Here is a 56,654-nt window from a genome sequence, read left to right as displayed (position 1 = left end):
GGCGGCCTCGGTCGTGGGCGGCGCGATCCTCGGGTGTACGCGCGATCAGATCACCCAAGCCCGCGATGAATTGCGCGTGATGCTCAAGGAAGACGGTCCGACACCATCGGCGCCCTTCGACGGGCTTGAAGTGTTGCGACCTGCGGTGGCGTTCAAAAACCGCCACGCATCGATCCTGCTGACGCTCGAAGCGGCGTCCGAAGCGGCGGCGCAACTGGCCGAGACGCAATCGGCCTGATCCCGCCAAAATTTTACCATCCGATAAAAAAAACCGCCGCACTTCGGAGTCCGAAGGCGGCAGAAAGTGACGTGTTCGTTAAGGGCCGTCAATGCTCTGAAGGCAGGCAACCTTCTGGGACAGGTGCATCAGTTGGGACAGGATGCGGATGAGCAATCAGGCGAAACACGCAGGCAGAAAAAGGCAACGAGGTCAGACAAGCACCGGCAGGTGCAGCGCCGCGAAAAGCATCACGATCAATGACATGGCCCCAAGCGCATCCTGAAGAAGCGCCGTGTTGGTCTGGGCCTTGGCCGCGTGAAGCGTTGTTTTGATCCGCTGCATCATGGTGATGTCCTCCTTGTTGCTACTTTGTTCTCATATCGGAAACGTTCTGTAAAGAACTTTTTGAGAACATTTGAGAACAAAAGCGGTTAACCCACCGAAATCAGTTGGATCGCCTGCTCCTGTTTCATCAGGTAAAGAAGCGCGCGCGCGGCCTTTCCCCGGTCTGACGTCAGCGTCGGATCATCAAGCAACAGCTTGCGCGCATCGTCCTGCGCCATCGCCATCAATCCAGCCTGACGCTCTAGATCGGCGATCCGGAACCGGGGCAGACCCGACTGCGCAGTGCCCAGAACATCGCCCGCGCCGCGCATGTCCAGATCGACTTCGGAAATACGGAACCCGTCCTCGGTCTCGCGGAGCGTGGTGAGACGCTTCAACCCTGTTTCGCTCAGCGGCGGCTGGTACAGCAGCAGACAGGTAGAGGCCGCCGCCCCCCGCCCGACGCGGCCGCGCAACTGGTGCAATTGCGCCAATCCGAAGGTCTCGGCCCGCTCGATCACCATGATCGACGCGTTGGGCACATTGACGCCCACCTCAATCACTGTTGTCGCAACCAGAACGCCGGTCTGCCCGAACACAAAGCGCGCCATTGCGGCGTCTTTTTCGGCAGGGGGCATCTGGCCGTGGACCAAGCCCACAACGCCCTCGCCCAGTGTTGCGCGTAGGCTCTTGAACCGCTCTTCCGCCGCCGTCAGGTCGGACACCTCGCTTTCATCCACCAAGGGACAGACCCAATAGGCCTGCCGCCCTTCGGACACCGCCTTGCGCAGATGATCCACCACCTCGTCCATCCGCTCGTTCGAGACAAGCGCGGTCTTGACCGGCGTGCGGCCCGGGGGTTTTTCGTCGAGGATCGACACGTCCATATCGCCGTATTGCGCCAGCGCCAATGATCGCGGGATCGGGGTGGCGGTCATGACCAGCACATCCACAGCCAGCCCCTTGCGGCCAAGCTCCAGCCTTTGACGCACGCCAAAGCGGTGCTGTTCGTCGATGATCGCCAGCCGCAGATCCGAAAATTCCACGTCCTTCTGGAACACCGCATGGGTGCCGACCAGGATCTGAATCGCACCGCGTTTGAGCGCTGCGAGCTTGGCGCTACGCTCGCTGCTCTTGTCGCGCCCGGTCAGCAGGTCGAGCACAACGCCCGCCTCTTCAGCCAGCGGTTGCAACCCCTCAAGATGCTGACGGGCAAGGATTTCCGTGGGGGCCATCATCACGCCCTGCCCGCCCGCCTCGACCGCCGTGAGCAACGCCATAAACGCCACAAGAGTCTTGCCCGATCCCACATCGCCCTGAAGCAAACGGTTCATGCGATGCGGGCTGGCCATGTCGTCGGTGATCTCGTCGATCGCGCGCATCTGTGCGCCGGTCGGTCGATAGGGCAGCGCCGTCAGCACCTTGTGGCGCAGCGTGCCATTGCCCGAGGTCTCGATCCCCGGTTTCGCACGACGCTGCGCCCGCGCCAGAGCCAGGGTCAACTGATGTGCCATCAACTCGTCATAGGCAAGCCGCCGCCGCGCCGGGCTGTCGAGCGACAGGGCGCCGGTGCCCTGCGGTGCATGCGCCATCTGCATCGCGGCGTGCCAAGCCGGCCATTTCTCGCGGTCCATCAGGCGCGGGTCGATCCATTCCGCCAGATCGGGCGCGCGCGACAGCGCGTCGGTCGCGGCCTTGACCATTGTCTTTTGCGTGATGCCCGCGGTCAGCGGATAGACGGGTTCGAACTCGGGCAGCGTGCCCGCCTCGTCCGGCATCAGCACATGATCAGGATGCACCATCTGGGCCATGCCGTCGAAAAATTCGACCTTGCCCGACACGATGCGCCGCGCCCCGAAGGGCAAGATCTTGGCCACGTAATCGCCGCGCGCGTGAAAGAACACGATCTGGAAGGCGGTGCGCGCATCCTCGACCTGAACGCGGTACGCGCCGCCCTTGGTGCGCGGCGGACGGTGTTGGCCGATCTGCACTTCGACGGTCAGCGTTGCCGGTAGGTCCGCCCCCTGCACCGTGTCGCGCAGGCGGCGGTCCACCACCGAATGCGGCAAGGTATAAAGCAGGTCGCGCGGCACCTCGATGCCCATATGTCCCAGAGTTTCCGCCGTTTTGGGACCGACGCCCTTGAGACCGGACAGGTCGCCGAAAAGCGGAAACAGGATTTCCGGCCTGCCGCTCATGCGCCCTCGATCAGGTCGAACCAGCCGTCCTCGTCAATGATCTCGACCCCGAGATCGCGCGCCTTCGTTTCTTTCGACCCCGCGCCGGGCCCCGCGACGAGAAGGTCGGTTTTCGACGACACAGAGCCAGACACCTTGGCGCCCAACGCCTCGGCTCGCGCCTTGGCCTCGGCCCGGGTCATGCGTTCAAGCGTGCCTGTGAAAACGACGGTCTTTCCCGCAACGGGGCTGCCTTCGGTGCGGGGGCGTTCGGCCTCCTGTACGGACAGATGCGCCACCAGCCGGTCGATGGAGGCGCGTTCGGCCTCTTGCGCAAAGCTGTTGACCAGCGAGTTGGCGACCACCTTGCCGATCCCGTCAATGCCGATAAGGCCCTGCCACGCGTCGCTATCGGGGTCATGCGCGGCGTCGATGGCCGCCTGAAACGCGTCCCACGTGCCATAAGACCGCGCCAGCAGGTTCGCGACCACCTCGCCCACATGGCGGATGCCAAGCGAAAAGATGAGCCGGCCCAGGGGAATGGTGCGCTTTTCGTCGATGGCGTCGAACAGATTCTGCGCGGATTTCTCGCCCCAGCCTTCGCGGTTCTTGAGTTGCTGCATCCCGCTGCCGTAGCGGTCGCGCAGCGTGAAGATATCGGCCGGTTCCTTGACCCAGCCGTCCGTGTAAAACTGTTCCACCTGTTTTGCGCCCAGCCCTTCGATGTCGAACGCCGCGCGGGACACGAAATGCTTGAGCTTTTCCACCGCCTGTGCCGGGCAGATCAGACCGCCGGTGCAGCGACGCACGGCGTCGCCTTCCTCGCGGACAGCCTCGGATCCACATTCGGGGCAATGTGTCGGGAAATCATAGGGTTGCGCGTCGGCGGGACGTTTATCGAGGTCCACATCGGCGACCTTGGGGATCACGTCGCCCGCGCGGTAGACCTGCACCCAGTCGCCAACGCGGATGTCCTTGCCGCCGCGGATGGGGGCGCCGTTGGCATCGCGCCCGGCGATGTAATCCTCGTTGTGCAGCGTCGCGTTCGACACCACGACGCCCCCCACCGTCACGGGCGTCAGGCGCGCGACCGGGCTGAGCGCGCCGGTGCGCCCGACCTGGATGTCGATGGCTTCGAGCCGGGTCCAGGCCAGTTCGGCGGGAAACTTGTGCGCGATGGCCCAGCGTGGGGTGGTGGAGCGGAACCCGAGGCGCGACTGGTAGCTCAGGTCGTCGACTTTGTAGACCACGCCGTCGATGTCGTAGCCCAATGTAGCGCGCTGGTCTTCGATGGTCTTGTAATGGGCGAGCATCTCGTCGGGGCCGTCGCATCGCTTTGTGAGAGGGTTGGTCTGAAACCCAAGCGCTTGCAGACGCGCGATCGCATCGAGCTGCGTGTCGGCCAAAGGCGCGCTGAGCGCACCCCAGGAATAGGCGAAAAACCGCAGCGGGCGGTCGCGGGTGATCGCGGCATCCAGTTGGCGAAGCGATCCGGCGGCGGCATTGCGCGGATTGGCAAAGGTTTTCGCCCCTTTGGCGGCCTGCCGTTCGTTGAGATCGGCGAAATCGGCGTGGCTCATGTAGACCTCGCCGCGCACTTCGAGAACGTCCGGCGCGTCCTCGATCATTTCGGGAATATCGTCGATGGTCCGCGCATTTGCGGTGACGTTTTCGCCCACCGCCCCGTCGCCGCGGGTCGCGGCCTGGGTGAGTTTGCCCTTTTCGTACCGCAGCGACAGCGACAAGCCGTCGATCTTGGGTTCTGCGGTGTAGGCCAGCGGATTGGCGTCGGTCAGGCCGAGATAGCGGCGGATGCTTTGGTCGAAACTTGTGATGTCCGCGTCGTCAAACGCGTTCGAGAGCGACATCATCCGGACTTCGTGGCGCACCTTGGCAAAGCCGTCGGCGACGGGTGCACCGACCTGTTCGCTGGGGCTGTCAGCGCGTTTGAGGGCGGGAAAGCGCGCTTCGATCTCGGCATTGCGGCGCTTCAGCCGGTCGTATTCCGCATCCGAGATCTCGGGCGCGTCCTCAGTGTGGTAGGCCACGTTGGCTTCGGCCAGAAGGGTCGCCAAGCGTTCAAGTTCGACGCGGGCGTCTGCCTCTGACAGGTCTTTGACCGCGATCTCCTGCTCTGCCATGTGCCCCCCTTGGCCAGTGTCACGGACAAAGTGATAGGCCCGGGGCCGGACAGCGTCCAGTTTCTAAACGCCGATTTCGATAAGTTGTCGGAGCGTTCAAACAGGGTCGAAAGACATCCGAGACTTCGCGCGCATGTTCATCACGGATGGATGACCGGCGGCGATAACGGATCGCCGCCGTTTCAAAACGTCACGCACCAACCGCGATGCGGCCGTTTTCTTCGATTTCAGGGTCGCGCAGGACATATCCACGCCCCCAAACCGTTTCGATGTGGCTGCCGTCACCGGTTGCTTCCGACAGTTTCTTGCGCAGCTTGCAGATGAACACGTCGATGATCTTGAGTTCGGGTTCGTCCATCCCACCGTAGAGATGGTTCAGGAACATCTCTTTCGTCAGGGTGGTGCCCTTTCGCAGGCTGAGCAGTTCGAGCATCTGGTATTCCTTGCCCGTCAGATGCACGGTGTTCCCGTCGACCTGTACCGTCTTGGCATCGAGGTTCACCTCGACCTTGCCGGTGCGGATGATGGATTGCGAATGTCCCTTGGACCGCCGGATGATGGCATGGATCCGGGCGATCAATTCGTCGCGGTGGAACGGTTTGGTCAGGTAATCATCGGCCCCGAAGCCAAATCCCTTGATCTTGTCTTCGCTGGCGTCGTTGCCGGACAGGATCAGGATCGGCGTTTCGATCCGTGCCAGCCGCAGCTGCCGCAAAACTTCAAACCCGTTCATGTCGGGCAGGTTGAGATCGAGCAGGATCAAATCGTAGTCATACAGCTTGGCCAGATCGACACCTTCTTCCCCCAGATCGGTGGAATAGACGTTCAGATTGGCATTGCCCAACATCAATTCGATGCTTTTCGAAGTCGTCGGGTCGTCTTCGACCAAGAGTACGCGCATCTGGTTTCTCCGCAATGTCAACGTCCGGCATCGGCACACTGACCAGAAAAGGTTAACTTAGGGTTAGCACGACAGAACCATTTCAATCAACCTTGGATTGTATTGCTGCCTTGCGATTGCCGAAAGCGTTGCACGGCGGTCGCCTTGAGCGCTTCACGCCCGTGCCGTGCAGCCGCGGCGATCCAGGCGTCCAGTTCCTCTTCGCTGAGATCGTACCGTTCAAGCGCCTCCTGTTTCGAAATGAGATGATGCATCACGGCTTCGACCACCACGGCCTTGCGCGAGGCGACCCAACGATAAGTGTTGGGCGGAGGCAGATCCGCCTGCGAGAGGATGGTTCCGTTTGACAGGGTCACGGTGCGCGGCCCGTTCGCTTTTTTGAGATACATGTCCCGGCCCTTTCCAAGCCCTGAAATCCTGCTTTCGGGCAGCTTTGACCGGCCAGCCTTAATGTGACGTGAAGCCAAGGGTTGAGAGTATGTAGGATTTACCTATATTTCGCGCGATCAGCCCACCCGACCGGAGACTCGCCCGATGGCCCTCGATGCGCCAAAGCTCAATTCGCTTGGATTTGCCAAGCCGCCTGCGGAAACCCGCGTCGTCGTGGCGATGTCGGGGGGCGTGGACAGTTCGGTCGTCGCAGCCCAACTGGCCGAGGAAGGCTATGACGTTGTGGGCGTCACGCTTCAGCTTTACGATCACGGTGCGGCCCTGGCCAAGAAAGGCGCGTGCTGTGCAGGCATCGACATCCACGATGCGCGCCGCGTGGCCGAGGATATGGGGTTCCCGCATTACGTTCTGGATTACGAAAACATCTTCAAGGATGCGGTGATCGACGAATTCGCCGACAGCTATCTGGCGGGCGCCACGCCCGTGCCCTGCATCCGTTGCAACGAACGGGTAAAGTTCAAGGATCTGCTGGAAACCGCCCGCGATCTGGATGCCGATTGCATGGCGACAGGCCACTACATCCAGCGCAAGATGGGCGCCCATGGCCCGGAGCTTCACAGCGCTGAGGATGCCAATCGCGACCAGAGCTATTTCCTGTTCTCGACAACCCCGGAACAACTCGACTACCTGCGTTTCCCGCTGGGCCACCTGCCCTCCAAGGATGCCACCCGCGCGCTGGCTGCACGGTATGGCCTGCAAGTGGCGGACAAGCCCGACAGTCAGGACATCTGCTTCGTGCCCAACGGGAATTACGCGCAGGTGATCGAGAAACTGCGCCCCGGTGCGGCGGAACCCGGTGAGATTGTGCACGCCGATGGCCGCGTTCTGGGCCAGCACAATGGTGTCATCCATTACACCATCGGTCAGCGCCGTGGTCTGGGCATCGGCGGGCTGGAAGAACCGCTTTACGTGGTCAAGCTGGATGTCGACGCCAAACAGGTGATCGTCGGCCCGAAAGAGATGCTGTCCACCCGCACCATCCCTGTGCGCGAGATCAACTGGCTGGGCGATGCGCCGTTCACCAGTCAATCCGAATGGCACGTCTCGGTGAAGGTCCGCTCCACCCGCCCGCCCCGCGCGGCGATCATCCGTCCGCTTTCGGCCACCGAAGCCGAGGTCGAATTGCTCAGCCCCGAGGAAGGCGTGTCCCCGGGACAGGCCTGCGTGTTCTACGAGACCGAAGGCACGCGCATTCTGGGCGGCGGCTGGATCTGGCGCGGGAATTGATCCGGCATTGCGTTCGCGGGCACCATTGAGCACCCTGTGCCACACGCAACGAGGACGCCCGTTCATGGCCGACGCGGAGACGACCCGCATCATCTCGATCCAGCCACGGCTTGGCGCTCAGGTGGGCGGTGGCAAGATCAACGCGATGTTCCAGCGGATGAACCTGCTGGCAGATCGGCCGGACACTGAGATCGTTCTTCTCACGCTGGACCACAGTTGCAAGCAGAAGCTGGCCTTCGCGTCTCTGCAAGCGCAGGGCCTATTGGATCGCCGTATCACGCATCTGTCGCTTGGCGAGTTGTGCCGCCCCTCTGACCTCGGAAACGTGGAACCGGGTTTTGTCCTGCCGGAGTGGGATTCGAAAAAGACCCGGATTGGGGCCAAGGAAAGGACGTCGTACTTCCTCGGAAAAACGCTGGTCATGCGCGACGCGACCGAACATACGCCGGTTGGTCCTCTGGTCACGCGGCGCATCCTGACTGATCCCAACCGTGACGTGCGACTGAAATACCTGAACGGTGATCTTGTCGAGGGTCGGGTCAAACGACAGGACATGACCACAGAGCAGCTGGCCTTCGTCGAGGGACATTTGCTGAGCCAGTCGCGGCTTGAGGGCCAGCATGTGCGCCATGTGGAGGATTTCGGGCTGGGTCAGACGTTCGACGACGAAGCCGATCATCACCGCGCCTTGTTCGAGCGGTTTCTGCCGGACGACTGCATTGTCTTCATCGACGGGATCACTGTGTCGTATCTGTCGCCAGCCATTCGCAGACCGAAGGTCTTGTTCCTGCACGCCGATCACCGACGGCCGGATGGCAGCGTCTTGCAAAGGTCGCGCGCGCGGATCGACGCGTTCGACGGCGATGCGATCGTGACCGCCACCCATGTGCACAAACTGCGGCTACACGCAGACACGCGTCACGCCGCGCCGATCCGGGTGATCCCGCATTATACGACGATGACGCGGCAAGATCGCGGGCCGCGCCGCAACATCTGCACGGTGTCGCGTCTGGATCTGGGGGCAAAACCGATCCACCACTGTATCGAGGCGTTCATCCGCGTCATGCATCTCATCCCTGACTGCACCTATGAAATCTACGGCGGCGGGTTGGGGCAAGTGCGGCTGGAGCAACTGATCCGCCACCATGGCTGCGCCGATCGCGTGATCCTCAAGGGCCCCACCTCCGATCCCGCGTCAGTCTTTAGCGGCGCGCTTTTTTCATTGGCGCCCACAACGGGCGAAGGGTTCGGCCTGTCCTTGCTGGAGTCGCTGACCTGCGGCTGTCCCGTGATCAGCTATGACGTGGATTACGGACCGCGCGAATTGATCAAGACCGCGCAAAACGGAGAGCTTGTTCCACCGGGCGATATTGACGCGCTGGCGCAGGCCATCGTGAAGCTGTACACACATCACGCACATTATGCGGCACGGTGCGAGGCTTCGGTACAAAGCTACGGGTTCGACGCCTACAAGAAACGGTATCGCGCGCTGATCGATGACCTCGAAGGTCGCGGGTTTGTTTTCGACATCACGGCACCGGATATGGTCGAGGAGGTCAAATCGGCCTTAACCACAGCGCCCCTGCGACAGCAGTCGCGCCTGCTCGACCTGTACGCGCAGCTGTGCGAAGACCGGCGCGATCTGGGCGGGATGTACGACGCGTTTCAGCAAAAGCTGGCGCTTCTCCCAAACGATCCGCGGCCGATCATGCGCTGTATCTGGATCAGCCGCCGTCTGGGGCGTCTTGCCGAGTGCGGAAGCCATCTTGCACATCTGGACCGGCGGTTCCCGCAGGATCACGCGCGGCTCATTGCCCGCCATCCCGGATTCCTCGAACTGGCCGATGCGCCTCTCGGACGGGACTGACCGCCGGACACTGGTAGACTAAAGGTCAGAGGTTGCACTTGTCCCGCATGAAGGCCAGCGCGACCTGCAACCCATCCGGCGCAATCCCGTGCGCGGTGCCCTTCATGATATGGGCGTAGACATCTTCCCACCCGGCCTTTTGCAACGCGTCCGCCGCCTCCGGCAAGGATTGCGGCGGGACCACATCATCCTGATCGCCATGCACCAGCAGGATGGGGAACCGGCTGACCACCTCGTCCGCCAGCAGTTCCGGCGCCAGCAGGCGCCCGGACAAGGCGACCATTCCGGCAATCGGATCCTCGCGGCGCGGGGCAACGTGCAGCCCCATCATCGTGCCTTGGCTGAAGCCGAACAGGACCACCTGTTCCGGCAGCAAATCCTCATCGACCATCAGCGCGTCGAGAAACGCATTCAGGTCGTCCACCGCACGGGCCATGCCGGCCATCGATTCCTCTTCCGAGGACCCGTCGATCCACGGGATCGGGAACCACTGAAACCCGAAAGGTGCCCCGGCACAGGCCTCGGGCGCATCCGGGGCGACGAAAAGCGTATCGGGAAGGTGCTCGCCCAGCGGATCGGCGAGCCCCAAGAGGTCCGCGCCATTCGCCCCGTAGCCATGCAGAAACACCACGGCGGATCGGATCTCGCCCGAGACCGGTTCCTTGCGACCTGCGTTCAACACCCGTGTCATGCGATCCCCTCTCGATCTTTTGCCACGTGGTAGTAGGCCCAGAGCGCGCGCGCCGCAACCGATCTCCATGGGCTCCAGGCTTCGGCCATCTGGCGCAGCGGCTTTTCTTTCGGACGTTCGGGCAGGTCAAAGAGCATCCGGGCGCTTTCCTGCAAAGCCAGATCGCCGGGCGCGAAGACATCGGCGCGACCAAGCGAGAACATCGCGTAGATCTCTGCGGTCCACACGCCGATGCCGGTCACACCCGTCAGCGTCTTGATGACCTCGTCGTTCGGCGCTTGGCGAAGCGCCTCGTAATCGATTCCCGCCTGGGCCAGGGCACAGGCGTAGCGGGCTTTCTGACGGCTGAGGCCCAGATCGCGCAACCCGTCCTGATCAAAGCGCAACACCGCGTCCGGTGTCACCGCCCCCGCCGCTTCCAGCTTGGCCCAGATCGCGCGGGCCGATGCGACACTGACCTGCTGGCTGACGATAGCGCTAAGGAGCTGCGCGAACCCGTCGGGCCGCCGGCGCAGCGGAAGATCGCCCGTCTGTTCCAGCGCACGGGCAAAGCGCGGCTCCGCCTTGGCCAACCACGCCGCGCCTTCGGCCACGCAGGCATCCGTTTCGATCAGGCGTCCAACCACGTTCTTGCCTCCAACCAGTCCAGCGCAGCCTCGACAGAGGTCGCCACGGGCCCCGTGTCAACGCGCGGACGCGCCACCATGTAAACCGGCAGCCCCAATGCCCGCGCGGCGGCGATCTTGGGCCAGCCGCCCGGCCCTCCTGCATTGCGGGTCAGCACCGCGTCGATCCGAAACGTGCGCATCAGCGCGATTTCCTGCGCAATGGTAAAGGGCGCGACGCCATGCAGGTAGCGACCGTGTTTGAGCGAAAAGGCCTCCGAATGGATGTTCAGTTGCCGCACGAAAAGATGCGCGTTACGCATCGCTCGGAGATCTCGCAACGCCGGACGGCCAAGCGTCACCAGCACGCGCGCGCCCGCAGGGATGACCGCCGCCGCCTCCTTGGCAGACCGCACAGTGACCCAACGATCCAGCCGCGTCGGACGCCATGCGGGGCGCGAGAGCGTCAGCTTGGGCAGATCGGAAAGCTTCGCCAACTGTGCACCGAGGCGCAGCGTGTCCACGTCACAGGGATGCGGCGCGATGATGATTGCCGAGGCGCCCGTCAATAGGTCCCTGACATCGCGCAACCGCGACGCCCGCTGCCCCGAAACCCGGTCCGTTCGAGGCAACCACAGGCGCGCGCGGTTCCCGAGCCGCTCGGCGAGCACCCGAGCCTCTGCCGAGCCGCCGAGGATGGCGATCGGCGCATGTTCCGCCGCCCCTGCTCCGGTTGAATCCTTCATCGTCGCACGCTTACGAAGTCGCGAGGCAAAGCGCCACGGATGCGCTGTCATACTTGCAGGATTTTGAATTTGGACCTACGGCTGCTCTCATGAGCACAGTTGACCACGCCACACCCGACGACGCCACAGAAAACCGGCGCGCGAAGCGCAACGTTTTCGTCCTTGTATTGGCGCAAGCCATCCTCGGCGCGCAGATGCCGATGTTGTTCACCGTGGGTGGTTTGGCGGGGCAATCGCTGGCGTCGAACATCTGTTTTGCGACCCTGCCGATTTCCCTCATCGTCCTCGGTTCCATGACGACGGCAACACCGATTTCCGCCTTCATGCAGAAATTCGGACGCCGCGCCGGGTTCGCCGTCGGCGCGATGGGCGGCGCTCTGGGCGGTGCGATCGGGGCCTATGGGCTTTATATCGCGTCTTTCCCGGTCTTTCTGATCGGCAGCTTCCTGACCGGCATCTACATGTCTGCGCAAGGTTTTTACCGGTTTGCCGCAGCGGACACCGCGACGGATGCGTTTCGTCCCAAGGCGATTTCCTACGTCATGGCGGGCGGTCTGGCCGCGGCGGTGATTGGTCCGCAGCTGGTCAAGGCCACAGCGGACTGGTATGTCGTACCGTTCCTCGGCACCTATTTCGCGGTCATCGTATTGAACGTGGTCGGATCGGCGCTTTTCCTCTTCCTCGACATTCCCAAACCCAAAGCCCCCCATGCGGATGATCCCAAGGGCCGCACGCGCATGGAGCTTTTGAAGACCCCGCGCATCGCGGTCGCGATCATCTGCGCGATGGTCACCTATGCGCTGATGAACCTCGTCATGACATCGACGCCTCTGGCCGTGGTCGGCTGCGGCTACACCGCCGGAAACGCCGCCGACATCGTGTCGGCGCATGTGCTGGCGATGTTCGCGCCGTCTTTCTTCACAGGGCATCTGATCGTGCGCTTCGGGGTGGAGAAGATCGTCGCCACCGGTCTCGTCATTCTTGCCGCGGCAGGCGCGGTGGCCCTGCAAGGTGTGGATATCGCTAACTTCTACATTGCTCTGATCCTGCTTGGCCTCGGCTGGAATTTCGGCTTCATCGGCGCCACGGCGATGCTGACCGCCGCGCATGAACCACACGAGCGGGGCCGTGTGCAGGGCATGAACGACGTGCTGGTCTTTGGCGGCGTCACGGTGGCTTCACTGGCCTCGGGCGGGTTGCTGAATTGCTCGGGCGGCACCCCTGTCGAAGGGTGGAGCGCGGTGAACATGGCGATGGCGCCGTTCCTGATGCTGGCCGGTGGCGCACTGATCTGGTTGATGCTTCGGCCCAAGGAAGAGACCGTCTGATCCGTAAAACTCTACACAGTTTGCACCACGGCTCGTAAAGCACCGTTCACGTTTCTGCCCCATCAAGACGGGCAACGTGAACCAGAACGGTGTCTGCCATGCTCCGAAATCTCTCCCTTGCTCTCGCTCTTTCCCTGCTCACCGCCTGCCAGCACTACGACAAGGCTGCACACTTTGCGGCCGGGGCCGCCGTGTCGCATGTCGTGACGCAGGAAACCGGCAATCCGACTGCGGGTTGTCTCGCCGCTATCGGGGTCGGAGTTCTCAAGGAATTGGTGGATGATGTGGGCGATCCGGCGGATGTCATCGCCACCGGGCTGGGATGCAGCGTGGCGCTGGCGTTCTAGACTACCACCGTCCTGTCGCAGCTTGCCACATCAGTCGCGCTTTCTTGGCAGCCTCCGATGTGCCCAGCGTCCCGTCCGCCACACAACGGGGATCAGCCTTGGCTTGTTTCAGGATAGGTTCCGCCTGCCAGGCGGCCAGAGCGATAGGTCGCGCTTCTGACGGCAGGGTGCCTTTTTCACGTCGCGCTGCCTCCAAACGCGCCAACCCACTCTGCGCCAAATCGCGAACGGCGTCGGGCCGGCCATCCACCAAGGGGCGACGGCCCTGACGTTCCAATTCCGGCACGGCGCGCAGGAACTGCGCGAGGCCCATCGCATAGCCCAGATCGGTCAATGCCGAGGGCCTCTGGCCCGTCAAGGATTGCGCCGCCGCCAGCAGGAGCGAGGCTGCCGTATCTTCGATATATTTTGAAAATGCCGCCTCATTTTCAAATGGATCACGATAAATATCCCAAAGGCGCGCCTGAACCGCGCGCTGCAAAACCCGCGCGGCCTCAGCGTCCAGCACATGGGCCAGTGACGTCACAACCTCGTGCCGCCGAACGAGGCCGCCCGACGCGATCTCCTCCAGCGCATCGGTCCACCATTGCAGCCGCATCTCGGCAATGATCGCCTCTTTCGTGACCCAGGGCGCGCGGGAGACTTCGACGTTGAAGGCATAGATCGGAAACAGCACCTTACGCACCGCCACGGGTGCCGCCATCGTGGCAGCAAACCTGTCGGGATCACCGCGTTCGACCAGTTGCGCGCAGGCGGTCAGATCGGCGTCAAAGCTCATGCCGCGCCGACATCCCGCACCAGCTTCCACCGCACCGCATCCAAGAGCGCCTCGAATGAAGCGTCGATGATATTGGCGCTGACCCCCACGGTGGACCAACGACGGCCCTGGCCGTCTTCGCTGTCGATGATGACGCGGGTCACGGCCTCGGTCCCGCCCTGGGTGATGCGCACTTTAAAGTCCACCAAACGCATGTCGTCGATCATGTCCTGATAAGGGCCCAGATCCTTGGCCAACGCCTTGGAGAGCGCGTTCACCGGGCCCCGGTCATTGCCCTGCTCGTCCATAGATTCACTGACGGACAGTTTTTTCTCACCATCCACCTTGACCACGACCACCGCCTCGGAATGCGAGATCATCTTGTTATACTTGTTCTTGCGCCGCTCCACCGTCACCCGGTAGCGTTTCACTTCGAAAAACTCGGGCAACTGCCCCAGCTCGTCGCGGGCCAGCAGCTCGAAACTGGCCTGCGCTGTGTCGTAGGAGTAGCCCTCGGCCTCGCGTGCCTTGATCCGATCAAGGATACGGGCCAACGCCGGGTCCTTGTCCGGCACCTCGATCCCGGCCTCGGCCAGACGACGGCGCAGGTTCGACTGCCCGGCTTGGTTCGACATCGGGATCACCCGGCGGTTGCCCACCTGCGCGGGGTCGATATGTTCGTAGGTCGTGGGGTTCTTGAGGATCGCGCTGGCGTGGAGCCCGGCCTTATGGGCAAAGGCCGACGACCCCACATAGGCCGACTGTTTCAGCGGCACGCGGTTGAGGATTTCGTCGAGCATCCGGCTGATCCGGGTCATGCCTTCGAGCGCCTCGGGCGTCACGCCGGTGTCATAGGTGCTGGCGTACGGCTCCTTGAGCAGCAGCGTCGGGATCAGCGCGGTCAGGTTCGCGTTGCCGCAGCGTTCTCCCAGCCCGTTGAGCGTGCCTTGTATTTGGCGCGCGCCCGCATCCACGGCAGCCAAAGTCGCGGCGACGGCCATTTCGGTGTCGTTGTGGGTGTGGATGCCCACATGGTCGCCGGGGATACCCGCGGCGATGACGGCTTCGGTGATGCGGGCCACGTCCGAGGGCAGCGTGCCGCCATTGGTATCGCAGAGCACGACCCAACGTGCGCCCGCGTCATACGCGGCCTTGGCGCAGGTGAGCGCGTAGTCGGGATTGGCGGCGTAGCCATCGAAGAAATGTTCGGCGTCGAACAGCGCCTCGCGCCCTTGTGCCACGATATGCGCGATGGAGGCGCGGATGTTCTCGACATTCTCGTCGAGCGAGATGCCGAGCGCTTCGGTCACGTGGAAATCATGGGTCTTGCCGACGAGGCAGACCGATTTGGTGCCCGCATTCATCACCGCGGCAAGCACGTCGTCGTTTTCCGCCGACCGGCCCACGCGTTTGGTCATGCCGAAGGCGGTTACGGTGGCGCGGGTGTGTCCGACCTCATCGAAAAACGCGCTGTCGGTTGGGTTCGCGCCCGGCCAGCCGCCTTCGATATAGTCGATCCCAAGCGCGTCCAGCGCAGCGACGATCCGGTGTTTTTCGGGGGTCGAGAACTGCACACCCTGGGTTTGCTGTCCATCGCGCAGGGTGGTGTCGTAGAGGGTGAGGTGTTGTTTGGTCATCGGGTCATCATGGAATCAGAGGGTAGCCCCCGGCCGCGGGCGGGGGAGTAGCCCCCGCCCTGGGGGGCGGTCGGGGTCTGCCCGGCGTGCCGCCGGGCGATGCGGCTCGAGCGGAGGACCATTATACGCCCTCCAGCTTCGACGCATTGAAACCTGCGCTCGGCACGAGTTCCACACCGGCCTTGGACATGCGCACCTCCACACCTGCCTCGGTCAGAGCGAACTTCATCGCATCGACAGCGGCGAAATCCTTGGTTTGCATTGCGGTTTCGCGGAGCGCGACCAATCGGTTTGCATAGGGTTCCAGGAGTGACTTGGCTGCCAATTCTTCGGCTACCCCGTCGAACACCCATGCGCCCATATTGGCATCGTCTTCCAAGAGCCCGAGAAGACGGGCCGAAGCTGCGAAATCATTTATCTCGCCTTGCGTTACATCGTGCGACTGCCTTGAGAGTATGTCTTTTCCAGCCTGGCGGAGTTCATTCAATGCACCAGCGGTATTCAGATCATCCGATACCAACTCAGTTATGGAGTCGTAGATCCTGCCGCCCGGCTCCGCAGAATTCGAGATAGACCGCCACTTTCGCAACGTCGAAGTAGCTTCATTCGCCTTCTCAGCCGTCCAATCCATCGGCTTCCGGTAGTGCGTGCTCAAAAACACAAACCGGATCACCTCGCCCGGCACGCCCTGGTCCAACAAATCCCGCACGGTGAAGAAATTGCCTAGCGATTTGGACATCTTCTTGCCCTCGACCTGCAACATCTCGTTGTGCAGCCAGTAGCGCGCAAAGCCATGACCTGCGCATTTGCTCTGCGCGATCTCGTTCTCGTGGTGCGGGAACATCAGGTCGTTGCCGCCGCCGTGGATGTCGAACTCGTCCCCCAACAGGTCATAGGCCATGGCCGAGCATTCGATATGCCAGCCCGGGCGCCCCCGGCCCCAGGGGCTGTCCCATCCGGGCAGATCGTCCGTGGACGGCTTCCACATAACGAAATCCATCGGATTGCGCTTGTAGGGCGCGACCTCGACACGGGCACCGGCGATCATGTCATCCACCGACCGGCCCGACAGCTTGCCGTACCCCTCTTTCCATGAGTCGACGGCGAAGAGCACATGGCCCTCGGCCTCGTAAGCGTGACCCTTCGCGATCAGGTCCTCGATCATCGCGATCATCTCGGCGATGTAGGCGGTCGCACGCGGCATATGGGTGGGTTCCAGCGCGCCGATGGCGGCCATGTCCTCGAGATACCAGCGGGTCGTTTCCTCGGCGATGTCGCCGATGGAACGCCCGGACTCGGCGGCGCGGGCGTTGATCTTGTCGTCCACGTCGGTGAAATTTCGTACATAGGTGACGTGATCCGCGCCATACACATGGTGCAAGAGCCGGAACAGCACATCGAACACGATCACCGGGCGCGCATTGCCGATATGCGCGCGGTCGTAAACGGTCGGGCCGCAGACATACATCCGCACGTTCTTCGGATCGAGAGGAATGAACTCCTCTTTCTTGCGGGTGGCGGTGTTGGTCAGCCAGATCGTCATGGATGCTCCTCGCGGGCCGGGTTCGCGGCGGGAGTAGCAACTTCACTTCGAGATGGGAATAGAAGACCGGCCCGCCAAATGGATTAGCGGATAATGCAGCACATGTCTGTTGCGGTGCGGGTCATGAAACTGGCATAGCCTCCAGACCCCCGTTGCGTCAAGCATGACCGATGCTCTGGGTGTCCAGACAGGCGTGACGCGCGCATTCCAGCTCCAGCGTGGAATGGCCGATCCCGGCATCGACCAGCGTTTTCTTGAGACGCGCCTTGATCTCGTCCGCGTCGGTCCAGCGTCCCTCCGACACGACGACATGCGCCTCGAGCGCGGCTTCGTGTTCCTGCATCTGCCACAGGTGCAGATGGTGAATGTCGTCCACCCCGTCCACCGCGCGCAGCTTTTCGAGGATATCGTCCGTGTCGACCCCAACAGGACTGCCCAGCATCAGAATACGGATCACCCCACCGATTTCGGAAAACGACATCCAGAGGATGTACCCGGCGATGCCGAACGTCACCAATGGGTCGATGATCTGCCAATCGAACAGCAGGATCAGCGTGCCTGCCACGATCACGGCCACCGAGCCCAAAGCGTCGGCGAGATTGTGAAGAAACGCCGCGCGGATGTTCAGGCTGTCCTTCGACATCGCCCAGGTCAGCGCGGCCGTGACCAGATCGATCACCAAGGCAATGCCCGCGATGATCACCACGAGCCAGCCGTCCACCCCTTCAGGATCGAAAAGGCGCAGGACCGCTTCGTAGATCAAGTAGATCCCGAGCAGGATCAGCGTCGTGTAATTGATGAGCGCCGCCACGACCTCGGCCCGACCGTAGCCGAAGGTCATGTTCGCCGTTGCCGACTTCCGGGCGATCTTGCGCGCGGCAAAGGCGATGACCAAGGCCGCGGCATCGGACAGATTGTGCAGCGCGTCGGCGATCAACGCGAGCGATCCAGACAGGATCCCGCCGATGATCTGCGCCACGCTCAGGCCCAGATTGACGATCACCGCCCAGAGAAGCCGAGTATCTCCGGTCTCGGCACCGACATGCTGATGGTGATCGTGCGGCATGGTGAGGGATCCTTTCCAATGATCCGGGCGACCGCCTTGGTGTGGACCTTCACCGGACAAGGATCAAGGGCTGCTGGCACTGGACCTTTGCCCGGTCGGTGAGGCAGAAGGGAAAAAATCTAGTCCGGGAGGCCCTCATGCCAGAATTGTCGCAACGGATCACCACGCTCAACGGGGATGGATCGGACGGTTGGGAGGTGTTCTACCGCGCCCGCGCGATGAAGGAGGCCGGTGCGGACGTTATAGAGCTGACCATCGGCGAGCACGACATCCGCACCGATCCCGCGATCCTGCGCGCGATGCACGAAAGCGCGATGGGCGGACATACGGGCTATGCGATCGTTCCCGGTATCAGCGCCTTGCGTGACGAGGTCGCCAAGCGGATAGAGGCCCAATCGGGCGTGCCGACGCGGCGCGAGAACGTGCTGATCACCCCCGGCGGTCAGGCCGCGCTGTTCGCGGCACATATGGCGGTGTGCAATCCGGGCGACGTGGCGCTGATCGTGGATCCGTATTACGCGACCTATCCGGGCGTCGTTCGGTCAGCGGGCGCGGTTCCCCGGATGGTGGCGACACGGTCGTCGCACGGGTTTCTGCCGGAGCGGAATGTGTTGGAGACAGCGAGTGAGGGCGCGGCATCGCTTCTCATCAACACGCCCAACAATCCGACCGGCGCCGTTTACCCACGCGACACGCTGTCCGACATCGCCGATGTCGTCACGGTACGGGACATGTGGCTGATCTCTGACGAGGTCTACGACACCCAAATCTGGGACGGCGCTCATCTGAGTCCACGCGCCATGCCCGGCATGGCCGACCGGACCCTGGTGATCGGGTCGATGTCGAAAAGCCACGCGATGACCGGCAGCCGCATCGGCTGGATCGTCGGTCCAGAGGACGCGATCACCACATTGGTCGATCTGGCGACAAACACCACCTACGGCGTGCCGGGATACATTCAGGACGCCGCACTGTTCGGTCTGCGGGCAGGTCCCGAGCTGGAGGCCAAGGTTGCGGCTCCCTTCCTGCGGCGGCGCGCGATCGCGGAGCGGGTCCTGGCCGGACAGAACGTCGTTCGGGCAATCCCGGCACAGGGGGCGATGTACGTGATGCTCGACATACGCGGTACAGGCATGAGCGGCGACGCGTTCGCCAATGCGCTTCTTGATGCGCATGGGATCGCCGTGATGCCGGGCGAAAGCTTCGGCGCATCGGCGGCGGGCCATGTGCGTGTTGCCATGACCGTGGACGATGACCGGTTCGAAGCGGCGCTCGCCACGTTATGTCGGTTCGCCGCCGGGCGTGCCGAAGCCGCGTGATGGCCGAACCGGTCTCATCCATCCGCAACCTGGGGCCCGCGATGGACGCGGCCTGTGCAAAGGCGGGCATCGCATCCGCAGAGCAACTGCGCGAGATCGGTGCGGATGAGGCTTATCGGCGGCTGCTGCTGTCGGGCATGCAGCCGCATTTCATCGGCTATTACGTGCTGCATATGGGGTTGCAGGGGCGCCCGTGGAACGATTGCAAGGGCGCGGAGAAAAAAGCCCTGCGGGCGTCCTTTGACGCGATCAAGGCCGAGGTGGCGGCCCGGTCCGACGCGGCCCCCGCCGGGATCGAGCGCTTTCTGGACGAAATCGGCGTCGGCACAAAAAGATAGGCCGGGCAAAAGCCCGGCCTGAGCGTCTGTCAGGTCGCTTCTGATCAGCCGACCAGTTCGAGACCAGAGAAGAAAAACGCGATTTCTTCCGCAGCCGTTTCCGGTGCGTCGGAGCCGTGGACCGAGTTTTCGCCAACGGATTCGGCGAATTCGGCGCGGATGGTTCCGGGGGCCGCATCAGCGGGGTTCGTCGCGCCCATGACTTCGCGGTTCTTGGCGATGGCGCCTTCCCCTTCGAGCACCTGAACGACGACAGGCTCGGAGGCCATGAATTCGCACAGTTCGTCGTAGAACGGGCGTTCCTTGTGAACCGCGTAGAACTGGCCTGCCTGCGCCTTGGTCAGGTGGATGCGCTTTTGCGCGATGATGCGCAGGCCCGCTTCTTCGAATTTGGCGTTGATCTTGCCGGTCAGATTGCGGCGGGTGGCGTCGGGTTTGATGATCGAGAATGTGCGTTCGAGGGCCATTGGTCGCTCCGTGGTTTGAGTTATCGATTGGGCCGCCCGTTAGCATGGGGATCCGGCGTTGGAAAGCCCTTGGAAGGGCTTTGGATCCTTGCTGCGCAAGGATTTGAGGGCTCTGCCCTCAAACTCCCGAGGTATTTTGGCCCAAAGAAGCCAAGGGCGCTGGCGTGTTGTCTGGAGCGTTGGTAAGGGCGTGCCATGTTGAAGATCGAAGACATCACCTATGCAGTTGACGGACGCCCCCTGTTCGAGGGCGCCTCCGCGGTCATTCCCGATGGTCACAAGGTGGGCCTTGTCGGCCCCAACGGTGCGGGCAAGACGACGCTGTTCCGTTTGATCCGGGGCGAACTGGCGCTGGAGGGCGGCACGATTTCGGTGCCGCGCGGCGCGCGTGTGGGTGGCGTGAGCCAGGAGGTACCCGGCTCGGAGGTGTCGCTGCTCGACACGGTACTGGCCGCCGATACCGAGCGCGCAGCCCTGATAGCCGAAGCCGAGACCGCCACTGATGGCGCGCGGATTGCCGAGGTGCAGACGCGTCTGGCCGATATCGACGCCTGGTCCGCCGAGGCGCGGGCGGCGGCGATTCTCAAGGGGCTTGGTTTTGACGATGCCGAGCAGTTGATGCCGTGCTCCGCCTTTTCCGGCGGCTGGCGGATGCGCGTCGCGCTGGCGGGGGTGCTCTTTGCGCAGCCCGATCTTCTGTTGCTCGACGAGCCGACCAACTATCTCGATCTCGAAGGCGCGCTGTGGCTGGAAAGCTATCTGGCGAAATACCCCTATACGGTGATCGTGATCAGCCATGATCGCGGCCTTCTCAACCGCGCGGTTGGGTCGATCCTGCATCTCGAAGATCGGCAACTGACTTATTACCAGGGTCCGTACGACCAGTTTGCGCGGCAGCGGGCCGAACGGCGCGCGCAAGCTGCAGCGGTGGCCAAGAAGCAGCAGGCGCGTGTGGCGCATCTGCAATCCTTTGTCGACCGTTTCCGCGCCAAGGCCAGCAAGGCCAAACAGGCGCAATCGCGGCTCAAGATGATCGAGCGGATGGACATGGTGGCGGCGCCCGAAGAGATCGCCAAGCGGGTCTTCACCTTTCCGCAACCCGATGAGCTGTCGCCGCCGATCATCCGGGTCGAGAACGGTGTGACCGGCTATGGCGACACGGAAGTGCTGCGCAAGCTGGATCTTCGGATCGACCAGGACAACCGGATCGCGCTTCTGGGCAAGAATGGTCAGGGCAAGTCGACGCTGGCCAAGCTCTTGTCGGACCGGCTGCCGCTGATGGCAGGGCGGATCACGCGGTCCTCCAAGCTGCGCATCGGGTTCTTTGCCCAGCACCAGGTGGACGAGTTGCATGTGGATGAGACGCCCCTCGATCACCTGCGCCGGGTGCGCCCGCAGGAAATGCCGACGCGGCACCGCGCACGATTGGCCGGGTTTGGCCTGATGGCGGCGCAGGCCGATACGGTTGTCGGCAAGCTGTCTGGCGGACAGAAAGCGCGCCTGTCCCTGCTGCTGGCGACGATCGATGCGCCGCATCTGCTGATCCTAGATGAGCCGACGAACCACCTCGACATCGAAAGCCGCGAGGCGCTGGTGGAGGCGTTGACCGCCTATTCCGGCGCGGTCATTTTGGTGAGCCACGACATGCATCTTCTGTCTATGGTGGCGGATCGGCTGTGGCTCGTGAAGGATGGCAATGTCATGCCTTACGAGGACGATCTCGACGATTACCGCGCGATGCTGCTCGCGTCGGACAAGCCTGTGAAGGCGGAAAAGCCCAAACCTGCGCGCCCTGCACGGCCTGACCGGGACACGATACTCGTGCTGCGGGCCGAGGTCCGCAAATGCGAGGCGCGGGTCGAGAAGATCGAGGCGATGCGAGAAACGCTTGCCAAGAAGCTGGCCGACCCGGCCCTGTACGAGACCGGCCGCAAGGGTGAGCTTGAGACCTGGAACAAGAAATACGCCGAGGTGATGGAAGGCCTGCATCGGGCCGAGGCTCTTTGGGAGGCCGCGCTGCAAAAGTTGGAAACGGCGGAAAGCGCGTAGGCTTTCGATCCGTTCGGCGGCTCCGGCCCAGTTGAAGCCGAGGGCGCTTGCGCGCGGCGTGCGAACGTGGTTGAGCAGATCGCATGGATACCGCTTTTCTGATCTCTGCCTTCGTGACGCTTTTCGTCGTCATCGATCCCATCGGATTGACCCCGGTCTTTATCGCGCTGACCCCTGGCATGACGGCGCAGCAACGACTGGCTATCGCCATTCGGGCGACGGTCATCGCGGCGGGATTGCTGTTCCTCTTTGCGTTCTTCGGAGAACAAGTGCTTGGCTTTATCGGTATTTCGATGCCGGCCTTCCGCATCGCCGGGGGGATTCTGTTGTTCCTGACCGCGCTCGACATGCTGTTCGAACGCAGAACCAAGCGGCGGGAGGGCCAGGCCGAACTGGACGACGCACCCGATCCATCGGTGTTTCCCATCGCGATCCCGCTGATCGCCGGTCCCGGTGCGATTGCCTCGATCATCCTGTTGACCGGATCGGCCGAGGGCGCTGTCGGCATGGCATCGGTGCTGGGAGTCATGGTCCTGGTTCTGGCGTTGGTCTTCCTGATGTTCCTGAGCGCCAGCCTGATCGAACGCGCGCTGGGCAAAACGGGAATCGTCGTGGTCACTCGGCTTTTGGGGATGCTGCTGGCCGCGCTTTCGGTGCAATTCGTGCTAGACGGGATCCGGGGCTTCGGCCTCGCCCTGGGCAGCTGAGCGTTATTCACTCTACAAAACCGCTGGGCGCCGACCTACATTTGTCCTGTGGGAATGATGTGGGGTAAGCGATGTCCAGCATGGACTACGGCAACCTGGCCTATCTGGTGCTGCTTGGGGCGGTTCTTGTCTTCTGGTACTTCATCCAGAACCGGCAAAGCCTGAACAAGACGTTGCAGCAGGCCGCGGCCTGGGGGTTGATCTTTCTGGGTGTGATCGCCGCCGTCGGGCTGTGGGGCGACATTCGTCAGACGGTGCAGCCGCAGCAATTGGTGATGACAGACGCCGGTCGGATCGAGGTGCCGCGCGGACCGGACGGGCATTATTACCTGACGCTTGGTGTCAACGATGTGCCCGTGAACTTCGTCGTCGACACCGGCGCAACCAGCATGGTGCTGACCCAGGAGGACGCCGCACGCATCGGTCTGAACGAGGAAGACGTGATCTTCTATACCGAAGCGATGACGGCAAACGGCCCGGTTCGCACCGCGCCGGTGCGGCTTGCCGATGTGGCGCTGGGCCCCTTTCATGACCAGAACGTCAGGGCGTTCGTGAACGAAGGCGAAATGACCAAATCGCTTCTGGGTATGGATTATCTCAACCGCTTTCAGCGCATGGAAATGAGCAACGGAAGACTGATTCTGGAGCGCTGACCTTCCCCCATTTCTGGGGGGTTGGCTGTTTCAAAGGCTTGGGCTACGGTCGGGCCATATCGACGAAGAGAAGACGATGCGCCACTCGCTGCCACTTGCGCCGCAGTTCTACGTGACTGCGCCCCAGCCCTGCCCCTATCTGCCGGGCCGGATGGAGCGCAAACTGTTCACCGCGTTGCAGGGCGACGCTGCGGACAAGCTGAACAACAGCCTGTCAAAACAGGGGTTCCGCCGGTCGCAGAACGTGCTCTACCGGCCCTCCTGTTCGGATTGCGCAGCGTGCCTGTCTGCGCGGATCTCGGTCGAAGACTTCCGCCCTTCGCGCAGCCAGCGCCGGACGCTCAACCGCAATGCCCACTTGCGGCGTCGCGCGACAAGCGCCTGGGCTACCGAGGACCAGTACGAGCTGTTCCGCACCTATCTGGATGTCCGCCACGCGGATGGTGGCATGGCCGACATGGACGTGTTCGACTTCGCTGCGATGGTCGAGGAAACGCCGATCCGGTCTCGGGTGATCGAATACACTGACTCCGAGACACGAGACCTGACGGCGGTGTGTCTCACCGATGTGCTCGATGACGGGTTGAGCATGGTCTACTCTTTCTACAGCCCCGACGTGCCGGCGCAGAGCCTTGGAACCTACATGATCCTGGATCACGTCGAAATCGCACGCGAGGCGGGTCTTCCTTACGTCTATCTGGGCTACTGGGTGCCGGGCAGCCCGAAGATGGGGTACAAGGCGTCTTTCTCGGGGCTGGAGCTTTACCGGCACGGCCATTGGGAGCCCTTCCAGAAGGCCGACGCCTACACGGCGGACACGCATCCGATGTCGACGGACCCGATCGCGGAACAGGTCGCCAATATCTCGTTGCCCGATCTGCGCGGATAGGCCGGAGGCCGTCGGGTACGGCACTTTCATTTTCCGACACTCAAATCGTCATCCGCTCGGAACGGAAGTCGTTACCGCGCGTTCCCTTGATCGTAAGAACGAAGGAGCGAACCTCATGGCTGAGAAAGACAAACTGGTATTACCCATCGCCAAATTGGCGCGAGACAACGACAAGTTCCGGGAAGTGATCTGGACGGGCGACAACTCGCAGCTTGTCCTCATGGCAATCCCCGAAGGCGGTGAAATCGGTGGCGAAACCCATGAGGGTCACGACCAGCTGCTCTATTTCATCGACGGTATGGGCAAAGCCAAGATCGGCGACACCGAGATGGACATCTCGGCGGGCGATGTGGCGATTGTCCCGTCCGGCAAGTTTCACAACTTCAAGAATGTCGGCACGGGTATGCTGCGGCTCTACACGACATACTCCCCGCCCGAGCATGAACCGGGCACCGAGCACGACACCAAGTCGGATGCCGAAGCGGATCCGAACGAAGATTGATACGATCCGAGCGTGAATAGAAAAGGCCGCCCCTGATCAGGGCGGCCTTTGCCGTTATAACTGTACTCAGGTCAGTTCTGTATCAAGTCCGGCAAGATCGTCACGATGCCGGGGAAGAACCAGAGCAGGGCAAGCCCCAGCACCTGGATCCCCACGAAGGGAATGACACCACGATAGATATGGCCCGTCGTCACCTCTTTCGGGGCAACACCGCGCAGGTAGAACAGCGCAAAGCCAAAGGGTGGCGTGAGGAACGAGGTCTGCAGGTTGATCGCGATCATGATCGTTACCCAGGCCGGATCGAGCGTTCCGCCGTAGATCACCGGTCCCACGATTGGCACCACGATGTAGATGATCTCGAGGAAGTCGAGCACGAAACCCAGAATGAACAGGATCAGCATCACGACAAGGAAGACGATCGTTTCGTTGTCAAAGGACCGCAGGAACTGCTGGATGTAATGCTCACCACCGAAGGAGATCAGCACGAGGTTCAGGAGCTGCGACCCGATCAGGATGGTAAAGACCATCGACGTGACTTTTGCCGTCTCGCGCACCACAGGTCCGAGGATGTTGGTCCGGAACAGAACCCAACAGGCATAGAGCAGCCCGAAGAATGCGAAGTGGTACGTGATCTGTGCGAGCACATACGCGATCCAGTCTTCGACCGGGACGCTTTCGCGGGTGATGCGAAGGTCGAAGTTCACGCCCAGCAGGATCATTATGACCAGCGCGAGCGAGGCCCAGATAATGATCTTCGACGCCCCCTGCTCTTCGTTGAGCTTGCGATAGGCCGCCAGCATGATCGCCCCTGCCGCGCCGAGTGCGGCCGCAGGCGTCGGGTTGGTGATACCGCCAAGGATCGACCCGAGCACCGCGACGATCAGGACGAGCGGCGGGAACACCACGCGCAACAATTCGTTCTGCGACAGACGCCCCATGGCGATCCAGACCCCGTACATCGTCAGGATCATGGGTATCGCAAGGATGAGGAACGTCGCCCCGGCCCCCGTCAGCGGCGAAATGAACATGACGTCGAAGAGGAAGGCCAAAATCACACCCAGCCCGCCGACAATCAAGGGCAGCGGAACCGAGGATGGCGACACGCCCCGCGCAAGGATCAGGACCAAAGCGAGCAGCGTGAACACCGTGGCGACGCCCGACCCGATCGGAGGCGCGTTCTCGCGCGCCTCAAGCAGTGCGGCCGCGCGCTCTTCCTCGGTCAGTTCGACGACTTCTCCGGTATTGCCTGCGGCGGTCATTGCCGCGCGCTCGGCCACGGCTTCGTCCCACGCGTCTTGGCCGTGCAGATCGATCATCGCCGCCTGACATTGCTCGGACACGTTCGTCCGAAGGCTCGGGCCTTCACCGCGCTCGGCGTAGTCCGAAACGGTGATCGACTGGTTGCCGATCACGCCTGCACTGAACCCGATGACAATCGCCAGGATCAAGCCCAGGGGTGCCGCAAGATACCATGTCAGCGCCTCGTTGCGGGTCACGACCTCGCCGGTGGCGCCGGCCATCTCCACGGGCGGCGCACTTGACGGGCGCACCAGCGCGAAGCCGAAGGCATAAAGACCGTAGAGAAAGGCAAGGAACAAACCGGGCAGCAAGGCCGCCTGAAACAGCGTGCCGACCGACAGAACCGCCGGTTCCCCAAGGAAGGTCAGCGCGTCCCCGCAGCCTGCAAGCTGCGCGCGGGTTTCCTGCCCCGTGGCGTAGAGGTCGCCTACAAGGGTGCCCAGGAGAACGATCACGATCGAGGGCGGGATGATTTGGCCCAACGTGCCGGAGGCCGCGATCACGCCGGTCGCGAGTTCGGGCGAATAATTGTTGCGCAGCATGGTCGGCAGCGCGAGCAGACCCATCGTCACCACTGTCGCACCGACGATCCCGGTGGAGGCCGCGAGGAACGCGCCCACGATTACGATGGACACGGCCAAACCACCTGGCAGAGGGCCGAACACCCGCGCCATGGATGTCAGCAGGTCTTCCGCGATGCGTGACCGTTCAAGTGTGATGCCCATCATCACGAACATCAGAACCGCCAGCAGCGTCTCGATGGATTGACCCGCGATCACCCGTTCGTTGATCCGGTTGACGATGAAGGAGATATTGCGCTCCATCGCCTGTTCCCAACCGCCGGGGAAGACCGGTTCCTCGATCCTCGGTAAGTCGGGGTATCGGAACACGGATATCGCATCGCGCGCGATCCCCTCGGCCACAAGGGCCGCAAATTCAGGGGACCCCTTGTCGATCGCCTGGTGGATCAGCAATCCCGCCGAGTCCAGCGCGGCGATGATCGCGAAGGAAATCACACCCGCGCCCGCGATGGCGAAAGCCACCGGGAAGCCTGTCATGATCCCGGCAAAGAGCGTCAGGAAGACGATGAGGATCCCGACCTCGACTCCATCCAGTCCGAAAAGCATGTTATGCGGCCTCCCAGCAGCGCGCCGTTTGCGGCGTCATCGTTCGTTGTGTTTGCATAATCTCAGGTCGACCCGGAATGAATCGCGTGTTCGATCTCTTCGGACTCGTTGCCGATGCTGTCCCGATCCAGATACTTGCCTTCGCTTTCCTCGCCCTCAAGGAGTTCAAGCAACGACCGCCAGAAGAACGCGAGCGCGTGCAGGAACGTCAGGACGCAGAAGGCGACGATCAGGATCTTGAAAAGGAAATAGGCGTTGAACCCGTTCGGGCTGAACCCGATGGTTTCCACGTTCCAGCGGAAGATACGCGCCTGCATCAGCATGCGGTCCAGGTCGCTTGTCGCGGTGACAGCGGGCGTCATCAGGTGGCGCCACATGAAGAACCAGGCGTAAAGATATGTGATGGTGATTGCCGGAAGCATGAAGACCATGCAGCCGAACATATCGATCACGCGCTTGGTGCCGTATTTCACCTTCGAGTAGAACAGGTCGACCCGCACGTGGCCGCCCTGCACGAAGGTGTATGTGACACAGAGCGCCACGACCATCGCGTTATAAAGCTTGAGCTCTTCCGCCCACCAGCTCAGGTCCTGCGCAAAGGCCGTCCCGAGCGGGCCGAGTTCAATCTCGGCCACGCGGAAAATCCGTTGCAGGAAAACGATCATAACCTGTTGAAGTACCATCAGAAGACCGGCCCAGGCGGCGATCCGTCCAATCGTGTTGGCCATGCCCTCAAGACCCCGAACGCATCCCCAAAGGATTTCGCGCTTCCAGGCAAGGCCGAGCACGGTGAGAACGAGGAATGTCGTGAAGACGACAAAGAACAATTCGACCGATGCACCGTAGTAGATGAAGCGCATCACGGCTTCGGGGTTCGCCCAATTGAGCCATGACCCCGGATTAAAGACCGCCATCAAAAGATGATACGGAGCCAATACAATGTTCTGAAGCACCCAAAGGATGAAGTCGACCATACCATGCCCCTCTAAACGCCCCGTCTGCGGGGCCTCATATCTGGTTGATAAGCGGCGAAAAGCCCCGTCCGACCTTCACGGTCGGACGGGGCTGTGGTTTTGCGGCGCTTAGCCTGCGTTCACGCGGTTCCGCTGGCGCATGTATTCGCCATCACCGATTTCGTACCATGCCGAGCTTTCGTCCATCGACGCGAAGTAGCTGTCGGCAATCTCGGCGTAGAGCGGATCGCCCATGTTCTCTTCGCGAACCTCGGCCGAGGCGCGACCGAAGGCTTCCCAGACGTCGTCGGGGAATTCGCGGGTCTGGACACCGGCCGAGCGCAGGCGGGCCAGCGCGGCGCCGTTTTCTGCCAGGGACAGAGCGGTGTTCTGCGCGTGCGATGCCTCGCATGCGACCTTGACGATCATCTGCTGCTGCGGTGTCAGCGATTCCCAGACTTCGAGGTTGAACGCCATGTGCAGCGCCGAACCCGGCTCATGGAAGCCGGCGGTGTAGTACAGCTTCGTAACTTCCTGGAAGCCGAGGCGTTCGTCGGCATAGGGGCCGATCCATTCCGCGCCGTCGATCTGGCCGGACGCGAGCGCCTGGTAGATCTCGCCACCCGGGATGTTCTGCACCGATGCGCCGAGACGACCCAGCACCTGTCCACCCTGGCCGGGCATGCGGAAGCGCAGACCCTGAAGATCGTCGGCCGAGTTGATTTCCTTGGTGAACCAGCCACCGGGCTGCATCGCCGTCATGCCGCACATCAGCGGCTTGAGGTTGAACAGCGACGACAGGTTGTCGTGCAGTTCCTGACCGCCACGGCGATAATACCAGTTCGCCATTTCCTGCGAGGTCATGCCGAAGGGCACCGACGTCATGAATGCCAGCGCGGGGTGCTGGTTCAGGAAGTAGTATTCCGCCGAGTGATAGATGTCGGCCTGACCGGAGGACACGGCGTCGAACACTTCGAACGCACCGACGAGCGAGCCTGCGGGCATCTTATTGATGGTCAACTGACCGTCCGACATCGCGGTGATGTAGTCGATGGCAAGCTGTGCTGCGTCATCGAAAACGGCAAAGCCGTCCGGAACCGATGTCACCATCGTAAGTGTGCGATTGCCTTGCGCGATAGCCGGCGCGGCCAACGTTGTTGCTGCCGCGGCCCCTGCCCCAACAGCAGACGTCCGCAAGAATGAACGACGATCCATGTATTTCCTCCCCTGAGTTTTGTAAGCACAAAACAGCTTGCCCGCTGTTTGCGCGGATCATTTAGTGGGGCGGACGGTAATCAGAAAAAAATCCGAATGCAAATAATTAACTGCGCTTACAATTGTATAAATTTTAGGCACAAGTGACAGAATTTCCTGTGTTTTTCCTGCACCTTATATGTGTGCAAACCCAAACATCGTTGGCGCGGCCACCAGAACACACATCAACGCTTTGCTTTGGTGTCACCCGCCGCACGTTGAGTAACCTTAGGTAAGGCGCGGGCCTGTCAGTTCAAAGACGCACTCCGAAACGCCACATGACAACACCGCTGTGATCGTTCACATCGTGCTTGGCCCTGATGATTACCCCGCAGGCGCCATTGTCCGCAGTTTCGGCAATTTCGGAACACTGTACGTAAGGCAGTATTGCCGACGGAGTGATCGTGTCACGATCCGAGTATCGCGCCTCCTTGTGCGCCGATCCCAGTCCCATGATTTGCGCCAGGACGATGAAGGCCGCCAGAAGCGCCGCGTGACAGGTCGAGAAAGCCTGCACTCTGCTATTTCGTTTTCTCAGCATGGGATCCTCCGAACCTCGGGAACTGAACTATACGGTTCACTTTAAAGACCTGATCTTGTCACGCGCAATTCACATCTTCGCGCGTGGCTGCACATCTCTTGTGCCCTCTTCACGGCGACTCAGCATAAAAGCGCAGTTTTTCTGCGGCCGATTTCACAAAATTACAAACAGACCGCAGGCTGCGGCAATAAACGGCAATTTTTTCTGCCTCTCGGGTACTTTTTTCTTGGTTTTCGATGTTGACGCTCCCAGAGCCGCACCATAATGTCCGTCCACGCGAAAAGGAGCCGACATGGCACGAGTGCTAGTCATTGTAGAAGAAACGCGCATGGGCCGGTAACGGAACCTGAATAGGACCCCATGCGCCCCCGACTGAAAAGCGGGGGTTTTTTTTCGCGTAACGAACAGAAGTGTCTGTAAACGGAGCAAAGCGATGACACGTCAGATGACCGGAGCGAAAATGGTGGTTCAGGCCCTGAAGGATCAGGGTGTGGACACAGTATTCGGGTATCCCGGTGGCGCTGTGCTACCGATTTACGACGAGATTTTTCAGCAGAACGGCATTCGCCACTACCTCGTGCGCCATGAGCAAGGCGCGGTTCACGCGGCCGAGGGCTATGCCCGTGCAACCGGCAAGCCCGGTGTCGTGCTCGTGACCTCGGGCCCCGGTGCGACCAACGCCGTGACCGGTCTGACCGATGCGCTGATGGACAGCATCCCGATTGTGGTGCTGACCGGCCAGGTGCCGACCTTCATGATCGGCTCGGACGCGTTTCAGGAAGCGGACACGGTGGGCATCACCCGCCCCTGCACCAAGCATAACTGGCTTGTGAAGGACACCGACAAGCTGTCGGGCGTTCTGCATGAGGCGTTCCACGTCGCCACGACTGGTCGACCCGGCCCCGTTCTCGTGGACATCCCCAAGGATGTGCAATTCGCCACCGGCACCTACACGGAAAAGGCGAAAACGAAGGTCAGCCATTACCAGCCGCAAGTCAAAGGCGATATGGAGACCATCACGCAGCTTGTCGAAGCCATCGAAACCGCCGAGCGTCCGGTTTTCTACACCGGCGGTGGCGTGATCAATTCCGGCCCCGCCGCCAGCCAGTTGCTGCGCGAGCTTGTCGAAGCGACGGGCATCCCGATCACCTCGACCCTCATGGGGCTTGGCGCGTACCCGGCCTCCGGCAAGCACTGGCTCGGCATGTTGGGGATGCACGGTCTCTACGAGGCGAACCTCGCCATGCATGGCTGCGATCTCATGATCAACGTCGGGGCGCGGTTTGACGACCGCATCACCGGGCGGCTCGATGCATTCAGCCCGAAATCCAAGAAAGCGCATATCGACATCGATCCCAGCTCGATCAACAAGGTGATCAAAACCGACATGCCGATTATCGGGGATGTCGGCCATGTTCTGGAAGATATCCTGAAGGTCTGGAAGGCCCGCGGCCGCAAGGTCAACAAGGAAGCTTTGCAGAAGTGGTGGAGCCAGATCGAGAAGTGGCGCGCGGTCGATTGCCTCAAGTACAAGCCGTCGGAAAAGACGATCCGTCCGCAATACGCGCTGGACCGGCTCGAGCAACTGACCAAGGGGCGCGACCGCTACATCACGACCGAAGTCGGTCAGCACCAGATGTGGGCGGCGCAGTATCTTGGGTTCGAGGATCCGAACCGCTGGATGACGTCGGGTGGTCTCGGCACGATGGGCTACGGCACCCCTGCCTCCATCGGTGTGCAGGTCGCACATCCTGACGCGTTGGTGATCAACGTGGCCGGTGAAGCGTCGTGGCTGATGAACATGCAGGAAATGGGTACCGCAGTGCAGTACCGCCTGCCGGTCAAGCAATTCATCATGAACAACGAACGCTTGGGCATGGTGCGTCAGTGGCAGGAATTGTTGCACGGTGAACGGTATTCGCACAGCTGGTCCGAAGCCCTGCCCGATTTCGTGAAGCTCGCCGAGGCGTTCGGCTGCAAGGGTATCCTCTGCAAGGATCCCGCCGATCTCGACGACGCGATCATGGAGATGCTGGACTATGACGGTCCGGTGATCTTCGACTGCCTGGTCGAGAAGCACGAGAATTGTTTCCCGATGATCCCGTCGGGCGAGCCGCACAACAAGATGCTGCTGGGAGAAGCCAGCACCAAGGACGCCATCGGGTCGAAAGGCGCGGTGATGGTCTGATGCATCGGACCGGCTGAATTCAGTCCGATCGGCGGGGGTCGTCGATTGAGCGCCGTTGGATCAAGCCCAATGGACGATGCCCCCCGCTCCCCCCGGCATATTTGGAAAAAGAAGAAGATCATGTCTCCACTCAATATCAAGAAAGGCTCGACCAAACATTCGGCCTACAATCTGCGCCCGACCTTTTCGGATGTTCAGGAAACACACACGCTTGCGGTCCTGGTGGACAACGAACCGGGTGTGCTGGCACGGGTGATCGGGCTTTTCTCGGGGCGTGGGTACAATATCGACAGCCTGACCGTCGCGGAAGTCGACCATGAAGGTCACACCAGCCGCATCACCATCGTCACCACCGGCACGCCGCAGGTGATCGAACAGATCAAGGCGCAGCTTGGTCGGATCGTTCCAGTCCATGAGGTGCATGACCTCACCGTCGAGGGCGGATCGGTGGAGCGCGAGCTGTCGCTGATCAAGGTCGAGGGTGCCGGCGACAAGCGGGTCGAGGCGCTTCGACTGGCAGATATCTTCCGGGCTCAGGTCGTCGACAGCACGCTGGAAAGTTTTGTATTTCAGATCACAGGTACGCCGGAAAAGGTCGATGCGTTCATTGACCTGATGCGTCCGCTTGGCCTCGTGGAAGTCGCGCGCACCGGAGTTGCCGCACTCTCACGGGGAGTCTAAGGGAGCATTTGATCTTTCGGAAAGGCAGACCCAGCCTTTCCGAAGATGCGGTCTAGCCCGAGCAGGCAAATCTCTGATTTGGGGAAAGATCGAAATACTGCGCGAGGTCGATCACCTTTCGAGAGGGATCGTTCCTCACCGGCGCGGGATCGGCGCTGACCTTGGGTTGCCCTGCGCGAAGCTTTTCCGGCAGATCGGGCGAATGCGACTGCATCAGCACCTGAGGATTGCTCGCTTTTCTCATATTCTGCTGAACCGAAACATCGAATTGGATGAGATCGCCTGCGTCGAGCGCAGGTGCGCCGTGGATGCTGCCGTCTTCCGGAGTGTAGAAGGCAAGCTCTCCTTGATCCTCACACCAGATCACGGCTTTCTGTGCGGCTGCATCTGACCACAGCACGACACCGAACATATTCTGCAGTTTCATAATGTTGGTTCCCCATCTTAGGAGTCCAATGTCTTAATTTTTTCCGTAACACAACATCCTGAACTCCGCGTCGGTTGCATGAAATTTGTGTCACTTGAGCCTGCAACTGACGCGAATCAGCATCACCATTGACACTAACCAGCACCATATCGGATAGAGAATGCAAGTTCGGTCTTGGTACTACTCTCGTTACGATGGTTTTCAATTCGAGTGGTTCTGTGAATGGTGTGACTGGCACGTCAATCGACATGAAACAAGAAGGCCCATTTGGTGACACCCCCAAGCCCCTCCCAATTGCGCAACACTTTGGGTGCGAACCTGCGAGAACTTGCAAAGACATCAGACTCTATCTCCGCGCTTTGCCGCGAGCTTGGAATCAACCGCACCCAGTTCAACCGCTATCTCTCCGGCGAAAGCTTTCCGCGGCCGGATGTTCTTTTCCGGATTTGTCAGCATTTTGATGTCGACGCCCGGATCATCCTCGAACCCTTGGCGGAAATCGGTTCGGAATCGAGATCGTTGCTCGGCCACTCAGAGATCAGGGACTTTCTGTCCAGTGGCGTTGCCCAATTGCGCGAAACCATCTTCCCGAGCGGCTTCTATAAATTCGCGCGACGCAGCTTCATGGATGACACGCAGTTCATCCAGGGGCTTGTCTACGTGTATCGCAAGGATGACGCGACATTCCTGCGAGGGTTCGATCCGAAAGAGGCCATGAAACAGCAGGGCTTGCCGACCGATCCACAGAGCCGGGAATACAGGGGACTGTTGCTCGCGCAGGAAGGCGGCATCGCGGGTCTCGTGAGCCGGCGGAATTCCCTGACCAATTCCTTCAACTTTCTGGCCCAGGTTCCGTCTTTCGAAAACAACCTCTGGGTCGGCTACACCGCCCGAACGGTCCGCGAGAGCACGACGGGAACGCGCGTGGCGCGACTTGTCTACGAATATCTCGGACATGATGGCCCCAAAGTGCGAGGTGCGGCGCGGTCTGCCGGATTCTATTCGGCAGACGAGTTGGTCCCTTACCTGCGGTCGCAGTTGCGCGTCGACGAGCCGTTTTACTGACCCACGCCGACAGCGCAGTGGTCGGTGCGCGGCAGGGAATGTCGTGATTTGACGCGACCCTTTCTGGGCAAGACGGCACCGTTCAGGCCAACATCTGATCGGAGGCCGCGATGACAGCGATTGATCCCATCCTCGCCGATGTGCAGAAACCGACCGCGCAGGCACGGGGTCTGCCCAACGCGCATTACACCGATCCCGCGAAGTTCGCCGAAGAACGCGATGTCCTGTTCGGGGCCGGATGGGCAGGGCTTGCCGTGACCGCGGATGTTCCCGAAACCGGCGACGCCCTGCCGATCAGTTTTCTCGACATCCCGCTGCTTCTGATCCGCGGGAGGGACGGACTCGTGCGGGTGTTCCAGAATATCTGTCGGCATCGCGGCATGATCCTGGTGGACGAACCGCGCAAGATAGAAGGCGCGATCCGCTGCCCCTACCATTCCTGGTGCTACAGCACGACAGGAGAACTGGTGGCGACACCGCATGTCGGCGGGCCGGGCTTCAACGCGCACGCAGAGATAGATCGCGAGACGTTGGGCCTGATCGAGGTACGCAGTCACATCTGGCGGGATGTTGTCTGGATCAACCTGTCAGGGACGGCTGACCCCTTTGAAGAGGTCATGTCAGACATCATCGCCCGCTGGTCCGATTTCGAGCAACCACAGTTTCACGGAGGTTCCGACAGTCGCTTCACACTGACGGTCGACGGGAACTGGAAACTCGCCATCGAAAACTACTGCGAAAGCTATCATTTGCCTTGGGTGCATCCTGGGCTGAACAGCTATTCCCGTTTGGAAGACCACTACAATATCGAACACGAAGGCCTGGCCTCGGGTCAGGGCACCCTGGTCTATCGGCAACTCAAGGACGGCTCCGGCTCCTGTTTCGCCGATTTCGCCCATCTCGATGCCAAATGGGAGGCGGGCGCGGAATATTTGTCTATCTACCCAAATGTCATGTTGGGCGTGCATCGCGATCACAGCTTTGCCATCATCCTGCATCCCGACGGCCCCGGACGTACGCACGAGCATGTGCATCTGTATTACGCGACGCCCGGCACAGATGATGCGCTGCGCAAGCGTAATGCCGAACAGTGGAAGGTCGTCTTCGAAGAAGACATCTTTGTTGTCGAAGGAATGCAGCGCGGGCGCCGTGCGCCCGGATTCGACGGTGGACGGTTTTCACCAGTGATGGACGGTCCGACGCATTGTTTTCATCGCTGGGCCGCAGATCGTATCACGCAACACCGCACGGCCAGATGACGGCATCACTGGATCAGGCGCTGATCTCGGCGCATCTGGCCGATGATGTCGACGCGCTGATCGGCCTCTACCAACAGGCCGCAAAAGAGGCTGACTCGGACGACCAGAAAGCCTTTTTCCTGACCCACGCCTATGTCTTTGCCTTGGAACGCGGAGATCGGCGCGCTGCGTCGATACGGCAGGAACTGGTCTCGATGGGGCGAGAACGCGCGGACGTTACGTCGGTCGAGAAATCGTCTGACGCCTTTTCAAACTGTCAAACCATCGGCGGTGTACGCACCTGATCGTAGAGGTGCCATGTCGCGTGCCCCAAAAGCGGAAGCGCGACGAACAGGCCCAGAAATCCCGGGATCAGCGCGAGGAATGTCACCACCGCGATGAACAGGCCCCACCCCAACATGACGACCGGATGGGCCATCACGTATTGAAATGACGTGATCATGGCGGTGACGAAATCGACTTCCCGGTCCAGAAGGAGCGGCAAGGCGATCACGGTGATGTTGTAGAGCAGGATCGCGAACAAGCCGCCGACGATGCTGCCGACCGTCAGCATCATCAATCCATTGGGTGACAGATAGACGTCGAACGAGGTTGAGACATTGGTCATCGTGCTGAGCCCCAGAAACAAGGCGAAAATCATATGTGCGAGGAAGAACCAGAACAAAAAGACCATGATGATGATCGCGCAGATCGACGGCAATTGGCGACGGGACTGGTGCAGGACGACGCCCATGATCTCGGACGCATTGAGCGGATCGCCCCGTTCGAGCCTTCGGCTGATCTCGTAGAACCCGACGGCCGCGAAAGGACCGAGCAACGGAAACCCGATGGCCGCGAGGACGAGCCAGAACGTCGTTCCGGTCCAAACGGTGATCCAGGAAATGAACCACCCGGCCAGAACGTAGAACCCGGCGAACAAAACCGCGTAGCCCGGTGCGCGGACCAGGTCCTGCCAACCGCGTTGCAAGGCAGTCCGTAAGGTTTGCACCGACACGTCTCCGAGTGTCGGGACACCGTGTTCAGGGGTTTCCCTCATGCCATCCTCCAAAGCATGACGTTCGCGCATGCGCATGAAACCCGCTTGCGGCGGTCTTGGCAACCGGAACTGATGCAAAGGATCGCTTAAGCGCAGATATTACACGCTTTTCGGGGTATGAGTGACTAGTCGGCGCGCGCCTCGGCACGGGATTTGCCAGACACATTCTGCGCCAGGGTGGCAGCCATGAACGGATCGAGGTCGCCGTCGAGAACGCCCTTGGTGTCTGAGGTCTCGTGCCCGGTGCGCAGGTCTTTGACCATCTGGTACGGCTGAAGCACGTAGGATCGGATCTGGTTGCCCCAGCCTGCGTCGCCCTTGGCCTCATGAGCCGCGTTGATCGCCTCGTTCCGGCGGTCCAATTCCATCTGGTACAGGCGCGACTTGAGCGCCTTCATCGCGATGTCGCGGTTCTGGTGCTGAGATTTCTCGGAACTGGTCACGACGATGCCAGTGGGCATGTGCGTGATCCGAACGGCCGAATCCGTCGTGTTCACGTGCTGACCGCCCGCACCCGAAGATCGGTATGTGTCGATGCGGATATCCGCCGGGTTCACTTCGATCTCGATATTGTCGTCGACCACCGGATACACCCAGACCGAGCAAAACGAGGTATGCCGCTTGGCGGCGCTGTCGAAGGGCGAAATGCGCACAAGGCGGTGTACGCCGGATTCCGATTTCAGCCAGCCATAGGCGTTGGGGCCCGAGATCTTGTAGGCGGCGGATTTGATCCCCGCCTCTTCCCCCGGCGTTTCAGACTGAAGCTCAACCTCGTACCCGTGCTGTTCGGCCCAACGGACATACATACGTGCCAGCATGTTGGCCCAGTCACAGCTTTCTGTCCCACCTGCCCCGGAGTTGATTTCGAGAAACGTGTCGTTGCCATCGGCTTCACCGTCCAACAGCGCTTCGAGTTCTTTCTTCGCAGCCTTGTCAGCAAGCGCCTTCAGCGCGTTTTCAGCGTCGGTGACGACCTCCTGGTCGTCCTCCATCTCGCCCAGCTCGATCATCTCGACGTTGTCGCTCAGATCCTGTTTGATCGAAGTGTAGGTCTCGATCGCGTCGACCAACATCTGCCGGTCACGCATGAGCTTTTGTGCCGCTGCGGGATCATCCCAAAGGTTCGGGTCCTCCACGCGCGCGTTGAATTCTTCGAGCCGATGCTGCGCCGTATCCCAATCGAGACGCTGCCCAAGCAGGTTCACGGATTTCTCAATCTGTTCAACGATGTTCTGGATTTCAGCGCGCATTGGCGATCCTGTTTGCTCGGACGTTGGTCAGCCACGGTGATAGACCAGCGCCGCGCCCCCTTCAAGGCGGCGCGGCCTGTCGGAAACCTGTCGCGGTTTAGTAAAGGCCGCCCGAGCTCAAAGTGCCGAAAGACGCTTTCGGACCGACGGTGGCCGTTCCGCCCGTCGACGTCGTAACTTGCTTGGACGGCTGCGAGCTCGAGCTGTAGAGCTCGAAATTGGACCCCATCGCAAAACCACCATCGAACTGGATGCCAAAGATCGGCTCTTCGCCTTCGCGGAAGCATTCCGCCACCACATTGTCACCACTGGCGCCATCCGAAAGACGTGCACCGGTGTTGCGGTCAATCTTGATGAACTGACAGCTTTCAGGCGGCTGGAAGGCGCTGCCACCGAATTTTGCGACGGCTTTCTGCATGAACGCATTGAAGACCGGTCCGCACATGCCCCCGCCGGAGGCACCGCTGCCAAGGCTGCGGGGCTGGTCGAACCCGATATAGCATCCCGCCACGATATTCGAGGTGAAGCCGACGAACCAAACGTCCTTGGAGTCGTTGGTCGTGCCCGTCTTGCCAGCGGTCGGCACCGGCAGGTTCACTGCGCTGCGCGCCGTGCCGCGTTCGACGACACCCTGCATCATCGAGGTCAGTTGATAGGCGGTCACCGCATTCATCACGCGTTCCCGGTCACTGCGCACGGTCGGTCCCTGCCCCGGTTGAAGGCTGGCCAGGGTGCAGTCCTCACAGACTCGCTGATCGTGCTTGTAGACGGTGTTGCCGTAGCGGTCCTGAACGCGGTCCACCAGGGTCGGCTCCACCCGTTCGCCACCGTTGGCGAACATCGCGTAAGCGGCGACCATTTTGTAAAGCGTGGTTTCATCGGCCCCCAGCGCGTTGGCCAGAACCCGACCCATGTTGTCGTAGACACCGAATTTCTCGGCATAGCGCGCGACCGTGTCCATGCCGACTTCCTGCGCGAGACGAATGGTCATCAGGTTCCGCGACTGTTCAATCCCGGTGCGCAGCGGCGTCGGGCCGTAGAACCGGTTGGACGCATTTTTCGGCCGCCAAACGCCTTGCGGCGTGTTGATCTCGATCGGGGCGTCCACAACGATCGTCGCCGGGGAATAGCCGCTGTCCAGTGCTGCCGCGTAGACGAAGGGCTTGAAGCTCGACCCGGGCTGACGCTGTGCCTGTGTGGCGCGGTTGAACACCGAATGCTGGTAGCTGAACCCGCCCTGCATGGCGAGCACGCGACCGGTGTTCACGTCCATCGCCATGAACGCGCCCTGAACCTGCGGCACCTGCCGAAGCGTCCAGCGGATAAAGCTTCCGTCACTGTCCGACGTCATGCGGCGCACATGCACGACATCGCCGACTTCGAGCAGGTCTCCTGCGACCTGACCTCTCGGTCCCAGAGACCCATCGCTGTTGCGCTTGCGGGCCCACTGAACGTCATTGGCCGGGATCCAGTGCCCGTCTTCGTCATCCGCGACGCCTTCGATCCCAATGCGGGCGTCGTTTGTACCGACTTCCAGAACCACAGCCGGATACCACGGGTTTTCCAAGCGGATATCCCTGGCAACCGCGACAGTCGACAACGCCTCGCGCCAAGTCGCAGCGTCGCTCAGTTGTTCGGCAGGGATCTTTTTGCCGGTTCCACGCCACACGCCTTGCGAGCGGTCGTAGAGTTCCAGCGCGCGTTGCAAAGCAACCTCGGCCTCGACTTGCAATTCCGGATCGAGAGTTGCACGGACACTAAACCCGCCCGAGAAAAACTCGCCCTCTCCGAAATCAACGCTTAGCTGGCGACGGATTTCATCGGTGAAATAATTGCGCGGCGGCAGCGCTTCGCGGAAGGCGTCAAAGTCGCCGTTCTGCACGGATCTGAGCGGCATCGCGACTTCGGTCTCATAGGTTTGTTCGTCAAGATAGCCGTTCTCGAACATTTCCCTCAGGACGAAGTTCCGGCGCGCCAAGAGGCGGTCCTTGCGGCGCACGGGATGGTATTCCGACGGCGCCTTGGGCATCGACGCCAGCGTTGCCGCTTCGTGCGGGGCCAGTTCGACCAGGGATTTGTTGAAATAGGTCTGCGCCGCCGCCGTCACACCGTATGAGTTCTGACCCAGGAAAATCTCGTTCATATAAAGCTCAAGGATCTTGTCTTTCGACAGCGTGTCCTCGATCCGGGAGGCGAGGATGATCTCCTTGATCTTGCGTTCGACACGGCGGTCGCCCGAGAGCAGAAAGTTCTTCATGACCTGCTGCGTGATCGTGGAGGCCCCGCGCACGTCCTGACCGCCCGACGCCACGGCATCGATGGCCGCTGCCGCGATACCGCGCAGGTCGTAGCCGTCATGGGTGTAGAAATTCTTGTCTTCCGCCGAAATGAAAGCCTGTTTGACCAGATCGGGGATCTCGTTCGCGGGAGTGAACAGGCGGCGTTCCTGCGCGAATTCGTCGATGATCTTGCCTTCGACCGAATAAATCCGGCTGATCGTCGGCGGCGTGTACTGCGCCAGACTTTCGTGGCTGGGCAGATCGCGGCCGTACATCCAGAAGACACCGCCAACGCCCAAGGCCACCATCATGATGCCCATGGTGATGAGGGTGAAGATCGCCCCAAAGAATGACAGGATGAATCTGGTCACAACGTGCCCCTGTTTCAGTTGTCTACCCCTACAAAATCAGACGCGTATGGTCAAAACACATTGCCGTTCACAGCGGCGTTCGATTGCCTATGACGCAAGGTCACTCGGGCGTTTCAGTTCCGTCGCAGCGGTGCCAGTGCCGCGTCTTCGGCGCGCCACGCGATCAGGCCGTCCCGAATTCCGGCAGCCATGCCCTGACGCCAGATCGGATCGCTGAGGTTCTTGAGGTCTTCGTCGGTGGACAGAAACCCCACTTCGAGCAACACCGACGGGATATCCGCCGCCTTGAGAACCGAGAACCCGGCACTGCGCAGCGGGCGTTTGTGCACGCGCCCAACCGCGTTACGGATTCCGTCAAGCATATGCCGCGCCAAGGCTTCGCTGCGCGGCGCATTGTCGAGCCGTGCGAGGCTCATCAAGACGTTGGCGACACGGTCGTCGGATTGGCTCAGGTCGATCCCGGCCAAGAGGTCATCGCGGTTGTGCCGCTCGGCCAACGCCGCAGAGGCGGCATCCGATGCCTCGTCAGACAGCGTATATATCGCCGCGCCGCGCGCCTCTCCTTCGGCCAGCGCATCGGCGTGAAGCGACATGAACACATCGGCACCAGCATCACGCGCCAGTGCCACCCGCGCTTCGAGCGAGACGAAATAGTCGCCTTCGCGGGTGAGGATGACGTCAAATCCACCGGCCCGGCGCAGCACCTCCTGCAACTCACGCCCGAAGGTGAGCATCAGGTCGGCCTCTCGCACATCGCCCCGCTCGGCGCCTGGATCGATCCCCCCATGACCGGGGTCGATCACGACCATCAGCCGATTGGGATCACGCCGCGGCAGTGCTGTGATCTTCGCCGGTTCCGGCAAATCCCACCCCGCGTCGCGCGGTGCACCTGCCGCGAGGTCGAACGCAGCCTGATCGGCGACATCGAGCAAGACCGAGATCGTCGCTGCGCTGGTGGTCTCGTCGGTCACGAGTTCTGCTGTGTCGATGACCATGGGCTCTGCAAGTTCGGCCACCAGGCGTGACCAACCGGGACGATAGCTGCCGACACGCAGCGTGCGCACGCGATCACTGTCGATCAACGCCTGCGGATCGGTATCGCCCCAGACGACTTCATGGAAATCCATGATCAGGCGGTTGGGTTGCGTCAGCGTGAACACGCGCCACGGCACACCCTGGCTCAATTCAAGCCGCAGTTGCGCACCGGCCCATGTGTCTTCGACCTTACCGTCCTGAAAGCGCGCCAACGCGCCAAGGTCCTGCGCAAGCGCAGGCGCTGCCAGAAATACCGACAGAACGACCGCGCAAAATCGTTTCAGAACACCGCTCATTGACTCACCTTGGCCTCTCATCGGGCCTTGCGACGCAGTTTAACGGATTCGCGCATGTCGGGACAGGGCTGATGTTTCAGTCGACATGCCCATGGTGACGCATGAAACTTTGCAACCGATCAAGCCCCTCGACAATGTCATCCGTCGACCGAGCGTAAGAGAACCGCAGCGTGCCGCCCCCGCGTTCGGGATCAAAGTCCAGCCCCGGCGTGACGGCCACCCGCGCTTCGTCCAGAATCTGCTTGGCAAAGGCACGACTGTCCTTTGTGATATGAGAGATATCCGCATAGACGTAAAAGGCGCCATCCGGCGGCGCGATGCGGTCGAACCCGGACTTCGGCAGACCTTCGATCATCAGGCGGCGGTTTTCGCGATATACCTCCATATTCGCGTCAAGCTCGTCCCCGGCATCCATCGCCGCCAGGGCCGCGACCTGTGCCGCATGGGGCGCACAGATGAACATGTTTTGCGCCAGCCGTTCGACCTGACGCACATTGGCCTCGGGCAACACAAGCCAACCAACGCGCCAGCCGGTCATGCTGAAATACTTGGAGAACGAATTGATGACGCAGACATCGTCGCTGATCTCGAGCGCGGTCACGGCCTTCTTCTCGTACTCGATACCGTGGTAAATCTCGTCCGACAGAAACGCGGCCCCTTTGGCCTGTGCCGCGTCGATCAGCGCTTTCAACGGCTCACGGCCCAGCATCGTCCCGGTCGGGTTGGCCGGTGAGGCCACCATCATGCCCTGGTACTCCACGCCATCGAGATCGCGAGGCTCCATCTGATAGCGCGCCTCGGGACGGGTCTGAATCTCGACCGGGACAAGATCGAGCGATTTCATGATCTGGCGATAGGACGGATAGCCCGGTGCCCCTAACGCGATCCGGTCGCCCGCGTCAAAGAGCGCCGTAAAGGCAAGGATGAACCCGCCGGACGACCCCGGCGTCACGATCACCCGCGCGGGATCAAGATCGACGTTGTACCATTCGCCGTAAAGCTGTGCGATGCGCCGCCGCAGCGCGGGCAGACCCAGCGCCACCGTATAGCCAAGCGGATCGTCGCGCATCGCGTTCGACAGGGTGTCCCGTGCCTTGACCGGCGCTGGCGTGCCCGGTTGGCCCACCTCCATATGGATTATGTGATGGCCCGCGTCTTCTGCTTGTCGGGCCGCTTCCATTACATCCATCACGATAAAGGGATCAACTGCCCCACGGCTTGAGTTCCGCATCATTCTCTTCCTACAGTGTGTGCGGCAGACCTAGGGGCGAAGGCAGGGCAAGGTCAATGTATAGAGCGACACGCCGTCTTGTACGGATGACGGTCCTGGTGCTGAGCCTGACCGCGATGATCGGCGCGGCCCCTGCACGCGCCGCGCAATTGCTGCGCGATGCCGATATCGAATACGCGCTCAAGCAACTTGGCGCGCCGATCCTGCGAGCCGCCGGGCTGAACCCCAACCAGGTCCGCATCCTGTTAATCAACGACTCGACGCTCAATGCCTTCATCGTCGACACGCAGCACATCTTCATCCATTCCGGCCTTCTGACCAAACTTGAAACTGCGCCACAACTCCAGGCCGTGATCGCCCACGAGGCAGCGCATATCGCCAATGGTCACATCTCGCGCCGCCTGGGCAACATGCAGACCGCCCGAACGGCCGCCGGTCTTGGCATGGTGCTCGCCGCCGCCGCGGCCGCCGGAGGGAATGGTCAGGCCGCCGTTGGCTTGGGCATTGGCATCCAATCCTCGGCCCTGCGCAGCCTTCTGGCCCATTCCCGCGCGGAAGAGGCATCCGCCGATATCAGCTCGATCCGGTATCTCGTGCGCGCGGGCGTCGACCCGCAAGGCGCAATCGAGGTGCAGGACCTCTTTCGCGGTCAGGAAGCTCTCTCGGAAAGCAGACAGGATCCCTATATGCGCTCGCATCCCCTGACCCGCGATCGCCTGCGCGCGCTCAATGGGCTGGTGGCCGGTGCGTCGGCCCAGACCGCACCCGACCCCGCCGCCGCGTACTGGTTCGCGCGCGCCAAGGGTAAGCTGACAGCCTTCACCCGTGCCCCAAGCTGGACGCTGCGCCGCGCCGACGGCAGCGGCACGCCCGACATCGCGCAAATGCGCAAAGCCGTGGCCTACCACCGGCAAAGCGACCTGGGCCGCGCGCTCAGCAATATCGACGCTGCCATCGCATCGCGTCCGAACGACCCCTTCCTGCGCGAGCTAAAGGGGCAGATCCTGCTTGAATCGCGACGCGCCGACGATGCCGTTCGCGTCTATTCCGCCGCGGCGAACCTCGCACCCCGCGAACCCTTGATCCTCGGAGGTCTCGGACGTGCGCAACTGGCGGCGGGCAATCCGCAGGACGCCCTGCGCACGCTCGAAGCGGCGCGCGGTCGTGACTTCAGCGACACCCGTATCCTGCGCGATCTGGCCGTGGCCTATGCCAAGACCGGACAGGACGCGATGGCATCGCTCGTCACCGCAGAACGCTATGCAGTGCAAGGCCGACTGAAAGACGCCGCCATCCACGCGAAACGGGCCGAAGGCGCCCTGCCACGCGGATCAGGCCCGTGGCAACGCGCACAGGATGTGCTAAGTGCAGCCCAACGCGCGCAACGACGCTGATCCCGATATCCAAAGAAAGACGTATCATGTTGAAAACCCGCATCGCTTCCTCTGTCCTGGCTCTGACGCTGGCCACCGGTGTTCAAGCCGCCGATCTCGATCTCGAAAATATGTCGGACGCCGACCGTGCCGCCTTTGGCGAACAGGTCCGGGCCTACCTTCTCGAGAACCCGGAAGTCATCATGGAGGCCGTTCAGGTACTGGAACAACGCCAGGCCGCCGAACAGGCGCAGGGAGATGTGGCCCTTGTCGAGAACAACGCCGAGGCGATTTTCAACGACGGCTATTCCTGGGTTGGCGGAAACCCCGAAGGCGACGTCACGATCGTGGAATTCTTCGATTATCGCTGTGGCTTCTGCCGCCGCGCCCATCCGGAGGTCGCGCAACTGCTCGAACTTGATGGTAACATCCGCTACGTCGCCAAGGAGTTCCCGATCCTCGGGGAAAACTCCGTGATCTCGTCCCGCTTTGCGTTGGCCGCCCGCGAAGTCGGGGGGGACGAAGCGTACGAAGCCGCCAAGGAAGCTTTGATCACCCTGAACGGCGATCTGGACGACACCGCCTTGCGGCGTCTGTCGGACACACTCGGCCTTAATACGGACGCCGTGTTGGCGGCGATGGATAACGAAAGCATCACCGAGCAACTCGCGACGACCCGCGAGTTGGCGCAGGCGCTTCAGATCAACGGCACGCCGTCATTCGTGATGGGAGACCAACTGATCCGCGGTTATGTGCCGCTCGAAGCGATGCAGGAAATCGTGGAAGACATCCGCGACGCCAGCTGATTGACGATCTGATGCGGCACGAGGCGGCGTAATCTGCCTTGTGCCACATACTACCTGTCCGGCGCCCTACTCCGCCGCTTCCTGCGCACCTTCGGCTTCCAAGGCTGCGGCTTTCTTTTCCACTTCCTCGACGATGTGCTCGATCATCTGGTCGTTCGACATCTTGTGGCTCTGCTTGCCTGCCAAATAGACCATACCCGATCCGTTGCCGCCGCCGGTGAAGCCGACATCGGTCATCAGCGCCTCGCCGGGGCCGTTCACGACGCATCCAATGATAGATAGGCTCATCGGCGTCTTGATGTGTTCCAGTCGCTTTTCCAGCGTCTCAACCGTCTTGATCACGTCGAACCCCTGACGCGCGCAGCTGGGGCAGGAAATGATGTTCACGCCGCGATGGCGCAGGCCCAGGGATTTGAGGATTTCGTAGCCAACCTTGACCTCTTCCACCGGATCGGCGGACAGGGAAACGCGGATCGTGTCGCCAATGCCCATCCACAGCAGATTGCCCAAGCCGATGGCGGATTTGATCGTGCCGGTCATGAGGCCACCTGCCTCGGTGATGCCAAGGTGGATCGGCGCATCGGTGGCCTCTGCAAGCTGCTGATAGGCGGCGGCAGCCATGAATACGTCGGACGCCTTGCAGCTGATCTTGAACTCGTGAAAGTCGTTGTCCTGAAGGATCTTGATGTGATCCAGACCGGATTCGACCATCGCGTCGGGACAGGGCTCTCCGTATTTGTCGAGCAGGTGCTTTTCCAACGACCCGGCATTCACGCCGATGCGGATGGAACAATTGTGGTCGCGCGCGGCCTTGATGACTTCCTTCACCCGCGCCTCGGACCCGATATTTCCGGGATTGATCCTCAGACAGGCCGCCCCCGCCTCGGCCGCTTCGATGCCGCGTTTGTAGTGGAAATGGATATCCGCCACGATCGGCACGGGGCTTTCGCGCACGATTTGTTTAAGCGCGCGCGAGCTGTCTTCGTCAGGCACCGAGATGCGCACGATATCCGCACCCGCGTCCGCCGCTGCCTGAACCTGCGCGATGGTTGCCTTGACGTCGGGGGTCAGCGTGTTGGTCATCGTCTGAACGGTGATCGGGGCGTCGCCTCCGACCGGCACATTCCCCACCATGATCTGGCGCGATTTGCGGCGATAGATGTTGCGCCACGGGCGAATGTGATTGAGGCTCATGCAGCCCTCCTTCGACGGCAAGTGTCAACCAAACGGTACAGTTGTTTAAGCAGGATAGCTAGGCCCGGTGAACAGGCGGATCAAGCGGTCGCGAATAGGATGCGACGCTTAGTCGGCGGGCTGAGGCACGGCGAGCTCCGCCACGATACGCGCCAGATCGCTGTCGGCCTCGATGGACGCAACGGAATAGGTCTGGCTCAGTTCGTCGACCGAGAGGGCTAGGTTGGAGGTCACGGCACCCCGCGGACCGGCCGGACCATAGGTCTGACCGTTCATCGCGAAATAGATCGCACCGGATTCGCCGACGCGCAGTGTCGGCGGTTCTTCGGTTGCCGGCACCTCGTAAGTGTCCCCGGCGTTCATGATGGTCTCGAATATCACAGTACCATCCGCCGCACGGACGCGGATCCAGGCGGGGCGCACCGCGACGAGCGTTACACCCGGCGCGCTGTCTTCGAGGATCTTGGGCTGGCCGATGATCGGCTGAGTTGTATCCGTGCCCAGTTCAGCCAACACGCGAGACAGATCCCCGTCGGTTTGCGGGTTGGCCGGTTCGAGAACGGCCGCCAAGGTCGCGCCATCCAACGGCATATCCGACGTCACGGTTCCCGCAGCACCGACCGGACCTATGGTCTGACCATTGACCGACACATACAGCGCCCCACTTTCGCCAACATTCAATAGCGCATCGGTTTCAGAGGCCGGAACGGTCCACGTGTCGCCCGCCGCCATGACCTTTTCGAAGATGACCGACCGATCGTCGCCGCGCACGCGCACCCATGCCGGACGCGCCGCAATCAGAGTCACGCCATCCTGCGACAGCGCAGCCGTGGCAAAGCCAGACCGCTCATTCGTTGCCGGTTCGAGATCGACAGAGGGGAGGTTCTGGTTTGCGATTTGCGCAAAGGCCCCGACGCTGTTCGGATCAAGCGTCGAGATCGGCGCGTCCCGCGCGACAAGGACCGGCACGTCCAAGGCCTGAGGACGGTAAAGCCGATCGAAGGATTCCGTGTTGGCCGGCGGTGTGAACACGCCAGCCGCCGTATCGGTATTTTCCAGTGGATCAGTCGTCTCAACCGACTGGATCGAGGTTTGCAGCGGATCGAGATCGGATAGAACGACGGGCGTCTGATCCACGGGCGCCAATTGCACACGCTGCACTTCTTTCAGGACCGAATAGCCGCCAAACCCAAGCCCGCCCAAGAGAACGACCAGAACGAGCGTGGATCCGATGGCCCCCGGTTCGATGCGGGACAGAAAGGAATCGCTGCTGGGAGCGAAGGGCAATGCGGGGTGAGAGAACGGATCGCGCGGGCCAACGGGCCCCGCTGCCTTGATCGCGTCCGCCTTTTTCCGCGAGGACGCGGCATCCGACATGCCATGTGCGGTCTCAAAGCCGCTTTCAGCGCAGAACACAGAATAGGTGTCATCCGGGTCCATGCCCAGATACCGCGCATAGGACCTGACATAGCCCGCGATAAATCCGGGGGTGTCGAAAGCTGTCGGGTCACAGTTTTCGATGGCCGCGATATAGCTCGCCTTGATCCGCAGCTCGCGCTGCACATCCAGAAGAGATTTGCCCAATGTGGCGCGTTCCCCACGCATGACATCGCCAAGCCTGAGTTCGAAATCATCGAACCCTCGCGGTTTGGATTCAGTCGTGTCTTGCGATGATTTTTGGGGTTTACGCCCAATCATACTCGCTGCCCCTTGCCGTTCGTACCGTCTCTACGCTGCCTGCGTCGCGCGTACCAGGTGAGTCGAGTCGCGCGTTTTATTACTTCAACGCTAACATACGGCAAGGTTCATTGCACTGATTCCACGCATTAAGCGCTGAGTTCGGCGCGATTTAGCGCACAATGTGCCCAGAGTTCATCCATCGCGCGGACAAGTTTGTCGATTTCCTTCGGCCCATGAACCGGCGATGGCGTGAAGCGAAGACGCTCGGTTCCGCGCGGCACCGTCGGATAGTTGATCGGCTGTACGTAAATGCCGAAACGCTCAAGCATCATGTCGGACATCTGCTTCGTGTGGACCGGATCGCCGACGATCACGGGGATGATATGGCTGCCGTGATCTACGATCGGAAGGCCAAGGCCTTTCAGACGCATCTTGAGGATCTTGGCCTGAAGCTGGTGTTGATCGCGCAGGCTTTGATCCGTCTTGAGATGCGCCACCGAGGCAGCAGCCCCCGCAGCGACGGCTGGCGGAAGCGATGTGGTGAAGATGAAGCCCGGCGCGTAAGACCGGATGGCGTCACACATTTTTGCCGAGGACGCGATGTAACCACCCATCACGCCATAGGCTTTGGCCAGCGTGCCGTTGATGATGTCGATCCGGTCCATCAGACCGTCCCGTTCGGCCACGCCCGCGCCGCGGGGGCCGTACATGCCGACGGCGTGCACTTCGTCGATATAGGTCAAGGCACCGAATTCATCGGCCAGATCGCAGATCGCCTCGATCGGGCCGAAATCGCCATCCATCGAATAGATTGATTCGAAGGCGATCAGTTTCGGCGCATCCGGATTATCGGCGGCGAGCAGTTCGCGCAGGTGTTCGACGTCATTGTGCCGGAAGATCCGCTTGGCGCCACCGTTGCGACGCACACCTTCGATCATCGACGCGTGGTTCAGTGCATCGGAATAGATGATCAAGCCGGGAAAAAGCTTGGGAAGTGTCGACAGCGTCGCGTCATTCGCGATGTAGGCCGATGTAAAAAGAAGCGCCGCTTCCTTCTGGTGCAGGTCAGCCAGTTCGGCCTCGAGACGCTTGTGATAGACCGTGGTGCCGGAAATATTCCGCGTCCCGCCCGACCCTGCGCCCGTGGCATCCAGCGCTTCATGCATGGCGTCGAGAACGGCCGGGTGTTGCCCCATGCCAAGGTAATCATTACCGCACCAGACGGTGATGTCTTGCTCTGTTCCATCGGGCTTGCGCCAGACCGCGTGCGGAAACTGGCCGTTTTGACGCTCGATGTCGATAAAGGTCCGATACCGCCCCTCTTCGTGCAAGCGGTTCAGGGCTGCGTCAAGTTTATCTGCGTAATGCACCGGCGTCTCCTTCAGCCTGCGATCTGTGCGGTCGTTTTCGTCATCCCGCGTCGCATTCACGTTTTAGAATGGATATAGATCGCGTGTCCTCATGACAATGTTTCTAAGGAACGACGAACCGTCGCAGCCTTGATCTGAGTCAACCAATCAAAGCCAAAGGCGAATTCGCCACGAAAAATCTACATTTTTTCTACATCATTCCTGACCGGATCAGACCGCGCCGCGCTCTGGACAGTACTTGGCGCAGTGGTAGGGTCCGCGCAGACCATTCAAAGGAGCGCGCTCATGTCTCTCGACTCTGTCCTGAACCGTATCGATTCTGACCTGCCGGACAGCCTAGACCGGCTCAAGGCGTTCCTGCGCATCCCGTCGATCTCGACCGATCCCGCCTTCAAGGCAGAGTGCGATCAGGCGGCGGATTGGCTGGTCGAGGACCTGAAATCCATCGGCATCGACGCGGAGAAGCGGCCAACACCCGGCCACCCGATGGTGGTGGGTCATGTCGATGGGCCGGGCCCGCATCTCCTTTTCTACGGCCATTATGATGTGCAACCCGTGGATCCGCTGGACTTATGGGAGAATGATCCGTTCGATCCGCAGATCGAGGACACCCCGAAAGGCAAGGTCATTCGCGGACGCGGGACGTCGGACGACAAGGGTCAGCTGATGACGTTTGTCGAAGCCTGCCGTGCCTGGAAGGCGGTTCACGGGTCCCTGCCCTGCAAGATCACCTTCTTCTTCGAGGGCGAAGAAGAATCGGGGTCCCCGTCCCTTGTTCCGTTTCTGAAGGAAAACGCGGACGAGCTGAAAGCGGACATTGCGCTGATCTGCGACACCGGTCTCTATGACAGCCGGGTACCTGCCATCACCACCATGCTGCGCGGAATGCTCAAGGAAGAAATCACCATTACTGGACCCAGCCGCGACCTGCATTCAGGAATGTATGGCGGAGCCGCGATAAATCCGATCCGCGTGTTGGCCAAGATCATCGCCGCGCTGCATAACGATGAAGGAAAAGTCACCGTTCCCGGCTTCTACGACGGCGTGTCGGAAATTCCGGATGACATGCGTGAACAATGGGACGCGCTCGGGTTCGATCACAAGGCGTTCCTCAAGGATGTCGGCCTGTCGGAACTGGCGGGCGAAGCCGGGCGCAGCGCGCTCGAGATGATCTGGGCCCGGCCGACCTGCGAAGTGAACGGCATTGGTGGCGGATACCAGGGCGCGGGCTTCAAGACGGTCCTGCCGTCCAAAGCGCATGCCAAGATCAGTTTCCGACTGGTCGGCACCCAAGATCCGCAGGCCATCGACAAAAGCTTTCGCGACATGGTCCGCGCCATGCTTCCCGCCGATTGCGAGGTGACCTTCAACAGCGATGGTGCCGCCCCGGCATCGGTGATGTCGATCGACAACCCCGCTTTCGAGTTGGCCCGCAAAGCACTGAGCGACGAATGGCCCGACGAGGCGGCATTCATCGGCAGCGGCGGCTCGATCCCGGTTGCGGGATATTTCCAATCCCTGCTCGACACCGAGTCGATGCTGATCGGCTTTGGCAAGGATGACGACCAGATTCACAGCCCGAACGAGAAATATGACGTCGAGAGCTTTCACAAGGGCACAAGAAGCTGGGCCCGCATTCTGGAGGCTTTGAGCAAGTCTTAACGCCCAATTGTGGCATCTGACGTTAGGGAACTTGCCTAAAACCGACTGGAAGTTCCGCACATAAGCCGCAGCGGGTTCCAATTCTGAACACATTTTCTGGCGAATGCTTAACGCCATGACACGAGTATTGAGAAAACAGGATCGCAACGATTTCATCAGCCGCATCGAACGGCTCGATCCTGCATTTGCGAGCACGCCAGCGACCGCACGTGACGAACGCAAGCCTTGGGAATTCGGCAACGCCTCGCGCAAGTCGGACAGTCCGATCTTGACCGGTTGCATCGGGTTCGCACTCGCCATGGGTGCCCTGTTCGTGGCGAACGACCCGGACAGAACGCAGGACCTGCTGTTGCAGTCGGGATGGCCCGCGCAGTTCATCAGCTACGGCATGAACGGCGTCTCGATCCTTATCATCGGCCTTATCATCTTCTATCTCGTCAACGTCGTCCGCATCATCAACCCGCGCGCGTCCGGTCGCTGGAACGCTGCCGGTCTTGTCGCGGGCGCGATCGCGGCCATCGGTGTCAGCTCTGTCGATCCGTCCCATATTAACGCCGGTCTGCAATATGCCGGGATCGAGAACACGGCCGAACTATTGACAATGGCGCAGGCGCGCACGGCCAGCCTGACAAATGTTGACTGGGCAAGCGTTGTGATGGTTTCCTCGTCACCGAAATGACGACGCATCACCGCTTCGAAACGGACAACCAGATCATCGCGTACGAGGTGGCCGGAAATGGGCCGCCTCTTTTGCTGTTGCACGGCTTTCCCCAAACCCGTGCGATGTGGCGCCCCCTTCTGCCCGCGCTCTCGGAAAGCCACACAATCGTCACGGCCGACCTGCGTGGATACGGCGACAGCAGCAAGCCTGCCGACATGCCCGAGATGAGCTTTCGCTGCATGGCGCAGGACATGGTCGCCTCAATGGCCTCGTTGGGTTTTCAAAAATTCCACGTCGCCGGACATGATCGCGGCGGACGCACCGCACACCGCATGGCGCTTGATCACCCGGACCGCCTGCTCAGCCTGACCGTCATGGATATTGTGCCGACCGAGCACCTCCTGACGCATATGACAACCGAGATTGCCAACGCCTATTATCACTGGTTCTTCCTGGCCCAACCATATCCGTTCCCCGAAACGATGATCGGTCACGATCCCGATGCTTATTTCGAACGCTGTCTACTGGGATTCGGCAAAGCGACGCTTGCGGATTTCGACCCCGAACTTTTGGAGCTATACCGGAAAAGCTGGCGTGATCCGGACTGTATCCGTTCCATGTGCCACGACTACCGCGCCGCGATTCACGTCGACTGGGACCATGACCGACAAGATTTGCAGCGCAAGGTCACATGCCCGTCGCTCGTCCTCTATGGACAGGATGGCGCGATGGCGCGGCTTATGGATGTGCCGGCGACATGGAGCGATAGGCTGGCCGATATGCAACATGCCGCCATTCAGGGAGGACATTTCTTCCCGGACCAATCGCCAAAAGCCACGGCGGACGCCCTGAAGGCATTTCTCGCATCGCTCTGACCTTCGGGTGAAAAATGGCGCGGTTGACGGGGCTCGAACCCGCGACCCCCGGCGTGACAGGCCGGTACTCTAACCAACTGAGCTACAACCGCGCATTTCACGCTGATCCGTTTGGCAGTGGTGGCGCGGTTGACGGGGCTCGAACCCGCGACCCCCGGCGTGACAGGCCGGTACTCTAACCAACTGAGCTACAACCGCTCACTGCCGCCCGCATCTGGGCGTGACGCGGGTTCTATGGTCAGTGCCCTGCCCCGTCAAGCGCTTTCACGCGGTTTTCTGAAGCAAAAATGACGGACGTCCCGTGCAGCACAAATCGCGCATCGCACAGGCCGATAAAGACGTCATTTGTCCGGCAAGGGGATGAATTCCGCATCATCGCCCGGTGGCAACTGAAACCGGCCCTCTGCCCAATCCTCTCGGCGCCACGCCTCTTTCGCCTCATCAATCCGCTCTTTCGACGAGGCCACGAAGTTCCACCAGATATACCGTGGCCCTTCCAGCGTCTCACCGCCAAGAAGCATCAACCGCGCGCCCCGTTCCCCGGCCTTGAGCGACACCCCGTCACCGGGACGAAATACCATCATCTGGCCTGCGTCGTATGTGTCGCCCGCTACGGTAACAGAGCCGTCGACAACGTAGACACCCCGATCTTCATGGTTGTCCGGCAGCGGAATCGCCGCGCCGGGCTGCAAGACCGCATCTGCGTAGAACATCTCGGACGCTGTCTGGACCGGCGCCGTTTCTCCATAGGCAGACCCCAGGATGAGCCGCACGTCTTTGCCCTCACCGGTCATCATCGGCAGATCGGACGGCGCTGCGTGGATGAACTCCGGCGCGCGGTCCTCATGGTCTTTTGGCAAAGCCACCCAGGTTTGAATGCCGAAGAACGGCATTGGATCACGCTGCGTTTCGTCATCCGTCCGCTCCGAATGCGTGATCCCGTGCCCCGCCACCATCCAGTTCACAGCACCGGGTTCGATCCACTGATCCGTGCCAAGGCTGTCACGATGATGCATCCGCCCGCGATACAGATAGCTGATCGTCGCGAGCCCGATATGCGGATGCGGCCGAACATCAAGACTCCGTGACGGCAGGAATTCGGCCGGACCCATCTGATCAAAGAAGATGAATGGTCCGACCATTTGGCGTCGCGGTGCCGGCAACGCGCGGCGCACCTCAAATCCGCCCAGATCGCGGGCGCGCGGAATGATGACCGTGTCGATCAGATCGACGTCGTCTCCGGTCGGACAATGTGGATCGAGTGCGGGGTTCCAACTCATGGCAATGGCCTCCTGTGACACGCAACAAGATAACTATGTGCGCAATAATTGGACAGATAGAACAATCGGACATTTTCTGCGCGTTTTTGCACATCACAAAAAACTGATGCGAATTAGCGTCAGTTACGAGATATTTACCCAACGGAAGGGGTGCTCGCGATTGCTCGAATCTGCAAAAATTCTAATGTCTGCATCTGAAATGAATTGGGCAAACGTATTGTCGTGAAACGACTTTTGAATACCGAGATCAAGTTTTGGGACCTTCTGGGGGGCCGTATGGCCTTCACCACCGCCACCTATGGCCGGGTCCTGCAACACAAGCGCACGCTCGTCTTCGTGTCGCTGAGCTTGCTGACATTCTTCGCAGCGGATCCGTCGGGCGCGCGAAACTACGTCCCGCTCTGGTTCAGCATGATCCTGTGGCCGATCGCTTTCTCCTTCTATCTGTTACTATACCATCTGGAGTTCCTGCTCGCTGCCGCTCTGATCCGCCGGATACCATCGCTCCGGGTCCCGACTCCGTTACTTGGTTTCATCGCTCTCGTTCCAACTGTTATCGTCTGCGAATCTTTCGTCATGATCATGAGCAACGGAACCTTCCCATACGATGTCGTGAAGCAGATGATCTTCTATTTCTTCTCGGTGCAGGGGCTCGAAACGGTGTTCTATCGCTTCATCATGCCCGGTGTGCAGGAAGAGATCGAAAGGGAGCAGAAGACCCGGCAGTTGGTCATCGACGGCGAAAAGATCGACCTGTCGAAACTGCTCCATATCGAGGCGCGTGAGCACCATGTGCACCTGACATTCGAGGACGCAAGATCACTCGCCCGCGCCAGGTTGCGCGACATCGTGGCGCAAACCCAACGCGAAGACGGCATCCAACCGCACCGTTCATGGTGGGTTGCGAAAAACGCGGGCATCAAACCAGAGCACAAAGACGGTCGTCTAATCCTGCGCCTGCGCGACGATACCGAGGTACCGGTCGCCCGGACGCGGGTCGATGACGTGATGTCGTGGCTCGAAAATCACATCAACCCAATGCAGTAACGCATTGAGGGGGCGCGGTTTTCTCGGGCTGAATGGTGGGTGATGAGAGACTCGAACTCCCGACATCTTCGGTGTAAAAATAGGGAGTATCGGCCAACCTATTGATGTTTGGCCAAGAGAGGCCTTCGTAAAAAGTCTAAATTGGCCTGTTTCCAATCTACTTCGGTTGGCACAGGTTCAACGAACCAAAGCGCACTTCGTAGCTTCGCTTACCAAAACCGATGTATCGCTATCACGGCCTTTGGGATGTGTTCAGCTGCCTCACCAAGGGTTTGATCCAGGTCCTCTTGCGGGATGCCCAGAACCGAATTTCCGTTCTCGTCGAGTATGTGAACCATAATTGGAATGATCAGTTGGCCGCCAACTCCGCTCTCTGTAAGCCTCAGCCAGTCCTTGGGGCGCAAGGAGACAGCCTGCATGAAGCCCTCGCACCAATCCATGGCAATCACGTGACCTTCGGCAGCTTCCCAGAAGATCGGCTCCACCTCTGGCAGGTCGCTGGCCAATCCCTCGATGATACTGAAGAAGATCACTGAAATGCCCTCCTGCACCCACTTCGGCAGGTCTCCGGGGTCACCGCCTACGGCTACCGCCATCCATTCTTCGATAGGGATCGGGACTGGAGAACAAGCAATGCCGTGCAAGAACCCATCCAAGTCGGAAAGCATCATGCAGTGATCAGGAGACGCATCCGACGACAGGTAGGCATCCAACTCTTCTAGATCGTTCATTCTAGGGGGGCTCTCTATTAGCGCGTCGAAAGGTAATCGGCAGAGACATAACCCGAAACAGACGGCGCATCGAACAGCGACACCCGACACCAGAGCTGGCTGGCTTCGGTAATGCAATCCCGCCGGATTAGCTGCGTGCCGTCGGGAAGCCCGAGGATCACGCGAAAGCCGAGGCCAGGACCCGCGCGCAGCTTCAAGAGCTCGTCCGGGCCTGCCCCCACGACGGTTGTTCGGCTACCCGTGCCGTTGCTGCATCCAGCAACGAGGATCACCATAAGGATTGTGGACTTCAGCATGTTGTGCATCACAGGGACAGCCTCGCGTGTTGGGGTTCCCGTTAGTGGATCGAAGTCCGGATTTGAAGCTGGAATGGCCATCAGCGAAGTTCTTTAAACGCCGTATTCTTCGACATCGGCATGGAGCGCACACCCTCCGCACACTCGCGATACTTACAGATGCGCTATGCATTCGGAGGGCAGCGCCAGAGGAAAAATTATTTTTTCAGTGGGAATTGGCTGGTTTCGAATGGCTTTCGTCCGGTTTAAAGCCGGATTACCGGACCATAACCAGACCAACGGCGTAGTGCGATAGGGAATTGATTAGAGAAGAGCGGTCGCGCGGTGGGCGGAAATTAGGCTTTCGCTACGAATGGGTCGTAAGCATCCGGCGTAGGCCACAGCGAGGTCAACGTGCGTGTTGACGGTCCATTTCGATGAGCTCGCACAGGTTTTC

The 56,654-nt window shown here is 61.0% G+C and carries 52 protein-coding genes and 2 tRNA genes (1 of these 54 running past the window's edge); 23 read left to right on the top strand and 31 right to left on the bottom strand.

The window, feature by feature from the left end; genetic code table 11:
* On the top strand, positions 1 to 238 hold the 3' portion of the coding sequence (locus Q1B16_RS12880) for an iron-sulfur cluster assembly scaffold protein (RefSeq protein ID WP_299789160.1). It extends 215 nt beyond the left edge of the window; the window shows 238 of its 453 coding nt (coding positions 216-453); the start codon falls outside the window, past its left edge; it ends in the stop codon at positions 236 to 238.
* Between the two features lie 192 nt (positions 239 to 430).
* On the opposite strand, the gene Q1B16_RS12875 is transcribed toward Q1B16_RS12880, so the two are convergent.
* The 5 genes from Q1B16_RS12875 to Q1B16_RS12855 form a co-directional block, all read right to left on the bottom strand.
* On the bottom strand, positions 431 to 565 hold the full coding sequence (locus Q1B16_RS12875; RefSeq protein WP_299789158.1) for a hypothetical protein: 135 nt from the start codon (positions 563 to 565) through the stop codon (positions 431 to 433).
* An 86-nt stretch (positions 566 to 651) separates the two neighbouring features.
* On the bottom strand, positions 652 to 2,742 hold the full coding sequence (gene recG / locus Q1B16_RS12870) for an ATP-dependent DNA helicase RecG (RefSeq protein ID WP_299789156.1): 2,091 nt from the start codon (positions 2,740 to 2,742) through the stop codon (positions 652 to 654).
* Positions 2,739 to 4,862 carry an NAD-dependent DNA ligase LigA gene (gene ligA, locus Q1B16_RS12865; RefSeq protein ID WP_299789154.1) on the bottom strand — a complete coding sequence of 708 codons (2,124 nt, stop codon included), beginning with the start codon at positions 4,860 to 4,862 and terminating at the stop codon, positions 2,739 to 2,741. Before ligA ends, recG begins: the two co-directional genes overlap by 4 nt.
* Before the next feature lie 190 nt (positions 4,863 to 5,052).
* Positions 5,053 to 5,763, bottom strand: a complete 711-nt coding sequence (gene ctrA, locus Q1B16_RS12860) for a response regulator transcription factor CtrA (RefSeq protein ID WP_299789151.1) — start codon at positions 5,761 to 5,763, stop codon at positions 5,053 to 5,055.
* Between the two features lie 86 nt (positions 5,764 to 5,849).
* Positions 5,850 to 6,152: a DUF1153 domain-containing protein gene (locus Q1B16_RS12855; protein WP_299789148.1), complete on the bottom strand. Its 303-nt coding sequence runs from the start codon at positions 6,150 to 6,152 to the stop codon at positions 5,850 to 5,852.
* Between the two features lie 145 nt (positions 6,153 to 6,297).
* On the opposite strand from Q1B16_RS12855, the gene mnmA reads away from it, so the two are divergent.
* Together mnmA and Q1B16_RS12845 are read left to right on the top strand one after the other, a co-directional pair.
* Positions 6,298 to 7,440, top strand: coding sequence for a tRNA 2-thiouridine(34) synthase MnmA (mnmA, locus tag Q1B16_RS12850; protein WP_299789145.1), 1,143 nt, complete (start codon positions 6,298 to 6,300; stop codon positions 7,438 to 7,440).
* A gap of 64 nt (positions 7,441 to 7,504) precedes the next feature.
* A complete protein-coding gene (locus Q1B16_RS12845) occupies positions 7,505 to 9,307 on the top strand; it encodes a glycosyltransferase (protein ID WP_299789142.1) in 1,803 nt (600 codons plus the stop codon).
* 25 nt (positions 9,308 to 9,332) lie between these two features.
* Here the strand turns inward: Q1B16_RS12845 and Q1B16_RS12840 are convergent, their stop codons facing one another.
* From Q1B16_RS12840 to Q1B16_RS12830, 3 genes are read right to left on the bottom strand one after another with little or no spacing between them, the layout of a single operon-like run.
* Positions 9,333 to 9,998, bottom strand: coding sequence for an alpha/beta fold hydrolase (locus Q1B16_RS12840; RefSeq protein WP_299789139.1), 666 nt, complete (start codon positions 9,996 to 9,998; stop codon positions 9,333 to 9,335).
* Positions 9,995 to 10,624 carry a DNA-3-methyladenine glycosylase 2 family protein gene (locus Q1B16_RS12835; protein ID WP_299789136.1) on the bottom strand — a complete coding sequence of 210 codons (630 nt, stop codon included), beginning with the start codon at positions 10,622 to 10,624 and terminating at the stop codon, positions 9,995 to 9,997. The genes Q1B16_RS12840 and Q1B16_RS12835 overlap by 4 nt, the downstream gene beginning before the upstream one ends.
* Complete coding sequence (locus tag Q1B16_RS12830) at positions 10,609 to 11,349, bottom strand: precorrin-6A/cobalt-precorrin-6A reductase (RefSeq protein WP_299789133.1); 741 nt, start codon at positions 11,347 to 11,349, stop codon at positions 10,609 to 10,611. The genes Q1B16_RS12835 and Q1B16_RS12830 overlap by 16 nt, the downstream gene beginning before the upstream one ends.
* An 89-nt stretch (positions 11,350 to 11,438) precedes the next feature.
* Between Q1B16_RS12830 and Q1B16_RS12825 the strand changes: the two genes are divergently transcribed.
* Both Q1B16_RS12825 and Q1B16_RS12820 read left to right on the top strand, forming a co-directional pair.
* Positions 11,439 to 12,677 carry an MFS transporter gene (locus Q1B16_RS12825; RefSeq protein ID WP_299789130.1) on the top strand — a complete coding sequence of 413 codons (1,239 nt, stop codon included), beginning with the start codon at positions 11,439 to 11,441 and terminating at the stop codon, positions 12,675 to 12,677.
* 98 nt (positions 12,678 to 12,775) lie between these two features.
* Positions 12,776 to 13,024 (top strand): hypothetical protein, encoded by a 249-nt coding sequence (locus Q1B16_RS12820; protein WP_299789127.1) that lies wholly within the window; start codon positions 12,776 to 12,778, stop codon positions 13,022 to 13,024.
* Between the two features lies 1 nt (position 13,025).
* Here Q1B16_RS12820 and Q1B16_RS12815 read toward each other — a convergent pair whose 3' ends face one another.
* The 4 genes from Q1B16_RS12815 to Q1B16_RS12800 all read right to left on the bottom strand — a co-directional run bounded on the left by Q1B16_RS12815 (position 13,026) and on the right by Q1B16_RS12800 (position 18,027).
* Positions 13,026 to 13,802 (bottom strand): squalene/phytoene synthase family protein, encoded by a 777-nt coding sequence (locus tag Q1B16_RS12815; protein ID WP_299789124.1) that lies wholly within the window; start codon positions 13,800 to 13,802, stop codon positions 13,026 to 13,028.
* Complete coding sequence (gene cimA, locus Q1B16_RS12810) at positions 13,799 to 15,418, bottom strand: citramalate synthase (RefSeq protein ID WP_299789121.1); 1,620 nt, start codon at positions 15,416 to 15,418, stop codon at positions 13,799 to 13,801. Before cimA ends, Q1B16_RS12815 begins: the two co-directional genes overlap by 4 nt.
* Positions 15,419 to 15,539: 121 nt before the next feature.
* Complete coding sequence (cysS, locus tag Q1B16_RS12805) at positions 15,540 to 16,961, bottom strand: cysteine--tRNA ligase (protein WP_299789118.1); 1,422 nt, start codon at positions 16,959 to 16,961, stop codon at positions 15,540 to 15,542.
* Positions 16,962 to 17,118: 157 nt separating this feature from the next.
* Positions 17,119 to 18,027: a cation diffusion facilitator family transporter gene (locus Q1B16_RS12800; RefSeq protein WP_299789116.1), complete on the bottom strand. Its 909-nt coding sequence runs from the start codon at positions 18,025 to 18,027 to the stop codon at positions 17,119 to 17,121.
* Between the two features lie 137 nt (positions 18,028 to 18,164).
* Here Q1B16_RS12800 and Q1B16_RS12795 point away from each other — a divergent pair, with 137 nt between their 5' ends.
* Complete coding sequence (locus tag Q1B16_RS12795) at positions 18,165 to 19,346, top strand: pyridoxal phosphate-dependent aminotransferase (protein ID WP_299789113.1); 1,182 nt, start codon at positions 18,165 to 18,167, stop codon at positions 19,344 to 19,346.
* Positions 19,346 to 19,684, top strand: a complete 339-nt coding sequence (locus tag Q1B16_RS12790) for a TfoX/Sxy family DNA transformation protein (protein WP_299789110.1) — start codon at positions 19,346 to 19,348, stop codon at positions 19,682 to 19,684. The genes Q1B16_RS12795 and Q1B16_RS12790 overlap by 1 nt, the downstream gene beginning before the upstream one ends.
* A 44-nt stretch (positions 19,685 to 19,728) precedes the next feature.
* On the opposite strand, the gene ndk is transcribed toward Q1B16_RS12790, so the two are convergent.
* Positions 19,729 to 20,151, bottom strand: coding sequence for a nucleoside-diphosphate kinase (ndk, locus tag Q1B16_RS12785; RefSeq protein WP_299789107.1), 423 nt, complete (start codon positions 20,149 to 20,151; stop codon positions 19,729 to 19,731).
* A gap of 195 nt (positions 20,152 to 20,346) precedes the next feature.
* Here ndk and Q1B16_RS12780 point away from each other — a divergent pair, with 195 nt between their 5' ends.
* The 5 genes from Q1B16_RS12780 to Q1B16_RS12760 all read left to right on the top strand — a co-directional run bounded on the left by Q1B16_RS12780 (position 20,347) and on the right by Q1B16_RS12760 (position 24,951).
* Positions 20,347 to 22,200: an ABC-F family ATP-binding cassette domain-containing protein gene (locus Q1B16_RS12780; RefSeq protein WP_299789104.1), complete on the top strand. Its 1,854-nt coding sequence runs from the start codon at positions 20,347 to 20,349 to the stop codon at positions 22,198 to 22,200.
* Positions 22,201 to 22,283: 83 nt separating this feature from the next.
* Positions 22,284 to 22,907, top strand: coding sequence for a MarC family protein (locus Q1B16_RS12775; protein WP_299789101.1), 624 nt, complete (start codon positions 22,284 to 22,286; stop codon positions 22,905 to 22,907).
* 71 nt (positions 22,908 to 22,978) lie between these two features.
* Positions 22,979 to 23,560 carry a TIGR02281 family clan AA aspartic protease gene (locus Q1B16_RS12770; RefSeq protein ID WP_299789098.1) on the top strand — a complete coding sequence of 194 codons (582 nt, stop codon included), beginning with the start codon at positions 22,979 to 22,981 and terminating at the stop codon, positions 23,558 to 23,560.
* Positions 23,561 to 23,636: 76 nt separating this feature from the next.
* Entirely contained in the window at positions 23,637 to 24,449 is an 813-nt protein-coding gene (locus tag Q1B16_RS12765; protein ID WP_299789095.1) for an arginyltransferase, read from the top strand.
* A gap of 115 nt (positions 24,450 to 24,564) precedes the next feature.
* Positions 24,565 to 24,951, top strand: coding sequence for a cupin domain-containing protein (locus Q1B16_RS12760; protein ID WP_299789092.1), 387 nt, complete (start codon positions 24,565 to 24,567; stop codon positions 24,949 to 24,951).
* Between the two features lie 71 nt (positions 24,952 to 25,022).
* Here Q1B16_RS12760 and Q1B16_RS12755 read toward each other — a convergent pair whose 3' ends face one another.
* The 4 genes from Q1B16_RS12755 to Q1B16_RS12740 form a co-directional block, all read right to left on the bottom strand.
* Entirely contained in the window at positions 25,023 to 27,377 is a 2,355-nt protein-coding gene (locus Q1B16_RS12755) for a TRAP transporter large permease subunit (protein WP_299789089.1), read from the bottom strand.
* Positions 27,378 to 27,439: 62 nt separating this feature from the next.
* Positions 27,440 to 28,351 carry a C4-dicarboxylate ABC transporter permease gene (locus tag Q1B16_RS12750; protein WP_299789086.1) on the bottom strand — a complete coding sequence of 304 codons (912 nt, stop codon included), beginning with the start codon at positions 28,349 to 28,351 and terminating at the stop codon, positions 27,440 to 27,442.
* A 108-nt stretch (positions 28,352 to 28,459) separates the two neighbouring features.
* Entirely contained in the window at positions 28,460 to 29,545 is a 1,086-nt protein-coding gene (locus Q1B16_RS12745; protein WP_299789083.1) for a TRAP transporter substrate-binding protein, read from the bottom strand.
* Positions 29,546 to 29,837: 292 nt separating this feature from the next.
* Positions 29,838 to 30,125 (bottom strand): hypothetical protein, encoded by a 288-nt coding sequence (locus tag Q1B16_RS12740; protein WP_299789080.1) that lies wholly within the window; start codon positions 30,123 to 30,125, stop codon positions 29,838 to 29,840.
* Positions 30,126 to 30,558: 433 nt separating this feature from the next.
* Here Q1B16_RS12740 and Q1B16_RS12735 point away from each other — a divergent pair, with 433 nt between their 5' ends.
* Both Q1B16_RS12735 and ilvN read left to right on the top strand, forming a co-directional pair.
* On the top strand, positions 30,559 to 32,313 hold the full coding sequence (locus tag Q1B16_RS12735) for an acetolactate synthase 3 large subunit (protein WP_299789077.1): 1,755 nt from the start codon (positions 30,559 to 30,561) through the stop codon (positions 32,311 to 32,313).
* Positions 32,314 to 32,433: 120 nt separating this feature from the next.
* Positions 32,434 to 32,994 (top strand): acetolactate synthase small subunit, encoded by a 561-nt coding sequence (ilvN, locus tag Q1B16_RS12730; RefSeq protein WP_299789074.1) that lies wholly within the window; start codon positions 32,434 to 32,436, stop codon positions 32,992 to 32,994.
* Between the two features lie 52 nt (positions 32,995 to 33,046).
* Here the strand turns inward: ilvN and Q1B16_RS12725 are convergent, their stop codons facing one another.
* Positions 33,047 to 33,421 carry a hypothetical protein gene (locus Q1B16_RS12725; protein ID WP_299789071.1) on the bottom strand — a complete coding sequence of 125 codons (375 nt, stop codon included), beginning with the start codon at positions 33,419 to 33,421 and terminating at the stop codon, positions 33,047 to 33,049.
* A 270-nt stretch (positions 33,422 to 33,691) separates the two neighbouring features.
* On the opposite strand from Q1B16_RS12725, the gene Q1B16_RS12720 reads away from it, so the two are divergent.
* From Q1B16_RS12720 to Q1B16_RS12710, 3 genes are all read left to right on the top strand, one after another.
* A complete protein-coding gene (locus Q1B16_RS12720) occupies positions 33,692 to 34,486 on the top strand; it encodes a helix-turn-helix transcriptional regulator (RefSeq protein WP_366140153.1) in 795 nt (264 codons plus the stop codon).
* Between the two features lie 110 nt (positions 34,487 to 34,596).
* Positions 34,597 to 35,745 carry an aromatic ring-hydroxylating dioxygenase subunit alpha gene (locus Q1B16_RS12715; protein ID WP_299789064.1) on the top strand — a complete coding sequence of 383 codons (1,149 nt, stop codon included), beginning with the start codon at positions 34,597 to 34,599 and terminating at the stop codon, positions 35,743 to 35,745.
* Positions 35,742 to 36,029: a hypothetical protein gene (locus Q1B16_RS12710; RefSeq protein ID WP_299789061.1), complete on the top strand. Its 288-nt coding sequence runs from the start codon at positions 35,742 to 35,744 to the stop codon at positions 36,027 to 36,029. The genes Q1B16_RS12715 and Q1B16_RS12710 overlap by 4 nt, the downstream gene beginning before the upstream one ends.
* On the opposite strand, the gene Q1B16_RS12705 is transcribed toward Q1B16_RS12710, so the two are convergent.
* From Q1B16_RS12705 to Q1B16_RS12685, 5 genes are all read right to left on the bottom strand, one after another.
* Positions 36,002 to 36,781, bottom strand: coding sequence for a DUF2189 domain-containing protein (locus Q1B16_RS12705; protein WP_299789058.1), 780 nt, complete (start codon positions 36,779 to 36,781; stop codon positions 36,002 to 36,004). The genes Q1B16_RS12710 and Q1B16_RS12705 overlap by 28 nt on opposite strands.
* 125 nt (positions 36,782 to 36,906) lie before the next feature.
* A complete protein-coding gene (gene prfB, locus Q1B16_RS12700; protein WP_299789055.1) occupies positions 36,907 to 38,031 on the bottom strand; it encodes a peptide chain release factor 2 in 1,125 nt (374 codons plus the stop codon).
* A 97-nt stretch (positions 38,032 to 38,128) separates the two neighbouring features.
* On the bottom strand, positions 38,129 to 40,681 hold the full coding sequence (locus Q1B16_RS12695) for a PBP1A family penicillin-binding protein (protein WP_299789052.1): 2,553 nt from the start codon (positions 40,679 to 40,681) through the stop codon (positions 38,129 to 38,131).
* Positions 40,682 to 40,794: 113 nt separating this feature from the next.
* Positions 40,795 to 42,012, bottom strand: coding sequence for an N-acetylmuramoyl-L-alanine amidase (locus tag Q1B16_RS12690; RefSeq protein ID WP_299789049.1), 1,218 nt, complete (start codon positions 42,010 to 42,012; stop codon positions 40,795 to 40,797).
* A 76-nt stretch (positions 42,013 to 42,088) separates the two neighbouring features.
* Positions 42,089 to 43,243, bottom strand: a complete 1,155-nt coding sequence (locus tag Q1B16_RS12685) for an aminotransferase class I/II-fold pyridoxal phosphate-dependent enzyme (protein WP_299789046.1) — start codon at positions 43,241 to 43,243, stop codon at positions 42,089 to 42,091.
* A gap of 56 nt (positions 43,244 to 43,299) precedes the next feature.
* On the opposite strand from Q1B16_RS12685, the gene Q1B16_RS12680 reads away from it, so the two are divergent.
* The gene (locus tag Q1B16_RS12680) at positions 43,300 to 44,637 is read left to right on the top strand and encodes a M48 family metalloprotease (protein WP_299789043.1); all 1,338 of its coding nucleotides are present in this window, start codon (positions 43,300 to 43,302) and stop codon (positions 44,635 to 44,637) included.
* Positions 44,638 to 44,663: 26 nt separating this feature from the next.
* Positions 44,664 to 45,422, top strand: a complete 759-nt coding sequence (locus tag Q1B16_RS12675; protein ID WP_299789040.1) for a DsbA family protein — start codon at positions 44,664 to 44,666, stop codon at positions 45,420 to 45,422.
* A gap of 66 nt (positions 45,423 to 45,488) precedes the next feature.
* On the opposite strand, the gene ispG is transcribed toward Q1B16_RS12675, so the two are convergent.
* From ispG to hemA, 3 genes are all read right to left on the bottom strand, one after another.
* On the bottom strand, positions 45,489 to 46,616 hold the full coding sequence (gene ispG / locus Q1B16_RS12670; RefSeq protein WP_299789037.1) for a flavodoxin-dependent (E)-4-hydroxy-3-methylbut-2-enyl-diphosphate synthase: 1,128 nt from the start codon (positions 46,614 to 46,616) through the stop codon (positions 45,489 to 45,491).
* A 108-nt stretch (positions 46,617 to 46,724) separates the two neighbouring features.
* The gene (locus tag Q1B16_RS12665) at positions 46,725 to 48,314 is read right to left on the bottom strand and encodes a helix-turn-helix domain-containing protein (protein ID WP_299789034.1); all 1,590 of its coding nucleotides are present in this window, start codon (positions 48,312 to 48,314) and stop codon (positions 46,725 to 46,727) included.
* A 128-nt stretch (positions 48,315 to 48,442) separates the two neighbouring features.
* Entirely contained in the window at positions 48,443 to 49,666 is a 1,224-nt protein-coding gene (gene hemA / locus Q1B16_RS12660; protein ID WP_299789031.1) for a 5-aminolevulinate synthase, read from the bottom strand.
* Between the two features lie 285 nt (positions 49,667 to 49,951).
* Between hemA and Q1B16_RS12655 the strand changes: the two genes are divergently transcribed.
* The 3 genes from Q1B16_RS12655 to Q1B16_RS12645 all read left to right on the top strand — a co-directional run bounded on the left by Q1B16_RS12655 (position 49,952) and on the right by Q1B16_RS12645 (position 52,864).
* A complete protein-coding gene (locus Q1B16_RS12655; protein WP_299789028.1) occupies positions 49,952 to 51,328 on the top strand; it encodes a dipeptidase in 1,377 nt (458 codons plus the stop codon).
* A gap of 115 nt (positions 51,329 to 51,443) precedes the next feature.
* Positions 51,444 to 52,007: a hypothetical protein gene (locus Q1B16_RS12650; RefSeq protein ID WP_299789025.1), complete on the top strand. Its 564-nt coding sequence runs from the start codon at positions 51,444 to 51,446 to the stop codon at positions 52,005 to 52,007.
* Positions 52,004 to 52,864: an alpha/beta hydrolase gene (locus Q1B16_RS12645; protein ID WP_299789022.1), complete on the top strand. Its 861-nt coding sequence runs from the start codon at positions 52,004 to 52,006 to the stop codon at positions 52,862 to 52,864. The genes Q1B16_RS12650 and Q1B16_RS12645 overlap by 4 nt, the downstream gene beginning before the upstream one ends.
* A gap of 15 nt (positions 52,865 to 52,879) precedes the next feature.
* On the opposite strand, the gene Q1B16_RS12640 is transcribed toward Q1B16_RS12645, so the two are convergent.
* The 3 genes from Q1B16_RS12640 to Q1B16_RS12630 form a co-directional block, all read right to left on the bottom strand.
* Positions 52,880 to 52,956, bottom strand: a tRNA-Asp gene (locus tag Q1B16_RS12640).
* Positions 52,957 to 52,985: 29 nt separating this feature from the next.
* Positions 52,986 to 53,062: transfer RNA gene (locus Q1B16_RS12635), tRNA-Asp, on the bottom strand.
* A gap of 143 nt (positions 53,063 to 53,205) precedes the next feature.
* Positions 53,206 to 54,144 (bottom strand): pirin family protein, encoded by a 939-nt coding sequence (locus Q1B16_RS12630; protein WP_299789019.1) that lies wholly within the window; start codon positions 54,142 to 54,144, stop codon positions 53,206 to 53,208.
* A gap of 222 nt (positions 54,145 to 54,366) precedes the next feature.
* Here Q1B16_RS12630 and Q1B16_RS12625 point away from each other — a divergent pair, with 222 nt between their 5' ends.
* Complete coding sequence (locus Q1B16_RS12625; RefSeq protein WP_299789016.1) at positions 54,367 to 55,191, top strand: LytTR family DNA-binding domain-containing protein; 825 nt, start codon at positions 54,367 to 54,369, stop codon at positions 55,189 to 55,191.
* A gap of 209 nt (positions 55,192 to 55,400) precedes the next feature.
* On the opposite strand, the gene Q1B16_RS12620 is transcribed toward Q1B16_RS12625, so the two are convergent.
* A complete protein-coding gene (locus tag Q1B16_RS12620; RefSeq protein WP_299789013.1) occupies positions 55,401 to 55,922 on the bottom strand; it encodes a YecA family protein in 522 nt (173 codons plus the stop codon).
* A gap of 17 nt (positions 55,923 to 55,939) precedes the next feature.
* A complete protein-coding gene (locus tag Q1B16_RS12615; protein WP_299789010.1) occupies positions 55,940 to 56,218 on the bottom strand; it encodes an SH3 domain-containing protein in 279 nt (92 codons plus the stop codon).
* Positions 56,219 to 56,654 lie beyond the last annotated feature (436 nt).

It is taken from the genome of uncultured Marivita sp. (genome assembly GCF_947488135.1).
In the GTDB taxonomy this organism is placed as follows: Bacteria; Pseudomonadota; Alphaproteobacteria; order Rhodobacterales; family Rhodobacteraceae; genus Marivita.
The sequence above is the reverse complement of the archived record's forward strand: the minus strand, read 5'-3'. Positions and strand labels throughout refer to the sequence as shown.

Bases quoted from the DNA above. Each gene is read 5' to 3' on its own strand.
- Q1B16_RS12875 (WP_299789158.1), bottom strand. From the start codon at position 565: ATGATGCAGCGGATCAAAACAACGCTTCACGCGGCCAAGGCCCAGACC.
- recG (WP_299789156.1), bottom strand. From the start codon at position 2,742: ATGAGCGGCAGGCCGGAAATCCTGTTTCCGCTTTTCGGCGACCTGTCC.
- ligA (WP_299789154.1), bottom strand. From the start codon at position 4,862: ATGGCAGAGCAGGAGATCGCGGTCAAAGACCTGTCAGAGGCAGACGCC.
- ctrA (WP_299789151.1), bottom strand. From the start codon at position 5,763: ATGCGCGTACTCTTGGTCGAAGACGACCCGACGACTTCGAAAAGCATC.
- Q1B16_RS12855 (WP_299789148.1), bottom strand. From the start codon at position 6,152: ATGTATCTCAAAAAAGCGAACGGGCCGCGCACCGTGACCCTGTCAAAC.
- mnmA (WP_299789145.1), top strand. From the start codon at position 6,298: ATGGCCCTCGATGCGCCAAAGCTCAATTCGCTTGGATTTGCCAAGCCG.
- Q1B16_RS12845 (WP_299789142.1), top strand. From the start codon at position 7,505: ATGGCCGACGCGGAGACGACCCGCATCATCTCGATCCAGCCACGGCTT.
- Q1B16_RS12840 (WP_299789139.1), bottom strand. From the start codon at position 9,998: ATGACACGGGTGTTGAACGCAGGTCGCAAGGAACCGGTCTCGGGCGAG.
- Q1B16_RS12830 (WP_299789133.1), bottom strand. From the start codon at position 11,349: ATGAAGGATTCAACCGGAGCAGGGGCGGCGGAACATGCGCCGATCGCC.
- Q1B16_RS12825 (WP_299789130.1), top strand. From the start codon at position 11,439: ATGAGCACAGTTGACCACGCCACACCCGACGACGCCACAGAAAACCGG.
- Q1B16_RS12820 (WP_299789127.1), top strand. From the start codon at position 12,776: ATGCTCCGAAATCTCTCCCTTGCTCTCGCTCTTTCCCTGCTCACCGCC.
- Q1B16_RS12815 (WP_299789124.1), bottom strand. From the start codon at position 13,802: ATGAGCTTTGACGCCGATCTGACCGCCTGCGCGCAACTGGTCGAACGC.
- cimA (WP_299789121.1), bottom strand. From the start codon at position 15,418: ATGACCAAACAACACCTCACCCTCTACGACACCACCCTGCGCGATGGA.
- cysS (WP_299789118.1), bottom strand. From the start codon at position 16,961: ATGACGATCTGGCTGACCAACACCGCCACCCGCAAGAAAGAGGAGTTC.
- Q1B16_RS12800 (WP_299789116.1), bottom strand. From the start codon at position 18,027: ATGCCGCACGATCACCATCAGCATGTCGGTGCCGAGACCGGAGATACT.
- Q1B16_RS12795 (WP_299789113.1), top strand. From the start codon at position 18,165: ATGCCAGAATTGTCGCAACGGATCACCACGCTCAACGGGGATGGATCG.
- Q1B16_RS12790 (WP_299789110.1), top strand. From the start codon at position 19,346: ATGGCCGAACCGGTCTCATCCATCCGCAACCTGGGGCCCGCGATGGAC.
- ndk (WP_299789107.1), bottom strand. From the start codon at position 20,151: ATGGCCCTCGAACGCACATTCTCGATCATCAAACCCGACGCCACCCGC.
- Q1B16_RS12780 (WP_299789104.1), top strand. From the start codon at position 20,347: ATGTTGAAGATCGAAGACATCACCTATGCAGTTGACGGACGCCCCCTG.
- Q1B16_RS12775 (WP_299789101.1), top strand. From the start codon at position 22,284: ATGGATACCGCTTTTCTGATCTCTGCCTTCGTGACGCTTTTCGTCGTC.
- Q1B16_RS12770 (WP_299789098.1), top strand. From the start codon at position 22,979: ATGTCCAGCATGGACTACGGCAACCTGGCCTATCTGGTGCTGCTTGGG.
- Q1B16_RS12765 (WP_299789095.1), top strand. From the start codon at position 23,637: ATGCGCCACTCGCTGCCACTTGCGCCGCAGTTCTACGTGACTGCGCCC.
- Q1B16_RS12760 (WP_299789092.1), top strand. From the start codon at position 24,565: ATGGCTGAGAAAGACAAACTGGTATTACCCATCGCCAAATTGGCGCGA.
- Q1B16_RS12755 (WP_299789089.1), bottom strand. From the start codon at position 27,377: ATGCTTTTCGGACTGGATGGAGTCGAGGTCGGGATCCTCATCGTCTTC.
- Q1B16_RS12750 (WP_299789086.1), bottom strand. From the start codon at position 28,351: ATGGTCGACTTCATCCTTTGGGTGCTTCAGAACATTGTATTGGCTCCG.
- Q1B16_RS12745 (WP_299789083.1), bottom strand. From the start codon at position 29,545: ATGGATCGTCGTTCATTCTTGCGGACGTCTGCTGTTGGGGCAGGGGCC.
- Q1B16_RS12740 (WP_299789080.1), bottom strand. From the start codon at position 30,125: ATGCTGAGAAAACGAAATAGCAGAGTGCAGGCTTTCTCGACCTGTCAC.
- Q1B16_RS12735 (WP_299789077.1), top strand. From the start codon at position 30,559: ATGACACGTCAGATGACCGGAGCGAAAATGGTGGTTCAGGCCCTGAAG.
- ilvN (WP_299789074.1), top strand. From the start codon at position 32,434: ATGTCTCCACTCAATATCAAGAAAGGCTCGACCAAACATTCGGCCTAC.
- Q1B16_RS12725 (WP_299789071.1), bottom strand. From the start codon at position 33,421: ATGAAACTGCAGAATATGTTCGGTGTCGTGCTGTGGTCAGATGCAGCC.
- Q1B16_RS12715 (WP_299789064.1), top strand. From the start codon at position 34,597: ATGACAGCGATTGATCCCATCCTCGCCGATGTGCAGAAACCGACCGCG.
- Q1B16_RS12710 (WP_299789061.1), top strand. From the start codon at position 35,742: ATGACGGCATCACTGGATCAGGCGCTGATCTCGGCGCATCTGGCCGAT.
- Q1B16_RS12705 (WP_299789058.1), bottom strand. From the start codon at position 36,781: ATGAGGGAAACCCCTGAACACGGTGTCCCGACACTCGGAGACGTGTCG.
- prfB (WP_299789055.1), bottom strand. From the start codon at position 38,031: ATGCGCGCTGAAATCCAGAACATCGTTGAACAGATTGAGAAATCCGTG.
- Q1B16_RS12690 (WP_299789049.1), bottom strand. From the start codon at position 42,012: ATGAGCGGTGTTCTGAAACGATTTTGCGCGGTCGTTCTGTCGGTATTT.
- Q1B16_RS12685 (WP_299789046.1), bottom strand. From the start codon at position 43,243: ATGCGGAACTCAAGCCGTGGGGCAGTTGATCCCTTTATCGTGATGGAT.
- Q1B16_RS12680 (WP_299789043.1), top strand. From the start codon at position 43,300: ATGTATAGAGCGACACGCCGTCTTGTACGGATGACGGTCCTGGTGCTG.
- Q1B16_RS12675 (WP_299789040.1), top strand. From the start codon at position 44,664: ATGTTGAAAACCCGCATCGCTTCCTCTGTCCTGGCTCTGACGCTGGCC.
- ispG (WP_299789037.1), bottom strand. From the start codon at position 46,616: ATGAGCCTCAATCACATTCGCCCGTGGCGCAACATCTATCGCCGCAAA.
- Q1B16_RS12665 (WP_299789034.1), bottom strand. From the start codon at position 48,314: ATGATTGGGCGTAAACCCCAAAAATCATCGCAAGACACGACTGAATCC.
- Q1B16_RS12655 (WP_299789028.1), top strand. From the start codon at position 49,952: ATGTCTCTCGACTCTGTCCTGAACCGTATCGATTCTGACCTGCCGGAC.
- Q1B16_RS12650 (WP_299789025.1), top strand. From the start codon at position 51,444: ATGACACGAGTATTGAGAAAACAGGATCGCAACGATTTCATCAGCCGC.
- Q1B16_RS12645 (WP_299789022.1), top strand. From the start codon at position 52,004: ATGACGACGCATCACCGCTTCGAAACGGACAACCAGATCATCGCGTAC.
- Q1B16_RS12630 (WP_299789019.1), bottom strand. From the start codon at position 54,144: ATGAGTTGGAACCCCGCACTCGATCCACATTGTCCGACCGGAGACGAC.
- Q1B16_RS12620 (WP_299789013.1), bottom strand. From the start codon at position 55,922: ATGAACGATCTAGAAGAGTTGGATGCCTACCTGTCGTCGGATGCGTCT.
- Q1B16_RS12615 (WP_299789010.1), bottom strand. From the start codon at position 56,218: ATGCTGAAGTCCACAATCCTTATGGTGATCCTCGTTGCTGGATGCAGC.